Source organism: Kitasatospora sp. MAA19 (assembly GCF_029894125.1).
Taxonomy (GTDB): Bacteria; Actinomycetota; Actinomycetes; order Streptomycetales; family Streptomycetaceae; genus Kitasatospora.
Map to the genome: position 1 here is coordinate 1 of NZ_JARXYZ010000049.1, position 48,372 is coordinate 48,372.

General features: G+C 72.7%; 47 protein-coding genes and 1 pseudogene. 14 read left to right on the forward strand and 34 right to left on the reverse strand.

The annotated features are described in order from the left end of the window. Nucleotides 1-174: 174 nt before the first annotated feature. The 3 genes and pseudogenes from P3T27_RS37965 to P3T27_RS37975 form a co-directional block, all read right to left on the reverse strand. Nucleotides 175-298, reverse strand: a pseudogene (locus P3T27_RS37965) (IS5/IS1182 family transposase); the annotation flags it as partial. A 49-nt stretch (nucleotides 299-347) separates the two neighbouring features. Further along, nucleotides 348-632 carry a hypothetical protein gene (locus tag P3T27_RS37970; protein WP_280685896.1) on the reverse strand — a complete coding sequence of 95 codons (285 nt, stop codon included), beginning with the start codon at nucleotides 630-632 and terminating at the stop codon, nucleotides 348-350. A gap of 352 nt (nucleotides 633-984) precedes the next feature. Next, nucleotides 985-1,521 carry a site-specific integrase gene (locus P3T27_RS37975; RefSeq protein WP_280685897.1) on the reverse strand — a complete coding sequence of 179 codons (537 nt, stop codon included), beginning with the start codon at nucleotides 1,519-1,521 and terminating at the stop codon, nucleotides 985-987. Between the two features lie 1,080 nt (nucleotides 1,522-2,601). On the opposite strand from P3T27_RS37975, the gene P3T27_RS37980 reads away from it, so the two are divergent. From P3T27_RS37980 to P3T27_RS37990, 3 genes are all read left to right on the forward strand, one after another. After that, nucleotides 2,602-3,093: a hypothetical protein gene (locus P3T27_RS37980; RefSeq protein WP_280685898.1), complete on the forward strand. Its 492-nt coding sequence runs from the start codon at nucleotides 2,602-2,604 to the stop codon at nucleotides 3,091-3,093. Then, entirely contained in the window at nucleotides 3,093-3,530 is a 438-nt protein-coding gene (locus P3T27_RS37985) for a replication/maintenance protein RepL (protein ID WP_280685899.1), read from the forward strand. The genes P3T27_RS37980 and P3T27_RS37985 overlap by 1 nt, the downstream gene beginning before the upstream one ends. Nucleotides 3,531-3,844: 314 nt before the next feature. Next, nucleotides 3,845-4,063: a hypothetical protein gene (locus P3T27_RS37990; protein WP_280685900.1), complete on the forward strand. Its 219-nt coding sequence runs from the start codon at nucleotides 3,845-3,847 to the stop codon at nucleotides 4,061-4,063. 388 nt (nucleotides 4,064-4,451) lie between these two features. Here the strand turns inward: P3T27_RS37990 and P3T27_RS37995 are convergent, their stop codons facing one another. From P3T27_RS37995 to P3T27_RS38060, 14 genes are all read right to left on the reverse strand, one after another. Then, nucleotides 4,452-5,432 carry a hypothetical protein gene (locus tag P3T27_RS37995; protein WP_280685901.1) on the reverse strand — a complete coding sequence of 327 codons (981 nt, stop codon included), beginning with the start codon at nucleotides 5,430-5,432 and terminating at the stop codon, nucleotides 4,452-4,454. Between the two features lie 174 nt (nucleotides 5,433-5,606). Next, the gene (locus tag P3T27_RS38000) at nucleotides 5,607-6,341 is read right to left on the reverse strand and encodes an A24 family peptidase (protein ID WP_280685902.1); all 735 of its coding nucleotides are present in this window, start codon (nucleotides 6,339-6,341) and stop codon (nucleotides 5,607-5,609) included. Nucleotides 6,342-6,358: 17 nt separating this feature from the next. After that, the gene (locus P3T27_RS38005) at nucleotides 6,359-9,817 is read right to left on the reverse strand and encodes a LysM peptidoglycan-binding domain-containing protein (RefSeq protein WP_280685903.1); all 3,459 of its coding nucleotides are present in this window, start codon (nucleotides 9,815-9,817) and stop codon (nucleotides 6,359-6,361) included. 6 nt (nucleotides 9,818-9,823) lie between these two features. Next, the gene (locus tag P3T27_RS38010) at nucleotides 9,824-10,267 is read right to left on the reverse strand and encodes a pilus assembly protein TadG-related protein (RefSeq protein WP_280685904.1); all 444 of its coding nucleotides are present in this window, start codon (nucleotides 10,265-10,267) and stop codon (nucleotides 9,824-9,826) included. Further along, complete coding sequence (locus tag P3T27_RS38015) at nucleotides 10,264-10,728, reverse strand: TadE/TadG family type IV pilus assembly protein (protein ID WP_280685905.1); 465 nt, start codon at nucleotides 10,726-10,728, stop codon at nucleotides 10,264-10,266. Before P3T27_RS38015 ends, P3T27_RS38010 begins: the two co-directional genes overlap by 4 nt. Further along, the gene (locus P3T27_RS38020) at nucleotides 10,725-11,144 is read right to left on the reverse strand and encodes a pilus assembly protein (protein WP_280685906.1); all 420 of its coding nucleotides are present in this window, start codon (nucleotides 11,142-11,144) and stop codon (nucleotides 10,725-10,727) included. Before P3T27_RS38020 ends, P3T27_RS38015 begins: the two co-directional genes overlap by 4 nt. A gap of 47 nt (nucleotides 11,145-11,191) precedes the next feature. Next, a complete protein-coding gene (locus P3T27_RS38025) occupies nucleotides 11,192-11,401 on the reverse strand; it encodes a hypothetical protein (RefSeq protein WP_280685907.1) in 210 nt (69 codons plus the stop codon). Between the two features lie 37 nt (nucleotides 11,402-11,438). Continuing rightward, nucleotides 11,439-12,338 (reverse strand): type II secretion system F family protein, encoded by a 900-nt coding sequence (locus P3T27_RS38030; protein ID WP_280685908.1) that lies wholly within the window; start codon nucleotides 12,336-12,338, stop codon nucleotides 11,439-11,441. Next, entirely contained in the window at nucleotides 12,335-13,234 is a 900-nt protein-coding gene (locus P3T27_RS38035; RefSeq protein WP_280685909.1) for a type II secretion system F family protein, read from the reverse strand. Before P3T27_RS38035 ends, P3T27_RS38030 begins: the two co-directional genes overlap by 4 nt. Then, nucleotides 13,231-14,799, reverse strand: a complete 1,569-nt coding sequence (locus tag P3T27_RS38040; RefSeq protein WP_280685910.1) for a CpaF/VirB11 family protein — start codon at nucleotides 14,797-14,799, stop codon at nucleotides 13,231-13,233. Before P3T27_RS38040 ends, P3T27_RS38035 begins: the two co-directional genes overlap by 4 nt. Next, nucleotides 14,792-15,610 carry a hypothetical protein gene (locus P3T27_RS38045; protein WP_280685911.1) on the reverse strand — a complete coding sequence of 273 codons (819 nt, stop codon included), beginning with the start codon at nucleotides 15,608-15,610 and terminating at the stop codon, nucleotides 14,792-14,794. The genes P3T27_RS38040 and P3T27_RS38045 overlap by 8 nt, the downstream gene beginning before the upstream one ends. 2 nt (nucleotides 15,611-15,612) lie before the next feature. Continuing rightward, on the reverse strand, nucleotides 15,613-16,305 hold the full coding sequence (locus tag P3T27_RS38050) for an SAF domain-containing protein (protein WP_280685912.1): 693 nt from the start codon (nucleotides 16,303-16,305) through the stop codon (nucleotides 15,613-15,615). Between the two features lie 46 nt (nucleotides 16,306-16,351). Continuing rightward, nucleotides 16,352-17,374, reverse strand: coding sequence for an ATP-binding protein (locus tag P3T27_RS38055; RefSeq protein WP_280685913.1), 1,023 nt, complete (start codon nucleotides 17,372-17,374; stop codon nucleotides 16,352-16,354). Continuing rightward, the gene (locus P3T27_RS38060) at nucleotides 17,368-18,021 is read right to left on the reverse strand and encodes a hypothetical protein (RefSeq protein WP_280685914.1); all 654 of its coding nucleotides are present in this window, start codon (nucleotides 18,019-18,021) and stop codon (nucleotides 17,368-17,370) included. The genes P3T27_RS38055 and P3T27_RS38060 overlap by 7 nt, the downstream gene beginning before the upstream one ends. Nucleotides 18,022-18,484: 463 nt before the next feature. Here P3T27_RS38060 and P3T27_RS38065 point away from each other — a divergent pair, with 463 nt between their 5' ends. After that, nucleotides 18,485-19,129 (forward strand): hypothetical protein, encoded by a 645-nt coding sequence (locus P3T27_RS38065; protein WP_280685915.1) that lies wholly within the window; start codon nucleotides 18,485-18,487, stop codon nucleotides 19,127-19,129. Between the two features lie 194 nt (nucleotides 19,130-19,323). Here P3T27_RS38065 and P3T27_RS38070 read toward each other — a convergent pair whose 3' ends face one another. The 15 genes from P3T27_RS38070 to P3T27_RS38140 all read right to left on the reverse strand — a co-directional run bounded on the left by P3T27_RS38070 (nucleotide 19,324) and on the right by P3T27_RS38140 (nucleotide 35,020). Further along, nucleotides 19,324-20,280 (reverse strand): replication-relaxation family protein, encoded by a 957-nt coding sequence (locus P3T27_RS38070; protein ID WP_280685916.1) that lies wholly within the window; start codon nucleotides 20,278-20,280, stop codon nucleotides 19,324-19,326. A gap of 15 nt (nucleotides 20,281-20,295) precedes the next feature. Next, entirely contained in the window at nucleotides 20,296-22,482 is a 2,187-nt protein-coding gene (locus P3T27_RS38075) for an ATP/GTP-binding protein (protein ID WP_280685917.1), read from the reverse strand. Beyond that, nucleotides 22,479-22,919 (reverse strand): hypothetical protein, encoded by a 441-nt coding sequence (locus P3T27_RS38080; protein WP_280685918.1) that lies wholly within the window; start codon nucleotides 22,917-22,919, stop codon nucleotides 22,479-22,481. Before P3T27_RS38080 ends, P3T27_RS38075 begins: the two co-directional genes overlap by 4 nt. Nucleotides 22,920-23,083: 164 nt before the next feature. Continuing rightward, nucleotides 23,084-24,259 (reverse strand): C40 family peptidase, encoded by a 1,176-nt coding sequence (locus P3T27_RS38085; protein ID WP_280685919.1) that lies wholly within the window; start codon nucleotides 24,257-24,259, stop codon nucleotides 23,084-23,086. Further along, complete coding sequence (locus tag P3T27_RS38090) at nucleotides 24,256-26,463, reverse strand: hypothetical protein (RefSeq protein ID WP_280685920.1); 2,208 nt, start codon at nucleotides 26,461-26,463, stop codon at nucleotides 24,256-24,258. The genes P3T27_RS38085 and P3T27_RS38090 overlap by 4 nt, the downstream gene beginning before the upstream one ends. Next, nucleotides 26,463-29,012 carry an ATP-binding protein gene (locus tag P3T27_RS38095; RefSeq protein ID WP_280685921.1) on the reverse strand — a complete coding sequence of 850 codons (2,550 nt, stop codon included), beginning with the start codon at nucleotides 29,010-29,012 and terminating at the stop codon, nucleotides 26,463-26,465. Before P3T27_RS38095 ends, P3T27_RS38090 begins: the two co-directional genes overlap by 1 nt. Nucleotides 29,013-29,015: 3 nt before the next feature. Further along, complete coding sequence (locus P3T27_RS38100; RefSeq protein WP_280685922.1) at nucleotides 29,016-29,579, reverse strand: hypothetical protein; 564 nt, start codon at nucleotides 29,577-29,579, stop codon at nucleotides 29,016-29,018. Further along, nucleotides 29,576-29,857, reverse strand: coding sequence for a hypothetical protein (locus tag P3T27_RS38105; protein WP_280685923.1), 282 nt, complete (start codon nucleotides 29,855-29,857; stop codon nucleotides 29,576-29,578). The genes P3T27_RS38100 and P3T27_RS38105 overlap by 4 nt, the downstream gene beginning before the upstream one ends. Nucleotides 29,858-29,906: 49 nt before the next feature. Beyond that, complete coding sequence (locus P3T27_RS38110; protein WP_280685924.1) at nucleotides 29,907-30,992, reverse strand: conjugal transfer protein; 1,086 nt, start codon at nucleotides 30,990-30,992, stop codon at nucleotides 29,907-29,909. Beyond that, nucleotides 30,989-31,264 carry a hypothetical protein gene (locus P3T27_RS38115; protein WP_280685925.1) on the reverse strand — a complete coding sequence of 92 codons (276 nt, stop codon included), beginning with the start codon at nucleotides 31,262-31,264 and terminating at the stop codon, nucleotides 30,989-30,991. The genes P3T27_RS38110 and P3T27_RS38115 overlap by 4 nt, the downstream gene beginning before the upstream one ends. A gap of 29 nt (nucleotides 31,265-31,293) precedes the next feature. Beyond that, a complete protein-coding gene (locus P3T27_RS38120; RefSeq protein ID WP_280685926.1) occupies nucleotides 31,294-31,905 on the reverse strand; it encodes a hypothetical protein in 612 nt (203 codons plus the stop codon). Between the two features lie 37 nt (nucleotides 31,906-31,942). Continuing rightward, nucleotides 31,943-32,809: a hypothetical protein gene (locus tag P3T27_RS38125; RefSeq protein WP_280685927.1), complete on the reverse strand. Its 867-nt coding sequence runs from the start codon at nucleotides 32,807-32,809 to the stop codon at nucleotides 31,943-31,945. 936 nt (nucleotides 32,810-33,745) lie between these two features. Continuing rightward, nucleotides 33,746-34,000, reverse strand: coding sequence for a hypothetical protein (locus P3T27_RS38130; RefSeq protein ID WP_280685928.1), 255 nt, complete (start codon nucleotides 33,998-34,000; stop codon nucleotides 33,746-33,748). Nucleotides 34,001-34,034: 34 nt separating this feature from the next. Further along, on the reverse strand, nucleotides 34,035-34,520 hold the full coding sequence (locus P3T27_RS38135; protein WP_280685929.1) for a hypothetical protein: 486 nt from the start codon (nucleotides 34,518-34,520) through the stop codon (nucleotides 34,035-34,037). After that, nucleotides 34,517-35,020 (reverse strand): hypothetical protein, encoded by a 504-nt coding sequence (locus tag P3T27_RS38140; protein ID WP_280685930.1) that lies wholly within the window; start codon nucleotides 35,018-35,020, stop codon nucleotides 34,517-34,519. Before P3T27_RS38140 ends, P3T27_RS38135 begins: the two co-directional genes overlap by 4 nt. A gap of 341 nt (nucleotides 35,021-35,361) precedes the next feature. Here P3T27_RS38140 and P3T27_RS38145 point away from each other — a divergent pair, with 341 nt between their 5' ends. The 6 genes from P3T27_RS38145 (at nucleotide 35,362) to P3T27_RS38170 (ending at nucleotide 41,945) form a co-directional block, all read left to right on the forward strand. Beyond that, nucleotides 35,362-36,747 carry a hypothetical protein gene (locus P3T27_RS38145; RefSeq protein ID WP_280685931.1) on the forward strand — a complete coding sequence of 462 codons (1,386 nt, stop codon included), beginning with the start codon at nucleotides 35,362-35,364 and terminating at the stop codon, nucleotides 36,745-36,747. A gap of 66 nt (nucleotides 36,748-36,813) precedes the next feature. Beyond that, nucleotides 36,814-37,278 (forward strand): hypothetical protein, encoded by a 465-nt coding sequence (locus P3T27_RS38150; RefSeq protein WP_280685932.1) that lies wholly within the window; start codon nucleotides 36,814-36,816, stop codon nucleotides 37,276-37,278. A 366-nt stretch (nucleotides 37,279-37,644) separates the two neighbouring features. Then, nucleotides 37,645-38,184: a hypothetical protein gene (locus P3T27_RS38155; protein WP_280685933.1), complete on the forward strand. Its 540-nt coding sequence runs from the start codon at nucleotides 37,645-37,647 to the stop codon at nucleotides 38,182-38,184. Nucleotides 38,185-38,200: 16 nt separating this feature from the next. Beyond that, complete coding sequence (locus P3T27_RS38160; protein ID WP_280685934.1) at nucleotides 38,201-38,455, forward strand: hypothetical protein; 255 nt, start codon at nucleotides 38,201-38,203, stop codon at nucleotides 38,453-38,455. Between the two features lie 17 nt (nucleotides 38,456-38,472). Continuing rightward, a complete protein-coding gene (locus P3T27_RS38165) occupies nucleotides 38,473-39,003 on the forward strand; it encodes a hypothetical protein (RefSeq protein WP_280685935.1) in 531 nt (176 codons plus the stop codon). Nucleotides 39,004-39,182: 179 nt separating this feature from the next. Further along, entirely contained in the window at nucleotides 39,183-41,945 is a 2,763-nt protein-coding gene (locus P3T27_RS38170) for a DEAD/DEAH box helicase (RefSeq protein ID WP_280685936.1), read from the forward strand. 255 nt (nucleotides 41,946-42,200) lie between these two features. On the opposite strand, the gene P3T27_RS38175 is transcribed toward P3T27_RS38170, so the two are convergent. Then, the gene (locus P3T27_RS38175; protein ID WP_280685937.1) at nucleotides 42,201-42,809 is read right to left on the reverse strand and encodes an HhH-GPD-type base excision DNA repair protein; all 609 of its coding nucleotides are present in this window, start codon (nucleotides 42,807-42,809) and stop codon (nucleotides 42,201-42,203) included. Between the two features lie 293 nt (nucleotides 42,810-43,102). Here P3T27_RS38175 and P3T27_RS38180 point away from each other — a divergent pair, with 293 nt between their 5' ends. Continuing rightward, nucleotides 43,103-43,558 carry a hypothetical protein gene (locus P3T27_RS38180; RefSeq protein WP_280685938.1) on the forward strand — a complete coding sequence of 152 codons (456 nt, stop codon included), beginning with the start codon at nucleotides 43,103-43,105 and terminating at the stop codon, nucleotides 43,556-43,558. 786 nt (nucleotides 43,559-44,344) lie between these two features. On the opposite strand, the gene P3T27_RS38185 is transcribed toward P3T27_RS38180, so the two are convergent. Then, nucleotides 44,345-44,623 carry a hypothetical protein gene (locus tag P3T27_RS38185; protein ID WP_280685939.1) on the reverse strand — a complete coding sequence of 93 codons (279 nt, stop codon included), beginning with the start codon at nucleotides 44,621-44,623 and terminating at the stop codon, nucleotides 44,345-44,347. Between the two features lie 290 nt (nucleotides 44,624-44,913). On the opposite strand from P3T27_RS38185, the gene P3T27_RS38190 reads away from it, so the two are divergent. Genes P3T27_RS38190 through P3T27_RS38200 form a run of 3 tightly spaced genes read left to right on the forward strand, consistent with a single transcriptional unit; the run spans nucleotide 44,914 to nucleotide 46,320 of the window. Beyond that, on the forward strand, nucleotides 44,914-45,093 hold the full coding sequence (locus P3T27_RS38190) for a CopG family transcriptional regulator (RefSeq protein ID WP_280685940.1): 180 nt from the start codon (nucleotides 44,914-44,916) through the stop codon (nucleotides 45,091-45,093). Nucleotide 45,094: 1 nt separating this feature from the next. Further along, nucleotides 45,095-45,439 carry a VOC family protein gene (locus P3T27_RS38195; protein WP_280685941.1) on the forward strand — a complete coding sequence of 115 codons (345 nt, stop codon included), beginning with the start codon at nucleotides 45,095-45,097 and terminating at the stop codon, nucleotides 45,437-45,439. Between the two features lie 23 nt (nucleotides 45,440-45,462). Then, nucleotides 45,463-46,320: a class I SAM-dependent methyltransferase gene (locus tag P3T27_RS38200; RefSeq protein ID WP_280685942.1), complete on the forward strand. Its 858-nt coding sequence runs from the start codon at nucleotides 45,463-45,465 to the stop codon at nucleotides 46,318-46,320. The last annotated feature ends 2,052 nt before the right edge of the window (nucleotides 46,321-48,372 follow it).

Consider the following 48,372-nt stretch of genomic DNA (forward strand, 5'->3'; position numbering starts at 1 on the left):
CTGTCCGCTGCCTAATCCGACGGGCTTGGACCCTCTACCGCTGGGACACCCGGCCTCGAAGCCCCCGCATCCGATGACCTACTGGCGGACGCCCTTAGTGCTGTTGGGCGGCTTCGCCGAGCATACTGTCCGAAGGCGGATTCTGACTGGGCGTTTCGGCCCTGGCTTGATGGCTTAGGTTCCGCGCCAGGTCGGGGGTGCTCTCGCCGGTGAGTCGACGGGTCATAAGGTTGATCATCACGACGTGGATCACGGCTTCAGAGCGGGCGGGGAGGGCTTCGTAGTCACGGGCCAGGCGGCTTTCTGAACCTCCGGGTGGCGTCAGCTCGGTATTGTCGCCTCCTGGGTCAGGGCGCCAGGTGACGGTACTCGATGCCCCAATTGGCTATGGCGACCAGCGCTTCGTCCAGGCTGGCACGGTGGCCGATCAGTTCCCCCTGGCCGCCGAGTCGGATGCTCATGTTGCGAACGAAAACACTCCAGGAACCGGGCCAATCCTTGATCGCCCAGCCGATGGCGGTCATGCCTTCGTCGTAGTCGGGGTGCCATAGGAACGTTGCGTCGCCCTCGACCGTGGTTGTGTAGCCCTGTTGTGCCAGTTTATTCCGTGCGTTCCGTCCGAAGAGCGCCACGTGTCCCCCTGTGTTGATGGAACGTCAAGTTCTAGGTGATGCTAGATACTCTCGCCTATTACAGGAAGGGTCCCTGGGCCGAAGGCCGGGCTCCCGGGGCGGGGCAAGGGACGGCGGGCGCCAGGGTGCCCACTGTTCAGGGTTCGAGTTCGGTTACGGTCACCGACCGGTCTCCGCCGTGCCGGTGTCGAGCCCGGCGATCTGTGCGGCGAGCTCGCGCTGCCGTCGGGCACGGGCGTGGTGGTCGTCGGCGATGGCGGGCTCCAGCTTCATGGCGCGTCGTCCCTGCCCGCCAGCTCGTCGACAGCGGGCGTGTCGTCTAATGCGTGGTAGACGGATCTCGGGCGCGCACCTACCGTGCAGGTATGCCTTGGACGTCCGCCGGCGAAAGCTCCGGGACCTCAACCATCGAGCCGTCCCTCGTACGCACTGCACGCAGACGAACCGGATTCACCGCGATGTGTCCCCGCGCTGTTGCCCAGTCGTAGAGCATGCGCAGGGCCGCGAGCTCCCGCCCCCACTTCGCTCCGCCGATCGGTGCGTCGTTGGCCTCGGCACGAAGCCGCCAGTCCTCCCAATCCTCCAGATCCTCCGCCGCGGCGCGGTCCCAGGTCAGGCCCGACCTCCACAAGAACGTGAAGAACAAGCGGTAGTCCAGCGCGTACGACTCCTGCGTACCAGGTGCCTTCCCAACGAACGGTGGCCGCCGGAAGAATTCGCTCAATCGAGCATCGACACGGCCGTCCGGAGACACCAGGATCGGCTGCCTGAGCCGGACTCCCAACCGTCGCTCACGCTCTTCCAGATCACCCCAACCGATGGGCGGCAGAACCGCGGACCCGCTGCCCCGGTCGGTCCAGAACAACTGCCACTCGTCGACCACAAGCACGCTCCGCGATTGCAACACAACCTGCAGTAACACGGGGAACGTACACGGAAATCGCCGGACCCTGACCCTGCATCAGCACGACCCCAGATGGTCGGGCCCCCAGATGAGGAGCCCGGCCGTCGGCGTACCCGGCAACTGCCAGCCAGGCCCAGTCCTCCCCTTCGCTCTTCCCCACTCCGCAACGCGCGCGGCCTGCCCTGCCGACCGGGCCGGGAACGGGCGGCAACCACAACACCGTTGCGGACGGCAGCCGCCCAGGTGGCTGGGCGCGGCGTGCTCCGCCCCCGCACCCTGGCCAGCGCCTTGGATGCGCTGGACCATCCCCCGGTCGAGGCCTGCAGCGCCGGCTCCGTCACCGGGGCCGTAGCTGGCCCCGCCCCCCCCGGAAATAGTGGCTGCTGCCCGTGTACGGTGCGCAACCTGCTGATCCGGCCTGCACCGAGTACTGCAACCTGCCCACTTCCGAGCGGTTTCCGACGTCACCACCTGCCGACGAAGACCTTGCTGCCCACCTTCACGACCTGGGAGCGCTAGCCGGGACCGCCCGGTGGCCCGCACCCGGCTGGCGGGGCGCAGCACCAGCAGCGGCAGGGGCGGGCACCAGCCGCTGGACTTCGTAGGCATGGAAAGGGCCCCAGGGGCCCGGGTCCGGCGGCAGCCGGACTTCCATGACTGGCGCAGTGACCCCAGCCTGCCCCGGCCAGCAGGCCAACCTCGGTGCCCGGCCTGGACGGCGGCAGCGGCACGGACGGTCAGCCCGCCGGAGGCTCGACGGCTGGGGACAGTGCGGCGGCTAGTTCTGGAGTTAAGAGGGGTAACGCGCTGACCTGCGGAAACGCGGTGCGAATGTGGGGTTACAACCCCCAGTTGCCAGCGAGTAACGTGGGTTGTAACCCCACATTCGCTGGGCCGACGCGCCGACTGCGGGTTGTAGCCCCACAAAAGTTATGCCCTGAGATAACATTTGGTGGTGATCAGTGCATCGAAGGGCGGCCGTGTGGTCCGCCTCCCCGCCTCCCCGCCTCGCGGCCCGGCCAGCCTGCCGCGCCGCCCCCCGCTGAGCCAGCGGGCGCGCACAACGTGGTCGCCATCCGGCTCCAGCCGGGTGAGACGGTCGCCATCAACCCGCCCCCTGAGCCCGAACCGGCCAGCGGCAAGCGGGAGGACTTCGACTTCCTCGGCCACACCTTCTACATGGCGTCGAAGGAACTTTCCGCGAAGCTGCCGTTCATCGGTCTGACCGCCACCGAGTACGACGTCTGGCACACCATGCTCGGCGCCCAGCTCAAGGGCGGCATCGTGCCGATCACCGTCATCAAGCTCGGCGAGCGACTCGGTATCGGCCGCAAGGAAGCGGGCGAGGCCCTGGCCCGTTTCCTTGACATGGGCTTCATGTGGTTGGAGCGGCGAGGCCGCTACCGGATCAACCCGCGCATCGCCTTCTGGGGATCCAGCGCCGAGCAGCAGCGCGCCCTGGCCCTGATGCCGGATTCCATCCCCGAGATCCGCCTGCCCGAGGGCGAGGTCCGCCCGCCCCGCCGCACCCGCCGACCGAAGCTGGAGTCGCTGTGATGACCGCCGCCGACCATGACCCGGGCACGGAAACCTTCCTGACCGCTGAAGGCAGCGTTTTCACCGCGCAGGACCTCTCCCGGGCCCTGCCGCTGTACCGGCTCACCACCCTGCAGTACGACGTCTGGCACACGGTGCTGGGTGAGATGACCGACGGCGGCTTCGTCACCCTCACCCTCGACGATATCGCCGAGCGGCTGGCCACCAGCAAGAGCAACATCTCACCGGCTCTCAACCGGCTTGCCGAGCTCGGCCTGCTCTGGCGGATCTCCAACGGGCTGTACCGGATCAACCCGCGGATCGCCTTCAAGGGCTCGCAGGAGGAGTGGACCGAGGCGCTGGAGGAAGTGCCGGCTGACGTCCCCGAGGTTGTCCTTCCCAGCTACCGCCGGCGCCCACCCCGAACCAACAGGTCCGGGCTGGCCGCCGCCGGCTGAAGCCGAGTGCGGGTTACAGACCCCTGAAAGTTATCCCTGCGCAGAACTTCCAGGCTTGAATGGTCTGTCAGGCCCAGGCATCTGCCCGGGCCTTTTGCTTGGCCCTGCTGGCCAGGTCCCATGCACTACCACCGGTGGTAGCACTGGGCGGTTTCACCGGCCTGGACGGAGCGGTTGGTATAGATCGTGCTCGAGGTGGCCGAGGTGAACCGTCCGGGTCTTTCCTCTTTGGCCCTACGGGTAGGGCCAAAGCACTATCACCGGTGATAGCGGTCTGGCCTACCTCCACTCGGCTGGGCTGCGAGACTGTGATCATGACCGTTGCCCGTCGCAGCCTCTCGCTGCCCGCCTTCTCCGAGCCCGCTGTCGACGCTCCCGTGCCTGCCCAGTCCGGCGGGCGCCGGCTGCTGCCGGTCGAGCAGGGCGCGGCCTTCCGCCAGCCGCCCGGCGAGACCGTGCCCGAACCTGCCCCGGCCCGCCGCCCGCTCGCCCCCGGAGGCCTCACCTTCTCCGACCCGGACCGCCAGATCTGAGCGCTACCACCACAGGTAACGCGACTGTCCTCCGGCGGGTACAAATCCCCGGCCCGCCGACCGCGTCCCGGTAGCCTGCGGACAGGCGCCCGCCGGACCCGGGACGCACACTCACGGGCCATCACCGGCGGGCGCTGACCTGCGGCGGTTGAAAAATCGCCCCCCCGTCCAAGGCCCTCCGGAACGGGCGCGAATCTATAAGCCGCCCACTCTGACCTGCGGTTCTACCAGCCGTCCATCGCCCAGACGTCGCCGCTGATCGCGTAGCGGCGGCAGGCCAGCATCTCCTCGGTGGTGATCCCGATGTCGTCGGCGACGGGGCGAGGACACCCTCGGCCTGGCGGTCGACGCCGGATGGCAGGCCCCTGTTGATCGAGGGGGGTGTCGTTCAGGTGGTCTGGGCGGGGCGGTTGTCGATGACGATGCGGGTCAGGGGTCGGTCGTCGGGGTGGGTGGCGGTGAGGGCGAAGTCGGTGCGGCGGATCGCGCTGGAGAGGTCGATGTAGTAGGCCAGGGCCATGGCGCTGACCTGGATGTTCTTGTTCGGGCTGGTGCTGGCGTTCCAGTAGGTGGTGAACAGGGCGTTGACGGCGGCCATGAGGCTGGGGCCGGACAGCCGGACGGTCGTCATGTCGTCCTTGCCGTCGGTGTTGGCGGCGGGCGGCAGCTGGAAGTGCTCGGCGGTGGCGGAGCACGAGGCGATGAACTGCCAGGCGTGGGGGTGGCAGACCAGCTCGGCGGTGCTGATGCGCGCGGCGGTCTTCAGCGTGTCGAACAGCGCGGCCTCCAGTGAGGCGCGCAGTTCTTGTGTCGTCGGGACCGTCCCGGCCGGGGCCGTCGGTGCGGGGGCTGGCTGGTGTGCGGTCACCGTGTTGCCGGTGACCGTGGTCAGCTCGGTCAGCATGTCGGTGGCGGCCTGCTCGGAGGTCTCGGGGTTCGGGTCGTTCTGGTCGGACACGGCGGTCTCCTCGACGTACTGGGCGGCTGGGGCGTCGGTGCTGGGGCTGGCGGCGGCAGAGGGCTCGGTGGTTGGAACGTCCTCGGCTTCGACGGCCGCGGCTGCTGTCGGCGGCTGCGCTTCCTGCTGGGCGGTCCTCAGCTCGTCGAGTTCGCTCTTCCAGGCGGCCTGCGCCCGCTCCAGCTCCCGGCGCAAGTCGTCGATCTCCTGCCGGGCTTGGGCGAGTTCACGCTGGTCACGGCCAAGAGCGCTGCGGACGTCCGCGCGGATGCCGTTCAGTCCCTGGCTGATCGCCTCGGTCACCCCGGTGGCCAGCGTCTGGTGGCCTGCCTGGATGTTCTGCAGTTCCTTCAGTACAGCGGGGGCGGTCTCGGTGCGCAGGAGCGCCAACTGGTCGGCGGTTCTCGTCAATGGGCCCTCCCGGTGACAGGGCACGGCGGTGGCCGTGCCGGGTCCAGGGTGGCGGGAGCTGCCTCGGCCGGAGGCCCTGTCCCGGGGTGCTGTCCCGATTCGAACGATCACTGTCCGGAATCTCGTCGTCACATTGTTCGACCGGTGTGTCCGGGGCCGCTCATTGCCGGAAACTCAGGACATGGTGGTGGAGACGGCCAGGGCGCCGACGATCAGTGCGGGCCCGAAGGCGATCCGGCCCCGTGTCGCGGATCTGTCGGTCGCCAGGAGGACGGCGGCGTGGGCGGCGCCGAGTGTGAAGCCCGCCGTCAGGCCCCAGAACAGGGCGGTCCAGCTGTGCCAGCCGAGGACGGCGGCCAGTGCTGGGGCGAGTTTCAGGTCGCCCATGCTGAGCCCTCCGGCGATAAGGGAAATGAAGAAGGCGGCGCCGACCACGGCGGCCGCTTCGGCCGCGCGCAGCAGGGAGCCGGTGGTGGCGCTGGTGGTGGCGGCTGTGAGGAGCAGTGCGACTCCGGTGGCCGCTGCCGCGGTGAGGTGGTCGGGGAGGCGTCGTACGGAGGCGTCGGTGATGACCAGCACCGCGCCGATGACCGTCAGCCAGAGCTGGGCGGTCGTCACCCACACTTCGGTCCCGGTTGTGAGGACGGCGGCAACACCGAGCCCGGCCAGGGCCTCGGGGAGCAGTGGGGGTGGTCCGATGCGGTTGGCGCAGTGGGGGCAGCGTCGGGTGAGGCTGATGGCGTAGAGGTGGTGGGGGCGGGTGGCGGTCAGGGGGTGGTCGCAGGTGGGGCAGGTGTGGCGGGGGAGGGGGTGGCCGGTGGGGGCGGTGTAGTGGAAGGCGAGGGGGCGGACGAGCAGGGCGCCGGTGAGGAGGCCTGCGGCGGTGGCGGCGGGGAGCGGGATGGGCATGTCTCGGTGTCTCGTGGTCAGCGGGTGGCGAGGGGGCGGGGGAGGAGTTCGTGGAGGAGGGCGGCGGTTTCGCCTTCCATGTCGAGGTCGCCGAGGCGGTTGTTGATTCGGGAGAGGGTGGCGGCGGCGGTGCGCAGGGCGTCGGTGTCGCCGGCGGCGTGGTGGGCGCGGAAGAGGCAGCGGTGGAGGGTCTCGTTCTCTTCGCCGGCGAGGAGGCCCTGCTTGGCGGCCCAGAGTGCGCCGGGGACGTCGTGGGCGTCGAGGCGGCGGGTGGAGAGCTCGTGGGCGGCGTGGGTGATGGTGGAGACCATGGTCTGGATGGCGGGTTCGGCCCAGGTGTAGCGGGTGGGGTCGGTTCCGGTGAAGGGCCGGCCGCGGACGAGGGCGAGGGCGCGGCGCAGGGCGAGGTCGCCGTCTTCGCCGGTGTCGGCCAGGCCGGTGCGGGTGTGGTGGAGGAAGCGGGTCCAGTCGCAGTCGACGGTGTCGGCGAGGCGGTAGCGGTTGTCGTCGGTGTCCTGGACGCGCGGCAGGTGGAGGGCGGCGTCGGGGGCGGAGCCGAGCCAGGAGCGTGCCCGTGAGATGGCGGCGTTGCGGACTTGTTTGCTGACGATCTGTCCGGGCCACAGGGCGGCGTCGAGGGAGTGGTGGTCGACGCCGGGGTTCAGCGCCAGGTAGGCGATGAGTTCGGTGGCGGTGCGGCGGCGGTTGGAGTCGACCTGGCCGGCGGCGCCTTCGATGGCGACGGGGCCGAGGACCAGGACGGACGGGCCGTCGGGGGCCTTCTCGGGTGCGGGCGTGGGCAGGGGGCGCCGGACCGCGGCGGGGGCGGGGATGGTCGCGGGGGCCGGGATGTCGTCCTGGCCGGCGAGGACGTCGGCGAGGGTCGGGCCGGCGGCCGGTACGGACGCCGGGGGCGGCGGGGTGGGCGTGTGAGGCCGGGGCACCGGGGCTTGGAAGGGCTCGGCGGGCCGGGGGGCCGGGGCCTTCTCGGTGTCGGCGAGTTCGTCCTCCAACTCGGCGTACTCGGCGGGCAGACCGTCGTCGGCGGCGTCGGGGCCCTGGACGCTTGGCGGCTGCTGGTCGGTGCCGGGGGTGCCGGTGATCCAGTCGGGCGCGGGGGCGTCGGCGGGGCTGGCCGCGAGAACGAGGATGTCGACGGCGTCGGCGAGGTGCTCGTCGGCCAGGCCCTGGAGGACGACGGGGATTCCGGAGCCGGGCAGGACGACCGCGGACCCGTCGGACGGACACTCCAGCGTCCAGCCGCAGCCCGGCGCGGGCAGGACGGGCGGGGCGGAGGCGGTGACGATCGCGGCGGCGGTGCGGGGGCGCTGGTCCAGAGCGGTGAGCAGCCGGCCGGTGTCGTCGCCTTCCGGGAGGCCGGCGGCCAGGAGGATCCGCGGGGCCCAAGAGTCGGAGGCCTCGCTCAGCCGGGCGGCCCGCAGGGACTCGGCGCCGGCGGCGGCCAGGGCGCGGTGCTGGCCGGTGGCGTGGGCGAGCAGGCTCTCGACGGCCCGCGCCGGGTCGGCGGCGCGGCGGACGCGGTCCGGGACGGCGTTCTCCAGGCCGGGGACGGCACCGTCGAGGACCTCGACCTCAAGGTGTGCGGGCAGCGGGGAGGTGGCGATTTCGACGGCGACGGCCTGGAGGACGTGGCGGGCGCTGTCCTGGTCGCCGGCCAGGTGGAGGACGCCGATGTGCTCCAGGTCGACGAGGACGAGCCTGTCCCGGGTGTCGTGGCCGATCGACACCAGCGCCGGGTAGGGGGCGTCGGCTGCGGCGAGGCGCTCGTCGTCGGCGATGCCGGTGCTGGTGGCGGGGCAGGTCCACAACCGGTCGGCCGCGGCGGTGAACGGCGCCGCCGGCAGCCCGGCGGCGGTGTCGGCCAGGTGGAGGTCGACACGGGACTCGGACAGGACGACCGCGTCGAGGGCGGGCAGCTCACGGCCCTCGGCGGCGAGGTTCAGCGCGAGGGTGCGCAGCGCGCGGTCGAGCAGGTCGAATCCGCCGGGGCGCTGGGCGGCGCGCAGGGACTGCTCGGTGGCGGCGGCGCGGCCGGTGGGCAGGGGGATGTGGCGGCCGGGGCGCAGCCGGCGCTGCTGCAGGCGGCGGCGCAGGGCGAGGGTGGTGATGAAGGCGGCGGCCAGTGCTCCGGCGCCGGCGAACGCGGCGGCGGGGGCGAGGGGGTACTGCTGGCGGTTCGGTGCGTGTGTGGTGGCGGCCGGGGCAGGGGTGCTGGTTGCCGGGGCGACGGGGACGGTCGGGGCCGGGGCGGCGGGCGCAGGGACGGACGCGGAGGGTATCGGAGAGGTGTCCTGCTGGGGGTCGGTTGATTGGGCCGGGAGGGCGTCGGCGGGCAGTCGAAGGACGGTGCCGTGCGGCAGCGGCTGGCCGGGTGGGGTGTTCGCGAGCGCGGGGTTGAGGGCGGCGATGTCCAGCCAGCGCTGCCCGTCGCCGAGGCGGCGGACCGCCAGGTCCCACAGGCTCTCCGGGGTGTCCACGGTGTGCGTGGGCAAGCTGAGCGTCGGGGTGTCTGCGGGGGTGGTGCCGGTGGTCGGGCTGGCGGTGGAAGCGTCGTCAGCGGTTGCGGACTGCTGGTCGGGGGTGTGTGCGGGGTTGGGGATGACGATGACGTCGCCGGGCTGGAGTTCGTCGGCGTCGGTCAGATGGACACCGCGGGGCTGCTCGGTCGTACGGCTCGCCTCGAACAGCTGCGGGTAGGCGTCCGCGTCACCGAGCTCCCGCTCAGCGATCTCGGAGAGTGTCTCCCCCTCGCGGACCGTGACGGTGTGTTCGCCCTGGCCCGCGTGGTCCTTCTGCGCCGCGTGCGATGCCTTCGCGTCAGCCGGCAGGCGCAGGACCATACCGGGCTGGAGGAGGTCGGTCTTGTTGACCTGTGGGTTGAGGTCGGCGATCTCGTGCCAGCGGGCGCCGTTGCCGAGATAGTCCTGGGCGAGGTCCCACAGGGTGTCCCCGGCGACGACGTGGTGGACAGGACCGGACCAGGCGTCCGGGGTCGCCACCGACACGGCGGCGGCCTGGCTCGCGCTGGCCGTGGTCGGCGCGGTGACGGAGACCGGCGCGGCAGAAGCCGCCTGCGGGGCGGCGAAGGCGGCACCGGCGGGCAGGAGCATCGCCACCCCTGCTACCAGGGCGGCTGCCAGGCGCTGGGTGGCGCCGAGTGCCCGCACCCGAGGGGCCCGGCGGTGTCGCAGGAGCGCGGTGATCTCGACGATGGTGGAGCAGGCGAACGACAGCCAGCCGGCCCAACCGATCAGGGTGAGCGCGCCCATGAAGAGGCTGCCGTTGTCCGGGCTGGTCAGCGCTGCGGTGACGTCGTCCCAGCTCGGTACCTGGTGGGGCAGGGCGCCGGTGCGCCACAGCAGGACCGGTACCACGCCGAGCAGGGCGAGGAGTGCGGCGAGGGAGAACAGGCCGCGCAGGGCTGCCGCGAGGCGGGAGACGGTTCGGCGGGGCATGAGGGGTCAGCCTCCCTGGACGATCAGCGTGGCGCTGCCTCGCCCGGTGACGGTCATGTCGCCGGGCCAGAAGAAGGGGTGGTAGGTCTCAGTGACGGCGACGTTGATCGATCCGTCGGAGCCCCAGCTCACTGTGCCAGCGGTGCCGGCGCTGCGGAGGTAGGCGACGGCGGCGTTCTGCGCCGCGTTGCGGTCGACGGTGATGCCCGCGCCGGAGATGGCCTTGCCGGCGTCGACGGCCTGCGCGCCTGTACGGGCGGCCTCCTGCGCGGCGGCCTCGGCGTGGTTCAGCGCGCGGAGCTTGCCGGCACCGTCGATCACGAGGGCGATCAGCAGCATGATGGCGACGCTCACGACGGCGACGAACAGGGTGATGCTGCCCCGGTCGCCCCGGGGGTGGCGCCGCGGGAAGCTCAGCCGGAGCTTCGATCGCCAGATTCGGTGCGTCATGCTGTGGGCCTTCCACGGTAGGCGTCGATGGCCGAGGTGAAGCTGCCGCTCGCTGTTGTGCTGCCTGGCAGGCCCGGCAGGGCGACGTCGGCCAGAGCCACGGTGCAGCGCACGGTCACCGTGACGGAGGAGGGCGTGCCGAGGGGCGCCTGGAACCCGGAGGTGGGCACGGTGACCGAGAGGCCGGAGCAGGTGAGTCCCTGGTCCTGGAAGGTCTGCTGGGCGACGCGTGTTCCGGCGGCGCGGGCGGAGGCGGCGTCGCGTTCGAGGGAGGCGGCGCGTGCCGCGTTGCGCGCGGCGGCGTCGACCACGTTGTGGGCGAGGTGGACGCGGCCGGCGGCCACGATGACGAGCAGCATCCCGAAGATCACCGGGGCGAGGATCGCCAGTTCCAGGCTGACACTGCCCCGGTCGCCGCGGCGCCGCCGGCCGATTCCCGGCAGCCGGTGAGGGGGTGTCATGGAGCGGTCACCCGCTCACGGGCGGCGGAGGCGTGCTGGCGGACCGGCAGGCTGAGCCCGGGGATCCAGGTGCTGACGGTCCCGCTGACCTCGATGCGCACGCTCGCGCCGTCACTGCCGGTCACGGACCGGTCGCCGATGGAGGATCCGGCCCGGGACAGGAAGTCTTCGGCGGCGGCGGTGCCCTGGCCGACGGTCGCGCCCTGGATGCGGGCGCGTTCGGCACCGCGCTGCGCGGCGGACAGGGCGACGCTGCGGGCGTGGTACCAGAGCCCGGCCTGGATGATCGTGAAGATCGTCAGCATGACGAGGGGGAAGACGATGGCGAGTTCGAGGCTGACCGCGCCGCGGTCCCCGCCGGGCGCGCGGCGGCGCGGCCTTCGACGGGCCCGGGGGGCCGGGCGTGGTGTGGACATGGACTGCTCCTGCAAGAAGCCGGGGACGGCAGACGAATCGGCGGACGCTACTTGATCGCGCTCTTCTTCTCGTCCAGCTTGATGCCGAGATAGGCCACCAGGCCGATGGCTCCCAGGACAAGACCGCCGATGATGATCGCGACCTCGATGGACATGCCCCCGTAGTCGCTGCGCGTGCGGGCGGCCCGCAGGCGGTAGAGCTGGTGCCGCATCCGCACAACGAACGCCTGGGCGACGGGGTCGGGAAGCTCGGGCATGACGAAGGTCCCTTCGAAGGTGGGGTGAAGGCCGCGGTCAGGCGGCCATGATCTGTGCGACGGCGGGGTAGCCGATGTAGAGGCCCATGATCAACACGAGGGCCGTCACCGGGACGATCATCTTTTCCGAGACGACGTTCGCGCGGGCCCGCTCCTCGGAGAGCAGGGTGCCGCGCAGACTCGCCGCCTGGGCGGCAAGGGTGGTGTAGACGGAGGCGCCCTCCTCGCCGGCGATCGCCATGATGTCCGCGGGCGCCCCGAGTTCGGGCACACCCAACTCCTCGCTGAGCTGGCGCAACCCCTCCCACGGCGAGAAACCGCCCAGTTCGGAGCGGGTGAGGGCGTCCCGCAGCCGGACGAACACCCAGCCGTCACCCACCGCCGCCGCCTTGCGCAGCGCTTCGCTGGGGCCGGCGTCGGCGGCGCGCTCCAGGCACACGAGTTCCAGGTAGGAGGCGATACCGAAGCGGAACTGGCGGCGTGCCTCTGCGGCCTCCTCACGGACGTTCAGGTCGGGGACCATCGACGCCGCAGCCGCGAGCCCCAGAGAGACGAGGGCGGGGACCGCGAACGACAGGCTCCCGCCGGCCAGGGCGATGACGGCGGGCACGAGAGCGGGGAAGAGCAGTCCGAGGAACGCAAAACCGATCCGCTGCCCGATGTGCTGGGCCGGGGTGCGGCCCAGCAGCTCCAGGTCGCGACGCGGCAACCGGAACGGGCCTTCACCGACCTGGCGGAGCAGGCGGCCTCCGAGGCGTTCCAGCATGGAGTCGGCGGCCCGCACGGGGCGCGGGTCGAGGTGCTCCAGGCGGCGGGCGTCCATGCGCCGCAGGACGTCGCCCAGGTCGGGCCGTGCCCGGGTGGCCCCGGCGATGGCGACGGCCACGCCCAGGCCGGTGACGGCACCCGCGACGATGGCGGGGGCGCTGGCGATCACGGCGCCTCCCCCTGCCGGCCCTCGGACTGGGGGACGAGGATCCGGGGGGCGGGCTTGGCGAGGGACATGCGGCGCATCCAGGTCAGGATCCCGGCGAACGCCGCCGCCAGGGCCAGCAGGTAGAGGTGCCCGAAGCCGGTGCTGTACGGAGCGACGTACTTGCCGGAGAGGACGGACAGCGCGAAGACGCCCAGGCAGATCAGCGCCACCCAGCGCGCGTTGGCACGCGGCTTCTCACGGTCAGCCTCCACCGTCTCGCGCATCCGAACCTCCTCCGCGACCTGATCGGCAAGTTTCTCCAGCGCCCGGCCCAGCCCAGCCCCCCGGTCCTCGACGTGGCCGATCATCAGCGCCGCGACCGCGTCGGCGGTCGCGTCGTCCATCTCGTCGGCGAACGCCCGGTAGGCCTCCTGCGGCCGCCACCCGGCCCCGAGACGGGACGTCAGACGCGAGATCTCGGGAACCAGCGCCGGCGGGGTACTGCGCAGACTCGCGGTGACGGCCGCCTCCAAACTGGTACCGGCGGTGTGGATGTTGCTGAGCCGCCGCACCCACTCCTCAAGGGCCTTCAGGCGCTTGATCTGCTCCGTGCTGCCGCGCCCGGGCTGCAGGATCCACGGCATCCCCGCCACGGCTACCGCCGTCAGCAGGCCGCCCAGCATCCACGAGGAGGCCAGCCACACGGCCAGGCCGGCGACCGCGGCCGCCGCGAGGACGAGCCGGCCCCGGCCGCGAAGCCCGGCCGACACCGCACCAAGACGCCGCTTCAGCGCACCGTCGGGCCGGGCCACGGGCGGAGCGCTCGAACCGACCGCGCCCGCCACGGCCACGACGACCCCCAGCATGGCGACCGTCCCGCCGACCGTGGCCATCAGAACGTCAGGTGTGATGCTCACAGCGCCGTCACCGTCCTCAACGGCTGCTCCCAGGCACCCCAAGACTGCTGGAGGACCGCGCGGTCCAGGCCTGCGCGCTCCAGGTCGCCGATGCACTGCGGCAGCATGTGGGGCACCGCCCGCGGTTCCCGGTGCCCGGAGGCGTCCAGCCGGGGGCCGAAGATCGTCTGACGGGATGGGATCCCGCGCTCACCCACACCGGTGACCTCGACGATCTGGGAGATGAACCGGTGCCGGCTGCCACCGACCGATGTCTCGTCCACCAGACGCACGAAGACGATGAAGTCGACGCTGAGCGCGATCTTCCGGTAGGCGGACCGGTCGGTACGCCCGGCCTCCTCGACTAGTTCGACCAGCCGCTCGATCACCATCTCGGCCGACTTGGCGTGGATGGTGGCCATCGACCCGCCGTCGCCCGAGTTGAAGGCCCGCAGCATCGGCAGCGCCTCCGAACCACGGACCTCGCCGACCAGGACCCGGCGCAGTGACATGCGCAGGGACTGCTCGAACAGGTCGGTGAGGGTGATCTCCCCGACGGGCCGGCCGTCGGGGCCGCGTTCGCCGTTGCCCTCGCGGGCTTCCAGCGCCACGACCTCGGGGGCGTTGGGGTCCTCGTGCAGCCACAGCTCGAAGCTGTCCTCCAGAGTTCCGATGCGCTCGGTGCGGGGGATCTCCAACGCCATGGCCCGCATCAGGCTCGTTTTGCCCGCACCCTGGCTGCCCGCGATGATCACGTTCTTGCGGGCCTTCACGACGGAGGTGAGGAACCGCTCCAGCGTGGAGTCCAGCGTGCCCCAGGCCCGCAGGTCGGACAGCCGCTGTGAGCGGGTGCGGTGGCGCCGGATCACGGCATGGGTCCGGTCGCTGACGAAGGAGGTCACCGCGAGACGGGAGCCGTCATCCAGCCGGGAGTTGAGCAGTGGGGTGGCCGACGTGAGGCTGCGCTCGCTCTGCCCTTGGGTGCGTACGACCTGGTTGAGCAGGGCGACGAGCGCCTCTTCGGACTCGGCGACGGGGCCGACCTCGCGGGAGGGCCGGTCGCGGTAGTCGACCCGCACCCGGGTTCCGACGATCAGGATGTTCTCGACGTCCGGGTCGTCCAGCAGGGGCTGCAGGCGCCCGGCCTGGAACAGCTCCTGGAGGACGGCCTTGCGGACGGCCTGCTCACCGGTCTGGGTGAGGGCGCCCGCGATGGCGGCGTAGTCGGTGGCCCACACGCTCACGACGCTGTTCACGAGCGACTGGCCGAGCTGGATCCGGTCGTCTCGCGACATGCCGGGCACCTCTGCGGTGGCGGCAGCCAGCCGTTCGGCGACGAGGGAGCGCAGCTTGGCGATCTCGGCGTACGGCACGGGCAGTGCGGCGGGGTCCTCGACGACGACCGGGCCGGGTCGGAGCGCGGCCGGATCCGGGCGTGCCGGGACAGGGGCGTGCGTCTGCTGCGGGGTGGCCGGGCTGACGACGCGCCAGCCCTCTCCTGTGTGTCCCGCCAGCAGGGCGTCGTGGAACCGCTTGGTACGGGATCCGCCGTCGGCAGGGGTGGAGGGAGTGATGGTGTCAGACACGCGCCGCCTCCTGGCCCGGCCGCGGAGCCAGCTGGATCCGGCGGCGGGTGGCGTCGAGGGTGAGCTGCTCGTGGGCGGTGCGTGCGGCGCGGATCAACGGGGCCAGCTCGAACCTGCCGCGCACCGTGCCTCCCGAGCCGAGAGCCGAGGCCGTCGCGGGGTCGTACGGCAGGGTGGCGACCACCGGTACGTTCAGGGCGCCGGCGATCTGGCCGGCCTTGAGCGGGCCGTCCTCGATCACCGCGAGCCGCAGTGCTCCAGACCCGGTTCCATGCCGGTCGAGGTCCTCGCGCAGCACCCGCACCACGGGCGCGGCCGCCGCCACCGACTGCGTGCTGGCGCGCACCACGAGCAGGACCAGGTCGGCGCGGCGCAGCAGCGGCGCGGGGGAGTAGGTGGAGTTGATGCTGGTCGACGACTCGACGACCGTGCGACCGGCGTCGACCAGGACGTCGTAGCCGTCCTCTTCCATCACCCGCAGGAGGCGGTGCAGGGGATCCCAGGTGCCCGTCAGGGAGGGGGTCTGGGTTGGGTCGGTTAGGCCGGGCAGCAGCAGGCGGTGCCCGGCCTGGTCGAGGGGGACGAGGTGCTGCTCGAAGACCTCGGCGAGGGTGCCCTCGCGCTGCGCGGTGGCCAGGCGGTGAAGTCCGACGGCGGCGGTGGTGTGGCCCTGCAGGTAGCCGGTGCGGATGGTGCCGCCTGCGGGGTCGCATTCGGCGAGCAGGGTGCGCTTGGGGCTGGACAGCGCCAGTGCCAGCGCGGTGGTGGTGACCCCGCTCGACTTCGCGGAGACCAGGGCGGTGAAGGCCATCGCTAGGGCCTCGCCTTCAGGATGATCGCGATGCGGCCCGTTGCCGCCCAGGAGGCGACGACCGGGCTGTCCACGGGGTTGACGGCGAGGTCGACGACCCGGGAGTTGTTGGCGTCGGGCTCGCCGACCTGCAGTACGACCGCGCCGATCGTGGCGGGGCGTGCGGCCGTTGCGGCCTTGTCGTCCTGGGGGCCGGGGGTGGAGACGACCTGGACCTCGTCGCCGGCCTGCAGGGACTGGGCCGGCAACTGGCCGATCTTGGCGAGCACGCCGACGGTGTCCTTGCCCGCTCGCAGCGGCTGGCCGGAGCGCACCGAGTCGTCCGTGATCAGGGTGCCGGCCGGAAGGTCGGCGGCTGCGGCCTTGCCGAGGATGTCGTGGGCGCGGGGCAGCGGCACCGGGTGCAGGGCCGGGTCCGGGATGACGGAGGCGCTTTTCAGGTCGTCGGCCGAGATGACCTTGCCCGCGGGGATGGGGTGGGCGACGGCGATCACCTCGACCCGGTTGGCGGCCTTCATGTTGTAGTAGCCGGCGGTCAGGCCGCCGAGGGCGGTCAGGGTCACGCCCACGGCGATGATCGCCGGCCGACGGCTGCGGCGCGGCCCCGGGTCCGCCACGGGCAGCGGCCCGGACTGTCCGTCCTTCGCGGCGTCACCGGCCGGAGCACGCCGCTGCCTGGTCAATGTGGGTGCCATCAGAAAACCTCGGGAGTAGGGGAGTCGGCGGCGATCTGGGCCGCGCTCACTGGGTGTTCAGGGCCTGGGCCTCGGCGATCGCCACGGCGGTCGCCGACTGGCGGTCGGTGGTGATGCGGCCGGTCTGGCCAGTGCTCGCGGTCCAGTCCACGACCCACTTGCTCGTCGCGTTGATCGCGTACTGGCCGGCCTTGCTGTAGGTGTGGCCGCATTCGGGCTGCTGGGCGCCGTACGCGGGAAGGTAGGGCTTGCCGGGGGTGCGACACGTCTCGGTCGCGCCGTCGCCGGTGGTCCAGACGATGCGGTCCACATGCGCGGTCGCGGTGACGGTGACACCGCCAGCCGACACCGAGGCCGACTTCGGGCCCCAGGTGGTGTCCTTGACGGCCGTCCACAGCCACACCGGCAGACCCACCAGCGACGTCGCTCCCGGCTTCGGGGCGATACCGATCTCCGCGCCGGTCAGCTGCATGCTGTCCACGGCCTGCTGGGCGAGCTGGGCGGGGTCGACCATGCCACCCATCCCCGGCGGGGGAGTGGCGCTATACATGGCGCCGCTCATCAGCTCGGCGCCCTTCGCCAGGCAGGTCCGGTTGTACAGCGCGCCCTGCCCCGGCTTCCAGTCGGTGGGCAGGCCGGTAGCGAGCTTCCAGCTGTCGCTGTCCGGAGGCGGCTGAGGGTCGTAGGCCTTCCAGTAGCAGCTGTCGCTGGGGTTGTACCAGCCGTACTTGTCGAGGTAGCAGGCCGCCTCGGCACCGTCGATCAGGCACTTCGCGCCGCCCCCGGTGCTTCCTCCACCGCCGTCGCCGCCCCCGCCGCCGGGCTTGCCGCCTCCGCCGCCTCCGCCGCCTCCGCCGCCTCCGCCGCCTCCGCCGCCTCCGCCGCCTCCGCCGCCTCCGCCGCCTCCGCCGCCTCCGCCGCTGCCGCCGCCTCCGGCGTGCAGATCGCAGTCCAGGACGTTGGGCGGGCAGTCCACCCCGCCGTCGGCCCAGGCCGCCGAGACCGGCACGAGCACCGCAGCCGCCGACAGGAGACCAGCCGCCAGCGTGCTCCGCGAGGGTCTCAGCACGTCTGCTCCCGGTCGATCGCCGACTCACCGATCAGCCAGTGGCCGTCGACGCGCTGCGCCACGGAGTTGTAGACGTGCCGGTGGACGCCGTCCGTCTCGCTGGGCTTCCCGGTGGTCTTGTTGAAGGGCAGGAAGTCGCTGCTGTCGATGCAGTCGCGGATCGTCGCGCGGGCGGGAGACGAGGACAGATCCAGGGCCTGGATCTGGGGCGACAGCTTGGGCTGCCCCTTCACCACGAGGTTGTTCTTCTGGTAGTAGGCGACCGCGACCTTGATCCCGGCGAGGGCCTTGTCCCGGGTGTAGGTCTCCAGGTTGTCGACCCCGTCGAGTGAGCCGGCGTTGTACGCCTTCACGGTCACGTCCCACATCCCCCGGTAAGCCACCAGCACTGCGGCCTTGGCATCGGCGGTCGGATCCACGGTCGGCGAGGGAGCCGAGGAGGTGGTGGCGGGCGCGGAGTTCGCGGTGGTGAGCGGCGGGGCCGCGCTGTCTGAGCCGGAGCTGCAGGCGGTCAGCAGGCCGGCCGTGCACAGGAGCGCGGTGGCGGCTGAAAACATCCGGCCGGCCGAACGCCTCGTCGTGTGCTGCACGTCATCCCCCAAGTCGTCCTGGCCGAAGGCGATCACGGGGCGCGTGAAGCAGCGCACGCCCGTAACCGGTGTAACTGGCCGCGGCCCCCCGCAGTCACTTGCCCGAACTGGTGCGGCGGCCGCCGTGAAGACGCGGCCTCGGCGCGCGCGCATGATCAATCCCCATCGTGCGCGTGCGTCACGGCGGCCACACTACGAGAATTCCGGCCATATTCCTATCACTCCGTGGTGTTTCGCCTACACAGCGCGTTCAAACCGGAATAAAGCGGGCGCAGTTGTGACCGGCGGGGTCGGCACCGGCACCAACACCCGCCGCAGCGTGCCGCCTTGGGCGACCGACTGTGACCGGACAGCACAGTTTGCGCGCTTGCTACCGTGACCCGCAGGTCACAGGGCTTCTGGTCACGGCTGTTTGCGAGCCCACCGGGCTCGCAACCCTGAATTCACCTTCCCTGGACCCACGAGCGTCAGGGCCGATTCGTATGCTGAGTCCCGCCTGCCCGACCGAGAGGACCTGAGCGTGCCAACCGCCTACACCTGGAGCGGGAGCTGCCCTGTCGTCGTCTACGCCCCCGACGTGCCACGGGAGCGGCGCGCCCGCGAAAGGCACGGCATCCTTCGCGGGTGGCGCCCCAAGAGCACCGTCGGGCGCCTCGGCGACCAGGCCCTCTACACCAAGGACCTCGCCGTCACCCGGGCCAGGCTTCTCGGGCAGCGCCCCGATCCGAAGGACGGCCGCGGCTACGAGTTCCCCGACTTCTGGTACGCCTGCTGCGCGGTGTGGAAGTCGGCCCAGCCGGTGGCCGGCATCGTGGACCTCGCCGAGGTCGACCACCTTCTCGCCGAAGAGCTCTGGACTGGCGCTCAGCTCATCGCCCAGCTGAAAATGCTGGATGAACAGCCTTACAACACGGTCACGGCGATCTCGCGACTCCTCGACCAACTGGACTCGCGTCGGGCAGACCTTGCGGCGCTCGCCGAACAGAACACGAGACTCTACGAGGCCTCCGGGAGCGATCCCTCCACCGCTCCCGAGGTTGTCCGCCGCGCTCTGGAGCACGCCGAGTCCCTCAATGCGCACCGGCCCGTTCAAGACCTGAGCCTGCTGACCGCCAGCCTGCGCGAGGTCGTCCAACGGATGTTGACAGCGGAGAAGAACGGCTAGCCCCAGCTCTCCCCTGGGCTGGGCGGCCATCAGCTCCCATGAAACGCTGACCAGCACTACCGGCCACCTCACTCGCCAGCCAGAGCAGGTACCGGACGCTCCGGCCCGTCTCAACTGCCGTGCGGCTCGCGCGCTCCGATTCGCAATATTCGGAGTCCATTCGCGGAGCATGCTGTCCAGTCACACCGACCGGGTCAGGCGGCCGCGGCGGCGGGCGCCGGGCCGGGGCACAGCCATGCGTCGACGGGGTCGGCCGGGCCGAGTAGCGGGGTGAACACCGGGGCGAAGGGGCCGTCCTGGCGCAGCCGGTCGAGGGTGGTGGCGCCGGCGCGCAGCGGTCCGGCGGCGACGAGCGGGTCGCTGGCGGCGAGGCTGCGCAGGTCGGCGATGCGCCGCTCCAGGCGATGTTCGGGGGCCCCGGCGAAAACGAGGAGGAGGCGGGGGAAGGCGGGGTAGCGGGCGCGCCAGGCCGGTGCCCCTGCGCCGGCCCGGCCGGGGCGGGCGCCGGCCCGGCCGCCGCTCTGCGGGACGTACTTCTGGTAGCAGGCGTAGGCATGGAGTTTGTGGGCGAGGCGGGCGACGGTCATGGTGGCGCGGTCGATCTCGACGAAGAACGTCAGCAGGGTGCGCTGCCGGGCCTTTTGGTCGGTGTGGACGTAGTTGAGGACGGCGTCCGGGATCAGGGAGAGGTCCTCGCCGGGGCGGCTGTCGTCGCGGTAGTGGTGGGCGGTCTCCGGGGACCAGTCGAGGGGGCCGCAGTCGTGGCCCAGCGTCCGGGCCCAGTGGACGAAGGCGATGCCCGCCTCGACGGTGGCCAGGGTGTGCTCCTGCAGGGGACCGGCGGCGGCCTCCGGGCTCATCCGGTAAGGGCGTACGGGGAGCAGTCCGGCGGCCTCCACCGCCTCGGCGCCCTTGACGGTGAGCCACCACAGCAGGCTGGTCTGCCCGTGGGCGCGGCGTCCGACCGCATCCGCCAGGCCCGCAGCGCGCAGGCGGTGGAGCTGGCGGCGCAGGTACTCGGCCCGGCTCTGGTGCGGGGTCAGGAGGCGGTGCAGCTGGTCGGTGGAGACCAGACGGTGCTGGTAGAGGACGGTCATGGCCTGCTGGCCGATCGCGCCGACGCCCTGGGGCGCGGTGACGGGGTACGGCATGGCGGTGCTCCGGGATCAGTTGAGGACGGTGGTCGGGTCGGCGCCGTCGGCAGGGGCGCAGGGCAGGCCGAGGTGGTGGGACAGGACGGTGCCGTCGAGGTCTTCGAGGGCGGCGAGGATGTCGCCGGCGGTGCGGCGGCTCAGATTGGTGTCGATCGCCCGGTCGAGGTCGGGGACGCCGTCCGGGTTGTCGTAGTGGGCGTAGATCTCCTCGACGGGCAGGCCGCGCACCCGGAACGGGGTGGTGCGCCGGCCGTCCAGGTTCAGCGACATGACGTAGTGGTATTTCGGCAGGTCGGTGATGGTCTCGGGGGTGACGTGGCCGTTCCAGCGGCGGGCGACGAACGCGGCCTCGTCGAAGTCGGCGGCGCAGGTGGCCAGCAGGGACTGGTTCTGCAGCAGTGCCTGCCGGGTGATCGCCGACAGGCGCAGCGCCATTTGCGTCATGCCGGTGAAGCGGACCTCGTACTTGCGCAGCTGCTCGGCGATGGCGGCGAGGAATCCCTTGCTGGAGGCGTCCAGGGCGGTGAGCTCGTCGCCCCAGGCCCAGAAGGTGGCGCGCTTCTCGCGCGGGGTGTCCTGGCGGGAGAGACCGGCGCGGTGCAGGTCGTGGATGAGCAGGCACGACACGAGGGCGTCGGACTCGGAGCCGGACGGGCAGACGAACACGACCTTGCTCTCGTCCATGGCCTGGCGCACGTCGTAGGCGGAGCGGGGCGAGCCGAAGAACGCCTGCAGCGAGCGGGAGGTGTCGAGGCGGTCGATGGCGTAGGTGACGGTCGGCACCGCGTCTTTGGCCAGGGACGGGAACGTCTTCTCCCAGTACGCCCGCACCCTGGGCGGCAGTTTGGGCAGCAGCAGGGCGCGCCAGTCCTCGTCGGTCAGCCAGGTCCGCAGTTGGAAGAGGGTGCACTGGGCGTCCGGGCTGCCGGCGGCGACGGCCTGCAGGTTGAGCAGGGCCAGGGACTGGGCGGCGCGCGCCAGGATCGTGCGGGCCCGGGGCGCGCTGTCGCCCCAGTCCTGGGCGGCGGCGATGCCCTCCACGACCGAGCGCACGACCTCCTGGACGTCGCCGAGCGACCGGTCCTCCATCGACAGCGGGTTCCAGGAGACGACCGTCTGGTCCGGCTCGGAGCGCGCCAGGTTGATCTCCCACACCCGCGGCGCGATGTCAGGATGCGCGAGGTAGGGCTTGGCGCGCACCCACGCCTCGCCGTGCGGGTCGAGGAACCACGTGCCGAAGCCGGCGTGGGCGAGCGCGATGCACTGCACCAGCGCCGACTCCGTCTTGCCGTGCCCGGACTTGCCGAGCACCAGCGCGAACAGCAGGTCACGCACGCGCGCGGCGCCGATGCGCTCCACGCCGTCCGGGTAGACCACCGCGCCCAGCGGCACCAGGTCGCGCTGCCCGCTGTAGACGGGCAGGTCCGCCGGAGCCGGCGGCACCAGGCCTCCGGAGCGCACCACACCGGCGGCGTGGCACCGCGCGGTCGGCGGCTTCAGGAACCCGGCCAGCTCCGGGACCGTCACCCACTGGCGCCGCGCGGGCGCGAACTCCCCGGAGGCGAAGCGCCGGTCGAACGCGGCCACCGCACCCCGGGTACGCGGCGTGCGGGCCTTCAGGTAGTTCTCGCCTCCGGTCACCGCGAACGCGGCGAGCAACTGGTGCATCCGCGCGAGCGCCGCCTGCGGGTGCGCCGCGCGGGTGCGCAGCAGCAACTGGAGGGCGAAGACGGCAGTGCCGGGCTCGAACTTGCCGACCCCCTCGCGCACGTCCGTCATCCGCGGCAGCCGGCTCCCGGCGCCGCCTCGCCCGGAGCCCCCGCCGGACCAGGCCGACGAGAACGACTCCGCCAGCCCTGCACCCCACAACCCGCCGGCCAGCCGCTCCCCGTACGCCGACGGCCCCCGCCGCCTGGCCTGCGCCAGAAGCCGGCGCCGCCGCCGGGCCAGGGCCCGCTCCGAGACCGGCACCAGGTCGATCACCACCTCGGCCTGCTCGCCCGCCTCGGTGCGCACCGAGGCCATGGCGGCGGCGACCTGCTGCAGCGGGTCCGGGGCCAGGCCCAGCGCCGCCAGCGGACGCCGGTCGGCGAACGCCAGGACCAGCTCGGCCCGCTGCACGTACAGCCGCCCGCCGCGCCCGGTGGCACCCGCCGGGTCGTCGGCGGGCTTGGCGAGGCTGACCGCCGGCGCGCTCACCGCGCGTCCCGCTGCGTGGTGAAGCGGACCGGGGTGATCGCGCTGCGGGCCCCGGCGGCGTGGACTTCGACCCCGGTGAAGCCGGGCATCGCCAGGACGGCTGCCGCCGCGGCGGGGCCCTCCAGGTAGCAGTGCATCCGTCCGCCCTCGGCGCTGTAGCGCACCCGCACGGCCGCGCCGCGGGCGGGCACGCCGCCGGCGGCATGGTGGACACGGGCCAGATGGCGGCCGAAGCGGGCGACCTCCCCCTCACCGGGGTCGAACGCGCTGGTGGGGACGACCTCGACCACGGTCCGCCGGGCCAGTGCCGCCCGGCAGCGGCGCAGTCGGCGCCGTGCCGCCCACAGCCACCCGCCGCCGCCCGCCGCCGCGAGCCCCGCCAGGTACGGAAGGGCGTGGGCGCCCCACCCGAGGACATCGATGCCGGGGACGGTCATGACACCCCCACGAGGGGAACAGGGTGAGCGGGGCGGTGGGGCATGGCGGCCTCCTGGTCGGCGACGGCAACGGGAACCTCGCCCGGACCAAGTCGCCTCCGCGGCCCGGTCCAGACACCACCCGCCGGGATTTTGCCGATCCGTTACAAAAGCCTGAGTCGTAGTCAGCCGGCCACGACGCGCCGCGCGGCAAGGACCGGCCCCGCCAGCTGGGACACCTTGACCACGTCGCCGGTGCGGGGGGCCTGCACGATGAGGCCGGGGCCGATCACCATCGCCACGTGTTCGGGGGTCTCCGCGGTGCCGCGGGTGAAGACCAGGTCCCCCGCGCGCAGTGACGCCGCTTCGGTGGACACGGCCGTCCCCTCGCCGACCTGGGTGTAGGTGGTGCGGGTGAGCTGGATACCGGCGACGCCGTAGGCGCGCTGGACCAGAGAGGAGCAGTCGCAGCGGCCGGCCGGGTCCGGGCCGTGGGCGTTGGTGCAGGAGCCGCCCCACTGGTAGGGCGTGCCGAGCTGCTCCAGGGCCCAGCGGATCGCGGTGCGCACCGTCGCGGGGGTGTCGGCGGGGATCTGGTAGCCGGCCGGGAGCTCGCCGGGTGGCGTGGAGTCGGTGGCGGGGACGGCACCGGGGCAGGGGCCGTAGTCGGCCGGGGCGGGGGCGGGCACCGTGGCGGGGGCCGCGCCCAGCGTGGGGGCGATGGCCTGCTGGAGGGCGGTGGCGAGGGTTTCGTGCCGGGCGTAGGCGTCGGGGTACGCGGACTGCTGGACGCGCTGCGCGGCGGCGGTGAGCGGCAGCTGCTGCCAGCCGTCGACCTGCTGGAGGGCGGTGTAGAACTTCGTGCTGGCGTAGGCGGGGTCGAGGATCTGTTCGCGGCTGCCCCAGCCCTGGGAGGGCCGCTGCTGGAAGAGGCCCGCCGAGTCGCGGTCGCCGCCGGGCAGGTTGCGCAGGCCGGATTCCTGCAGGGCGGTGGCCAGGGCGATGACCTGGCCCCGCGCCGGGACGGACATGCGGATGCCGGTGGCGACGATCGTCGTCGCGTGGGGGATCTGTTCGGCGGGCTGGGACAGGTCGGCGGGCGTGCCCGCGCCGGGGCCCCCGGCCAGGAGGGCCTTCACCTGTTCGGTGATCCGCCCGGTGTCCTGGGCCGCCGCCGGCGCACCGGGGCACACGGCCGCGCTCTGGCGGGCGGCCGCCCTGGTGTTCTTCTGGCGGGCGGCGGCACCGGTGGCGTGCGAAGCGGCGGCGGCCACCAGCAGCAGGCCCAGCACCAGCAGGAGGCCGACTGCCGGCAGGGCCGTCTTGACGGTGGATCGCTTCCCCTCGGCTCCGGTGGTCACGGGCGCCGCCGTGGCGGTGTGGGCCGGGTGGCCCGGTTGAGGCGCTGGCGCAGCCGGTGCTGGTGCGCGGACGCCGCAGGCCGGGGGGTGGGCGGCGCGGCGCGCTGCGGGGTGGCCGGAGCCGTGGCCGGGCGCGGCGGGGTGGTGGGGCGTTTCGGGTGCGGGGGCCGGGGCGGGCGCACGGTGGCGGGGCGGGGCGCCGTCGCGGTGGCGGGCGGGCTGGCAGCGGGTGCGGGGGCGCCGTTGTTGGCGGCGCTGGTGCTGTTCGGGGGAGCGGGCGGGAGGGGAGCAGGGGGCTTGGGTCCTTGGGGCCGTCCGGCCGGGCGGGCGGGACGGGTGGGACGGGCGCCGGGGCGTGGGCGGGCTGAGCGCTGGCTGGTGGCGAGGCGGGACATCAGCGCGGTGGCGCCGATGGACTGCGGCATCGCGTAGCCGGCGGCGGCCAGCGGGTTGCCCTGTGCGAGGGCGGCGCCGGCCAGGGCGGTGCGGACCAGGACGCGGGCGGTGGTGCGGGCGGCCTGACGGGGCTTCGCGGCGGGAGTAGGGGGCGGGCTGAAGACGCTTCCGTGGGTTCCGCCGACGCGGGCCGCGGACATCTTCTGGCGCCAGGCGGTGGCGACCTGCCGGGAGCGGGTGGTGATCTGGCGGCGTTTGCGGACCGCCGCGATGCACACGACGTCGACGGCCAGGAACCGCAGGGTCAGTTCGTTGCCCCAGTCGCTCTGGGCGGGGTCGAGGACGGCCTGGAGGACCACGATGAACACGGCCAGGGCGATGATGCTGGCGATCAGCTGGCCGAGCGAGCGCAGCACGCTGGCGCACCAGTCCCACAGGAAGCCGCGGCCGGCGCCGGGGATCGTGCCGACCACCAGGGCGGGCTCGCCGCGCACCGCGTCCCAGGCGATGCGGCACTGAGCGACGAGGAAGGACCCGGCGAGCGCGCAGATCAGGACGGTGACGATGGCGGCGGCGACCAGGAGGAACAGGGCGCCGCCGACCTTGTCGAGGCTGGCCTGCTTGGCGGCGGTGACGTCGCCGGGCACGCACTTCTTCTCGAACTTATCCATGGGCGGGGTGCCGTAGTGGCTGATCGCCCACTGCAGCGCCATGTCGATGGGCGGGTCGGTGAACTGGGAGATGTAGCTCGTGTTGGCCAGGTAGCTTCCGCCGGGCAGGTAGTTGAGGGTGGAGCTGACGGTCTTCTTGATCGCGGCGGTCCTCTGTGCGGCCGCCCGCTCGAAGGTGAGCTGCTCGATCCGGGCGTGGGCGTACTCGCCCGCGCACGGCCCGTCGAAGACCCGTCCGTACTGCAGCAGCATCGCGGGCTTGACGACGAAGGCGTCGGTGAGGGCGTCGGTGAGCGGCCGGGACAGGGTGAAGCGGGTGGCGTCGCCTTCGGGGCGGGGCCCGCCGGGGTCGGCCTGGAGGATGATGCCGGCGATCTCCAGGCTGAGGCCGCGGGCGGCGGCGATGGCGCCGTGGTCCTCGCCCAGCAGCGCCTGCGGGGGAGAGGCGAGCAGCGTCGTGGTCAGCGCGGCCAGCAGGATGGACACGGCCGCGTCCCCCCAGCCCCTGGCCTTGTCCCCGAAGAAGATCCGTGCGGCGCAGATCAGCGCGCACACAGCGAGGAACAGGGACGGCAACCCCATCTCGACGATGATCCGGGCGTGCACGGAACCGGCGACGGCAAGCGCCGGCTTGAGGAGCAGCTTCGCCAGGCCGAAGCTGAGCGCCCAGGAGATCAGCCAGCAGCAGAACGCGATCAGCCACTTGGTGACCATGAAGCACAGCTCGGTCAGCAGGTTCTCGATGCCCAGGTCCCAGTCGAGCACGCCGCCGGTGTCGCTGCGCACGGTGTAGGCGGAGATGGGCAGGCCGGCGCGGTCGGTGACGTTGAAGACGCCGAGCAGCCCGCCCTCGTCGGGCAGCAGCTTGCGCAGCTGTTCCGTCTCCTTCGCCAGACGGGCCTCCTGCTCGGCTGGTGTCACCTTCTCCGACTGCTCGCGCAGGAGGTCCTGTAGCCACTGCGTCTCCTGTGGCGTCGGGCCGGCGGGCTGGGAGGGGGCCGGCGTCGGCGCGGGCTCGGCCTGCGCGGGCAGGGAGGCGACGAACACGGTGGCGGTGGCCGCGAGGGCGGCCACCGTCAGGGCCGTGCGTATCCGGGCCGCGCCCAGTATCCGAAGTCGGCGCAGCAGCGCGGCCATCAGGCGGCCCTGCCGAATGCGGCGTCCCGGCCCGGGGTGGTGTGGATCGCCTGCGCGGCGGCCTCGTCCAGCGGGATCAGCACCTTCATCAGGCCGGTGCGCCCGGCCAGGTCCCGGTACAGGCACTCCCCGGCGCGCGCCGTCTTCTCCTCCTCGGGCAGGTCGATCGGGGACAGGCCGGAGGTGACCAGGTCCAGCAGCGCCGGGTCGGTGCCGTCCAGGCCCAGGAACGCCAGGCCGCGGGCGGCCAGCGTCCGGGAGGTCTGACGGAACAGCAGCCGGTGCGGGATCAGGCCGCGCACGACGGCGCCCTTCTCGCTGTCGGCCGGCCCGATGTCGTCCGGGTCGTGCGAGCCCAGGTACGCGGCGGCGTTGTGCTTGCGGCCGTCGCGCAGCATCTCCAGCAGCAGTTCCAGTCCCTCGTCGCTGCTGGTCAGCCACCAGCACTCGTCGAAGACCACGACGCCGAACTCGTCCCGGTTCTTCATCACGGTCTCGCGTGCCACTGCCGCGATCAGGTACATCACCGCGCGGCCGAGGACCTTCTCGAACTCCAGGCGCTCGATGCGGTGGTCGCTGGCCAGCTCCGACTTCTTCGGCAGTTGCAGGGCGCTGACGGCGAACACGACGCTGTCGGCGCCCTGGGTGTCGACCACCGGCAGGCTCTCGTCGAACACCACCCGGGCCAGGTCCTTGCGCGCCACCGCGGCCAGCTTGCGGGACAGGGCACGCGCGGCGTCGTCGCCGCCGGCCCCGCGCGCCGCGAGCTCGTCGGCGAGTCGCCGCATCGACGGCGCCGGCCGTTCCAGCACCGCCTGCACCGCCTCCGACAGCGCCACGCCCTCCAGGTCCATCGGCCGCACCCCCAGCAGCAGGGTGAGGAAGCTCTCGCAGAACCGGGCCGCGGTCTTCGGGCTGTCCTGGACGAACAGCCGCAGCGGGTCCAGACTCACCGCCGCGCCCTGGTCGATACGGATGACCTGGGTCGTGCCGGGGCAGGCGCGGGCGAAACGCACCCACTCCTCGTCCCGCGTGCGGTCCACGATCACCGCGCGGCCCCGAGAACCGGGCAGAGCGGCCAGGCGGCCGCGCGCCAGCACGTTGAACACCGCGGCCTTCATCGCCACGCTCTTGCCGGAGCCGAGTTCGCCGATGAACGCCATCGAGGCGGAGGCGTTCTCCCGCGGCCCCCTCGCGGAGTCGAGCAGCACCGGCCGGGCCCCGCCCGCGGCGATCTGGACCCCGAACAGACCGCCGCGCTCGTCACCGAGCCGGCACCCGCACCACGGCATCGCCATCGCGAAATCCCGCGCCAGCAGAATCTGCGCGTAGCCCGCCATCACCCGCGGCGTGCGGCAGCCCGGCAGCATCGCCCGCCACAGATCGGTCTGCGCGCCCACCGGCCGGGCGAAGGTGTACTCGTCGCCGCCGAAGTCGGACGCCAGAGAGGCCGCCCGGTCCTGCGCCTCCTGCGCGCTCGCCCCCCACACCGCCAACGTGACCATCGCCCGGATCTCAACCTCCCGCGGCGAGGCGGTCAGCCGCTCGTGGTACTCGTCGTTGTCCTCCGCGTTGCGGGCCACCAGCGGCGGCGGCCCGGCCGGATCCCCCTCGTACTCGGCGGCCTGGGCACGCAGGTGCCGGGCCCGCTTGCGGACCTTCACCTCCGCCTGCCTGCCGGGCACGACGACCAGGCGCGCCGCCCAGTCCACCGGGTAGGCGACGTCGTCCAGCTGCTGCAGGTAGGCCGCACCAGGCAGCGTGAACGCCTCCGGCATCTGAGCCAGCGCCAGCAGCGCCTGGTGGGAGTCGCCCCACTCACTGGACACCCGCAGGAAGCGGCGCGCGAACGGGTTCGCCGGCACCACGCCGTCGGCGGTGCCCCCCTCGGCCAGCACCACGTCCTCCAGCGCGGCGATCCCGCGCCCGCGTCCGCGCAGCAGCGGCTCGCTGCCGTCCGGCAACAGCGGCTCCACCAGGCCGCGGCGGATGCTGTGCCCGTAGATCCACAGGATCTCGGCCTCGCCGGCCGGGCGCATCGCCACCCCGGCAGGCCACTGGGCCTGCATCCTGCGGGCCTGGGCCAGTCGCCGCTCGGTCTCCCCCGCGGTGACGGGCGCGGGCACCAGCCCGAGCTGGAGGGCGAACCCCGCCTTCGCCGCCGAGCAGGCCGACACCACGGCGTCCTTGGGCGAGACGGCGGGCAGCGGCACGGCGAGCCAGTCGGTGCGGCCGGTGAGCTCCATCTGTCCGAGCTGGTCCAGCACCATATGCCCCAGCTGCTCGAAGCGCGGGCTCGCGTCCAGGTCGACGCCGTCCACCATCGCGCGCACCACGGCGACGGGGTCCACCTGCGGGCACAGGCTCAGCAGCATCGGCTCGCCGACCAGGCCCTTCAACAGGGCCTCGATCGCCGCCAGCCGCGCCCGCTTCGCGGACACCGGGGCGTAGGTGTAGCTGGTGGCGTCCACCCGCCACACCGCCCAGCACGCGCCGTGCGTCGTCCAGATCACGTTGCCGGCGATGTGACGGACCGGAAGTCGTCCCACGGTTCAGTCCCCCAAAGACGTACGACGGGCAAGGAGGGCCTGCACCCCGGAGGCGACGGGCGCCTCCACCGGTACGGCAGGCCCGGCGGATCCGGTGCGGCCGACCGCGGGCAATCCCCCAGATCGCGGGTCCTCGGCCGGACCCAGCCGAGGACCCGCCCCCAAAGTGGCCAAAGCGCCGGAACTCGACGAGCGCACCGGCCGCAGCGGCCGACCGCGAAGCCGCCCGGCCCGGGGAGCGGCGAGCATCATCACCACGCTGGCCGCGGCGGCGGCCGGGTTCCGGCCGTCGACGTGCAGATGCCGCAACGCGAACGCCGCACCGAACGGCACCCCGACCAGCACCACCAGGTCCACCAGGCCGTGCCCGCCCCACACCGGCCGCAGCACCACCAGCACCACGACCGAGACGACCATCGCCCCCAACTGCGTCACCGTGTACGGCCCGCCCACCAGCCGCAAGCCGCGCCCGCCGCCGCCCGGCACCACACCCACGACGACAGGGGAGCGGCGCGCCCTGGTGTAGCAGCGCCCGACCAGGACCTCCTTGCCCTCGGGCGCGCTCACCGGTCGCCCTTCTGGACCGTCGAGGTGCTGTCGTAGTGGGTGATGTCCTCGACCGTCTTGTTCTGAAGGGTGTCCATGTTGGCCGACAGCCCCCACACGACCGCGGCCAGGATGCAGGCCATGATCGTCGGCCCCGGTGCCTTCGTCTTCCAGCCGACGACCAGGACGAACAGGCCGCACAGCACCGGGATGCCCACGGTGAAGATCAGGGCCTTGATGTCGTTGCCGAGGCTCGTTCCGGTGGAGATCCAGCCGCCGGCGAGAACAACGTCGTGCATGACGAACTCCTAGAAGCGTGAGAGAAGGAGAAGAAAGGAGAAGAGAAGATCAGGGAGAGGCGGGAGCAGCGGGCCCGGGAACCGGCGCGGCGGCGGCCTCGGCGGGGGCGCCGTCCAACGAGGCGATCTCCCACCGCCCGGCCCGGGAACTGAGCGTCAGCGCGTACGTCAGCGGCACCCGCAGCCCGTCGTGGCCGGCCGCCCGCAACACGACCAGCAGCCGCGTCCGCACGCCGTCGGCCGGCACCGAAGCCGACCCCTCGCCGCCGTGCTCGCCCTCCACCGCCAGCTGGTCGACCGTGACCGCCGTATACGGCGCCGGACTCACCGCCGCCAGCCGCACCCCCGGCGCCAGATACCGGTCCAGCTCCCCGGCCCCCGTCAGATACGACGCCAGGAACGCCGCGACGGCCTGCGTCCGCGGATCACCCGGCAACGCCGGACGCGCAGGCCCGTACACCAGCACCGGCGCCTCGACCCGCGACGGCGCCGACACCTCCGCCGGCATCGCAAGCGCCACATACCCCATCGCCCCGCCCCCCGCAGGCGACGCCGCCACCGGAACCTGGAAGTAGTGCACCGCCCCGGCCGAAGCCGCCGCCGCCTCCGCCTTCGGATCCCGCCGCCCGTCGGCAACAGGCGACGGCGACACCGGACCCGCAGAACCGGCGATACGGGCCGCCACCGTCACCGACCACACATCCCGATCCGTCTGACGCAACCGCACCACCGTCAGCTGCTCACCGCTGCGCCGCCCCGGCGCTCCCTCAAGCCGCAGCCCCGCAGCCCCCGGGAAGTAGGCGGCGAGCCTGGCCTGGTCGCCGTCCCCCGCGGAGATGAAAGCGCCGACGAACAGCTGGGCGAACCCCGCAGCACCCTGGGACCCCGTAGCGGGCTGGCCGGGAGGCGCCTGCTGACGGAGCGCCGACGCAGGTGCCGGCATGGAGTACCAAGCCGCCGCGCCGAGTACCGGCCCGAGGAGCAGCAGGCACCAGGCGGCCCAGCGGACAAGGACCGTGGAGTTCGCCCGTGCCGCGACCGACCAGCCGCCGACCTCGGCGGCCCCGTCCTCGGGAAGAGCGTCGACGGCTTCCTCGGCGGGCTGGGCGGTGTTGCGCGTCGGCAGGAACCTCACGACGCGCTCCCGGCGACGCGGATGTGGTCTCCGCACAGTTCGGCGATCCGGCGCCGCAACTGGGCCTCGGGTCGCTGGCGGAGGACCCGCAGCGAGGTGAGGACCCCAGCGGCGTCGTCGGTGAGGAAGGCCCGAAGGCGCTCGTGGACATCGGTGTCGAAGGGGCGGTGGACCAGGGCGGCGCCGAGCCCGATCAGCAGCCGCTGCGCGCGGGCCACGAGTTCCTCGTCGGCGTCGAGTCCGACGGCCTGGACACCGTGGGGTGTGGTCATCTTCGTCTCCAAGAGGGAAGGGAACGGGGTCAGCAGGGCACCGAGGCGGCCGAAGGCCGGCCGGAAGCAGGGGCGACGGGGCGGTAGACGCTGACGGACTCGCAGCTCTTGCCGGCGACGGCGGCGAGGTGTGCCAGCAGGTCCCAGGCGTCGAGCGTCCAGGCGTGGTCGTCGCCGAGGAGGAGAGCGGAATCGGCGACCAGACGCGAGGCCGCCTCCAGCGCGGCGGTCGGGCCGTTCTCCGCGAGGACCGTGCGGGCCGCCTCGTACCGCTGGCGGTACCAGTACGGCGGCACCGGCCACGGCGGCGGCGCGTACGCGGCCGATGGAACCGTGACGGGTAGCGCCGGGCGCCGCCAGGTCGCCTCCGCGGGTGCCTCGGTGTGCGGGCGGCGCAGCGCGCGGACGGTGCGTGCGACGAGCGGAGCCGGCCAGAGCACCACCACCACGGCCCAGACGAGGGCGGCGGTGAGGGCGGCGGCGGGGCCGTGGCCGGTCTCGCGTCGGCGGATGCCGCCGCTTATCCCGGTGAGCGCAAGGTAGGCCCAGCCGGCCGCGAAGTAGCAGAGCACGCCCAGCACGAGCAGGCGCGCGGAGTCGGTGAGCCCGAGGGTGAGGGCGGGGATCGGCAGCGAAGACACGGGTGACCTCCAAGCGAGGGGTAGGGCGGGGCGCGGGTCAGGCGGTGGGGCGCAGCGAGGCCTTGAGGGCGTGCACTGCGCGGGAGCGGCGGCGCTGCCAGGCCCCGGGGGTGGTGCCGGCGAGGGCGGCGGCCTGGGCGTCCGAGACGGGTGAGTCCGAGTAGTGCCAGGCGATGGCCCGCCCGTCGGCCGGGGACAGGACGCCGGACTCGACGGCGTCGACGAGGAGCTCCAGCAGTTCGAGGCGGCTGCGGTCCGTCTCTTCCTCGGTGTCGAGGCCCGCGGCGGTGGCCGCCGCGTGCACGGTCAGAGCGTGGGCGTGGTCGAACGGGCTGGGGCTGGCGTCGGATCGGGTCTCAACCGCGGCCACGTCGGCACCGAGCGGCTCGCGGTCGGCGCCGAACTCGCGGCACGCGCGGCTTAGCGCGTCTAGCACGAGGTTCGCGGCGGGCCGGCCGGGACGGGTGTGAATGCGGCCCGAGACCGTGGTCTCGTACAGCGCGGCGACGACCACCTGGGCGACGTCCTCGAAGGAACGGCCGCCGAAGGGGCGCACCTGGCTCCGGGCCAGACGAACCGCCGCCGGCACCATCGTCTGCAGCACGATGCGTGCGGCGAGCCCCGCCAAACCACCAGCACCGCACGCGCGCCTCAGAAGAGCACGCAGTACCTCGTCGGACAGGCCGTCACCGAGCCCGTTCCGGCCAGGGCGGAGAGCGGCGAGCACCTGCTCGGGACCGAGATCCCAGGCCCAGGAACCGGCGGCCGCGGCGACGGCGGGCGCCAGGCGGTCGGCGGCCAGCCATCCGGTTACGGCGGCGCGCACGGACTCGTCCACGCACAGCAGCGCCCAGTCGGCGTCCAGGCGTCCGAAGATCCCGGGGGAAAACGAGGGGGTGGTCACGGCACCCTCCTTTCGGATCGATGCCGTGAACTCTCCTCACACCCGCTTGCCCGACGGCTTGCCCGATCCACGAAAAGCGCAGGCCACAGGCTTGCCCATCGAATCGGGCAACCGGGCAAGCCCCGACGTACACCGGGCAAGCCCGGCTTGCCCGGAACCTGGAGACCGCATCCGCGGCGTGCACAGAGCCCGAACACGGGCTTGCCCGGTGAGGACGATGATGGGCTTCAAGGCAGGTGGGGCATCGAGGTCGGAGCCACCGTGTCTACGCGAGATCCGAGGGACCAGCGCCGCCCGCGACCTGCCGAGCCGAGCCGCGCGGCGGCCGAGTGGATCGGTGTCGGCGTCGACGCCAGCACGGTGAAGCGGTGGCGGCGGCACACCTTGTCGGCGACGGGTGAAACAGAATTCAGCCGCCGCCGACAGCCGACACACCTCGCCGTGAAGGGCGCGGGCCACGTGCGAGGACGAGCGGGGCGGCAAGGCACAGTCGTGCCCGAGCGCGCCGACGTCGGATCCGGTCCAGGTGCTTCGACCGAAACACCTGGACCGGGGTCCGCACAGCATGTCCGCTCGTGCTCGGCGATCCCGGTAGGCGTGCCAGCCAGGCAGCCAGCCCAGCGGCGCCGACACCTCGGCCGCCTCGCCCGGGTTGCTTCGGCAGGGTGCTGGACCGTTGTCTGGTCAGTGGGACGGGAAGTTGCACCGGGAGTTGCGCCGAGCGTCGCAGCCGAGTTCCATGGCGAAAGGCGTCTCTGCAGGTCAGGCCCGGCGGGCAAGCGGACCCGGCCCACCGACACCTCTTCCTCGCGATAGCCGAGGAAGAGCCCAACCTGAAACGGGACGGCTGCGTCGACGTCCGCGGCTGCCCGGCCCGCCCTCCGCCCGCCTGTGCACCCGCGTGGTGTCTGCGGTCAAGTTCGGACAGTCGGTCGGTTACCGGCCGGGTGCAGCGTCCTCGATGGCGGCGAGCAGGCGGGCATGGACAGCGCCGGCGGCTTCGCGGGTGGCCGGGTCTGGGTCCTCCAGCTGCGGGGCGATCAGCTCGGCGGCCGCCGCGAGGACCGGTACCGGGATGGTGGCCTCGCGCAGGTGGAGGAGCTGGGCGGCGGCCCGCTCGCTGGGGGTGGTGGCCCGGGACTGCGGGATCAGGGAGGTGAGGCCGCGGGGGAGGGGCTGATTGCTGGTCACCTGTCCTATTCTTCCGTGCCCCGGGTGTCGGTGATCACCATGGTCGGTTGCCGGGTTCCCCGTCCGGCAGGTGGCCGTGGTGGTGGCGGGCGACGGCCTCGAGCAGCGCGGCGCGCGCTCGGCGCCAGCGGACGTCCTCGATGCGGCCGGCGTCGGCGGCCAGCTCGGGCAGCGGCCGGTCCTGGGCGGCCGCGGTGAGGTCGGCGCCCAGGGCACTGATCGCTTGCTGCCAGTCGGCGAGCTCCAGCAGCAGGCCGCGCACCAGCCGGTCGACGGCGGCCGCCGGGTCGGTGCCGAACGCCCGGGCCTCTGCTGCGGCCTCGGCGAGGACGTCCTCGTCCAGGTCCTCGAACGCCTCCCGCCACGGCTCCGCCCGCTGCTCGAAGCGCTCCAGGACGGCTTGCAGCTCGGCCTCGACGGCGGCCGGCGACCACGGCGGCGAGGTGCGCGGCGGGCGGATGGTGGCGGACAGCATTCGTCCGGCACCGGGGGCGAGCCCGCGCCGGGCTGTTCTGCTCATCCGGCCGGCGCCTCGGCGGCGGCCCGGCCAGCCGCGGTGGCGGCGTCCAGCTCGGCGGCGAGCACCTCGAGCTCGCGCGCCAGGTCGCCGAGCACGCACGACGGCATGGCGGCGGCGATCGCGCAGACGGCGATCAGCGGCATCCGCTCGCCGGCGTGGAGCTCGGGCAGCGTGCCGGTGGTGTGCGAGGCACCGAGCACCACGTCCGCCGCCAGCGTGTAGCGCAGCTCCTCGGTCAGCAGACCGTCGCTGCCCGGGATGATCTCGCGACTGCTCGCCTGGGCGATCGCCTCGGCCACCCGCTCCAGCAGCCGGCCGTGGTCCTCCTCGCCCTGGTGGCCGGCCAGCTCGCGCACCCACGCGGCCGCCGCCTCCCCCGCGCCGGCCGCCAGGTGCAGCGCCGCCAGCTCGGCCGCGCGCTGCACCTGGTCCTTGGGGGCCTTGGCCTCGTCGAGGGCCGGGGTGTGGAGCGGCAGCGGGGCGGTCGGCAAGGTCGTCATACCGGGTGCAACCGCGAGCGGGACCGGACAGTCACGGGTGCAGCAAGGACGACCTTGCTACATCGGACGCTGCTGCACCTGGTGCAGCAAGGCGACCCTTGCTGCACCAGGTGCAGCGCTGCGCAGCGGGGACAACCTGCGCGTGCGCAGCGCGCTGGGCGGGACAACATGCGGGACAACACGGCTGGCGGGCGCATGCGGGGGCGGGACAACCTGCACGCGGGCGGCCCGGTACGGAATCCGGAGCGGTGCGAAATTCCCGGCAGCGACCGGCATCGGACGCCGGGAGGCAAAGCGCCCCGGGGCGAAATTCGGTTGCCGCGCCTGGTTACGATCACACCATGGAAAGCGAACCGGTTCGAAATAACGGCGGTGAGGTGGCGCTGTTCGAGCTGGACGGAGACCAGGTCGAGGGCGCGCGCTGTGAGGGGCCGGATTGCGAGGAGCCGCTGCCGCCGCGCGAAGGCCGGGGCCGCCGCTTGAGGTACCACTCGCAGGCCTGCAAGAGCCGCGCCGACCGGGCCCGTGCCAAGGCCCGGACCACTGGTGTGCCCGCCCCGGCTGCCGGCGCCCCGGGCGGCGAGCAGGCCGCCGAGCCGCAGCCGGACCAGCCGCTTCCCGGGCAGCGGCAGCAGCTGCTCGACGTCGCCGACGCGGTCCGCCTGCGCACCGACGCCTTCCTGGCCGCTGTGGACGACGACCCGCAGACTGCCTACGCCGAGCTGGCCCGCGTGATCCCCGCGCTGTCCTCGCTGCTGCTTGCCCGGGCGCAGGAAGTCTGGGACGCGGCCCACCCGGGGGCGGCCAGGACGGACGGAAATACGAACCGGGGCGATTTCCCGGCACCATCCGGGGACGCGCCCGGCGCCGGTGAAACGCCCCGGGGCGAAACTCCGGCAGAGCCGAGCCCCCACCCGGGCGCTGGTAATACGCCCCGGGGCGAAAACACCACCGACACCACCGGCGGGACGGGGACGGCCGACACCCTCGCCGCCGCCGACGCGAACGCACCGCTGCGCACCGCGGTTGCCGACCCGTACGCCCGCTTCGGCCGGCCCGACCGGCTGGACGACCTGGCGGTGACGTTCGGCGCCGGCTGGGAGCTGGCGATCTGGAGCGCGCCCGGGGTTGAGCTGCTGCTGCACGACGGCACGCCGCAGGGCTGGACCTGCCGCCTGCCGGACGGGCCGTGGGGCGTGGGCGGCTGGATCGCCGTCCAGCACCTGGGCGACGGTCGGCCCGGTCGGTTCGTCGCCGACCACTTCGGCCGCCCCCAGACGTACGACAGCGCCGACCTCGCCCTGGACGTCTTCCACCGCGCCGCCGCCCCGGCCGCCCCGCCGACCCCGGCCGAGCCCGACGGGATGCCCGTGCCGGACCTGGCGCTCGGAGCAGCCACCGGCTGGACGCCGCCCACCCTGCGCGGCCTGGGCGACCCGCGCCGCGACTACGCCCTCGGCGGCGGCCTGGTCCACCTCACCTGGCCCGGCCGCTCCGACGTCCAGGCCCTCGAACAGCGCGGCCGCCTGGCCGGCTGGACCGAGGTCTACGACAACGACGGCTCCTGGATCGCCCTCATCAACGGCCACCCCGTCGCCGACGCCGCCGACAACCTCCCCCTGCTCTCCACCAACCCCAACGACGCCCTCACCCTGCTGCGCCTGGCACTGGAACGGGACCTCGGCAGCATCCCGCCCGGCTGGGTGCTTCCCCGCCCCGTGGGGTGATCCCGGGCACGGACAAACCGGGAGGACAAGGCCCTTGACTGGGGCAAACCGGGCAGGACAAGGGGGGTGGTCAAGGGTCAGGACAAGGGGCTGGGCAAGACGTTGGCCAAGGGGTCGTGTGGATCGTCGAGTGCGCCCGGGTGCTCGCCCGGGTGCCGGGCCGGCCACCCGCCGCACGGTGGGCAGCGGAAGCCCGGCGAGCTGGCCGATGGTTTCGACGCCGTAGCGCACCAGGGCGCGTTCCAGCACCGGCCCGACGCCGGGCAGGGCCCGTACGGGCTGGGCGTGGAGGACGGCCAGGGCCTCGGCGGGGTCGTCGCCGATCCGGACGGCGCCGAGCTCGGTGGTGTCGGCCAGCAACTGGGCCAGCATGCGGGTGCGCGCTCCGCCGACCGCGGCGAGCAGGCCGAGGTGCGAGGCGAGCCGGGGCCGCACCAGGTCGGCGATCCCGGCCGGGCTGCGGCCGAAGTACTTCAGCGCGCCGATCACGTCGAGGACGGCAGCGCGGAAGGGCCTGCACGACGGGCGTGATCTGGGCGAGGACGTCGAACAGCTTGGTGTAGACCTCGAACGACGGGCTGGAGAGCCGCAGGTGGAGGCCCTTGTGCGGCGGGCGCTCCTGAATGGTGCGGGGGAAGGCCCGCGCGGGGCTCTGCCTGGGCCGGGGAGAGGAAGGCCGTGAAGGCCCGGCCGGCGAGGCACCGGTTGGTGAGGGCCGGCAGTGGGTCCGGCCGTGGGCGGGGCATGGGCTGTCGTCCCCTTTCCGGTTGGGGGATCGCGTGGGCGCGGTCGTGAGGCCGGGGCGACTTCTCACTCTTTCGGGTGTGGTTCGCCAAACCTCTTGAACTTTGCCTCACTGTGAGTCAAAGTCTGATGTGTCGTCAAGAGGAGGTCGAGATGCCCACCGTCACCACCACCAGCGCCGCCATCCGAGCCGGGGTCACGGTGGCCACCATCCGCACGTGGTGCCGCACCGGCGCCATCGCCGCCGTCAAGCAGGCCGGCAAGTGGGCCATCGACGCCGCCTCCCTCACCTACCGCATCAAGCTCCCCTCCCTGCTGCGCAAGACCCCCTCGCCCATCGTCCTCACCGCCGACATGGTCGTCGCCCTCGGCGGCCGCCGCTGGCAGAAGAACGGCATGGACCGCGTCTACATCAGCGACTGGGCCGAGTTCGCCGGACTGGACGTCTCCTACTACGGCTCCGGCAACGTCAGCGGCGCCACCCTCCGGGGACGCGCCATCGCCAACAGCCGCGCGGGACGCCTCCTCGGCGCCATCGACAGGCTGTGGTTCGACGCCGCTGACGGCAGGCTCCACGCCCGCCACTACGACGCCGACGCCGTCGACATCCGCTACCTCGACGGCGCCCGCGACACCGTCAACCTCCTGGCCCGCACCTTCGCCGGCATCAAGACCGCCGCCGCGGCCCTGTGACCGAAAGGAACCCGCCATGCCCACCGTCACCGCCGCCCTGCTCCGCCAGCTCCTCGACAGCTCCGCCGAGAACCCCGTCCTCTACGTCAGCGCCGACAGCGACACCCCCGAACTCGACGTCTGGGCCGGGGCCCTCGTCGACAACGGCACGGTCGTCATCACCCGCACCGAACTGACCGACTGGCTCGGCGACGACTGGACCGACGCCGACCTGCGCGAGTACCTGCCCGCCCTGCAGGAGACCGCCGACAGCATCACCGGCGCCCACTGACCACACCGGGAGAACCCGTGACCACGACCACCACGTACGGCAGCTGGCTCAACCACGCCAAGCACAGCCTCACCCCCGAGGCCGTCATCCTCGACTACATCAACGGCGGCGGCACCGAATGGTGTGGACGCGTCGCCGAGAGCGGCGCGTTCGACCTCATGGCCGGCGACTACCGCGACGCCGTGCAGAGCAGACTGCCGGACGGCGTCCAGCTGACCGGCGACGAGTTCATCGGCCCGGCAGACGAGGCCGGCCGGAACCAAAACGACGACCTCGACATCGGCGGGATCATCGATGGCGTCGATGTCGGCCCGATCGTCGAGCGCTGGGATCCCGACGCCGAGTGGACGATAGAGGACGTCGCCGACCGCATCAACGCGGGCAGCACCGGCTCCGCCCGCAAAACCCTCTCCCGCTGGGGCGTCAAAGCCTCCGTTCGCCAGGCCGGCCGCGGCGGCCAGTCGGTCTACCGCGCCGAGCGCGTCCTCACCGCCATGAACCACCGCCCCGGACAGGGCGCCCGCACCGACCTCAGCAACTCCCAGTAGACGGGTGCAGCCGGGGTGGGCGTGAAGCCCCGTCACCATCGGGCTTCACGCCCACCCCGGCCGAACCCCTGCCATGGTCATCCCGATGTGGGTCCCGCAGGGCGGCCGAAGCGCCGACCCGCCCGGTCGCCGGCCGCCAGCGCGATACCGGGCCCACCGTTAACCGGCATGGAGAACGAGTGACCGCCACCACCACTCCCCCCACCGCACCCGCGCTCCCGCACCCCCGCACCGGACAACCCGAACTGCGCCCCTACCAGCGGGAGGCCATCGCCGCGATCAGCGCGGGCCTGGCAAGCGGCGGATCCGGGCAGTGGCACGCCTGCTGCGGGTCGGGGAAGACCCTGGTCGCCCAGCGCGCCGCCGAGGAGATCCTCGGCGCCACGGGCACCGTCGCGGTCCTCGCCCCGTCCCTGACGCTCGTGGCCCAGACCCTCGCGTCCTGGCACCGCCACACCGCCACGGGGCCGATCGAGTCCCTCGCCGTCTGCAGCGACGACACCGTCGCCGACGCCGCGACACACCTGTCCGACTTGACGTGCCCGGTCACCACCGACCCCACGCAGATCACGGCATGGCTGCGCACACCGGCCCGCGGCCGCCGCCTGCTGGCCGGCACCTACGCCTCCGCCGACCGGCTCGCCCTTGCCGTGCGCGCGGCCGGCACCCCGCTGGACCTGCTGATCCTCGATGAGGCGCACCACCTCACCGGCCGCCCGGACCTCGCCACACGGCGCATCGTGGACCGGGCGCACCTCCCGGCCATCCGCTCCCTCTACCTCACCGCCACACCCCGGCTGGAGAACCTGCAGGAGAACCGCCCCGGCCTGCTGTCCATGTCGGACAGCACCGTGTTCGGTCCCGTCCTACACACCTATCCGGCCGCACGCGGCATCGCCGAGGGCTACCTGGACGACTACCGCATCGCCGTCGTCGGCATCTCCGACAGCGAGATGCGCGCCATACTGGCCGACTCCGCAGCCGAGTACATCGACCGGCCCGGCGCCCCCGCCCTGCAGACCGTCGTCGCCCAGGCCGCCCTCATCAAGGCCCGCGACCGCTTCGGACTGCGCAGCGCCCTGACCTTCCACCACCGGATCGACGCAGCCGCCGAGTTCGCCCGCACGCTGCCCGCCACCGCCGCCCGGCTCGGCGGCGACCCCACCGCCCTGTACGCCGGCCACGTCCACGGAGATATGCCCCACGCCGTACGCGGCCGGATCCTCAAGCGCCTCGAACACGTCCCCGACGGCCAGTGGGCCGCCGTCGCCTCCGCCCGCTGCCTGTCCGAAGGCGTCGACGCCCCCGCCGTGGACGCGGTCCTGTTCGCCCATCCCAAGGAATCGGCAGTCGACATCGTCCAGGCCGTCGGCCGAGCCCTGCGCCGCCGCTCGGACACCCCCGGAATGTCCACCATCATCATCCCCGTCGCCGTCCCCGACAGCGACGGCGAGATCGGCGACCTCGACGCCGGCGACTACCGCACCCTGTGGCAGGTCATCCGCGCCCTGCGCGCCCACGACGAACCCCTCGGCATCGCCCTGGACCTCCAGCGAGGCCAGGACGTGACGTCCGGCCCGAAACTGCCCGCGAAGATCAGCATCGTGCTGCCCTCGGGCACCTCGCAGCACATCATCGACCAACTCACCGTGCTGACCGTCCGCCAGACCACCTCACCGTGGTGGGAGCAGTACAACCTCGCCCGAACCTTCCACACCGAACACGGCCACCTCGACATCCCGCTGCGCCACGTCACCGACGAGGGCGCCGCCCTCGGACAGTGGCTGGTGCAGCAACGCACGTTCCACAAGAAGGGCTGGCTGAGCGCCGACCGCATCGCCGCCCTCGACGCCCTCGGCGTCGTCTGGGATCCGATCGAAGCACGATGGCGGCAGAACCTCGCCGCCGTCGCCGCCTGGCGCCTGCGCCACGGCCACCTCGACATCCCGCAGGACGCCGTCGTCACCACCGACGACGGCACGAGCCTGCAGATCGGACAATGGCTGGTCAAACAGCGCAGCAGCTACCGCCAGGGAACTCTCGCCCCCGAACGCGCAGCCGCCCTCGACGCCCTGCGCATCGAATGGGATCCCATCGAGGCCGGCTGGCGGCGCAACATCCAAGCCTGGCTCGACTACCGCGCCGCCCATAACGCGGCCGACGTCCCCCAGCGCCACGTCACCGACGACGGCCTGCGCCTGGGCGCCTGGGTCAGCCAGATGCGGGCCAAACGCGCAACCCTGCCCGACCAGCGCGTCGCCCAGCTCGACGCCGCCGGCTTCACCTGGCAGGGACGGCCCCGCTGGAGTCGACACCTGGACGCCGCCCGCGCCTTCCACACCGAACACGGCCACCTCGACCCCGAACCAGGCACCACCGTCGACGGCATCGACGTCGCGGACTGGCTGCGCAAACAGCGCCGCGCCCACCAGAACGGAACCCTGAACGCGGACCTGACCGCCGCCCTGCAGGAACTCGGCATCGTCTGGAGGACCCTCCCACAACAGGACCCGTTCGAAGCCGGACTCGCCGCAGCTCGGGCCTTCCACGCTGAGCACGGGCACCTGCGCCCACCCCACAAGACCGTCCACCGGGGCATCAACCTCTCCGCCTGGCTGACCCGCCAACGCGGAAACCACCGCAACGGCACGCTGCCTCCCGGGCGCGCCGCCCAGCTCGACGCCCTCGGCATGGTCTGGGACCCGGATGGCGAGGACTGGCAGCGCCTCCTCGCCGCCGCAACGGCCTTCCACGCCCAGAATGGCCACCTTCGCCCGCAGGCCAAGGCGGTGCAGGACGGATTCCCCCTGTCCGACAGCCTCATCAGGGCCCGCAAACGCTGGCGCCTCGGACGCCTCAGCGATCAGCAGATCGCCGACCTCGACGCCCTGGGCATGCAATGGGAGGTCCCCAAGGGACGGATCCGCCCGCCCAAGGCGTGACGACGTTCTGCTGGACGGTATGGCGGCGCCGTGGCCCTTCCGCAGCAGCCTCGCTGCCCACCCGGGCGAGGCGCCCCCAGTGCCACTGAAAGGCGAAGTGCCCCGGCCCGGACACCGGGCGGGGCGAGCCCGGGAGAGCAGGTCTGCGCCTGGAGGTGGTGTGGGGCGGGGAGTTCCCGCGCGTTTCGTGGACGGCGCGGGCTGGGTGCCGTCGGTGGGGGTTGCGGGCGTCGCGGCCGGTGGGCGGACGGCGGGTCAGGAGGTGGTGCGCCGTCGTCCCTGGCGGGAGGTGCGGACTTTCTCCAGGGAGTCGGGGCCGGTGATGTCAGCGACGGACCGGAAGACGCCGTCCTCGCCGTAGGCGCCGGCGGCCTCGCGCCAGCCGTCGGGGCGCACACCGCGCTGCTTGCCGAGCAGGGCGGTGAAGATCTGGGCCTTCTGCCGGCCGAAGCCCGGCAGTTCGCCCACGCGTCGCACGAGCCGCCCGCCGCTGTCGGCGTCCTCCCACACGGCGGCGGCCCGGCCGTCGTAGCGGGCGACCAGGAAGCGGCACAGCTCCTGGATCCGGCGGGCCATGAAGGCCGGGTACTCGTGCACGGCGGGCCGGGCCGCCAGCAGCGCGGCGAAGTCCGACGGGCTGTATTGCGCGATCTCGTGCGCGTCGAGGTCCTCCCGCCCCATGCGCCGCGCGATGGCCATCGGTCCGGCGAATGCCCGCTCCGCCGCCACCTGCCGGTCCAGCAGCGCCCCCACCAGCAGGGCCAGCGGGCTGCGTGTCAGCAGGGCGTCGGCGTCGGGCTGCTGTGTGATGCGTACCGCGGTCTCCACCAGCACCGGCCTGCTCGGGACGGATGATCGGCTCATCCGCCCAGTCTGGCCGGGCAGGGTCGGGAGAGGAGGAGCAACACACGCACCCCGGCACGGGCGCGGGGCCGGACGGGGCGTCGGCACCGTCATCCGGGTGACGGACCCCGGTTCACCCGCTCCGGTAGCAGCACCGACGGCAACGGCCCCGGCGGGATCTCCCGCCGGGGCCGCAGGGATTCTCGGTCCCTTGCAATGCGTGCCCACGCTACAACCTCGCACCGACATGGGTGAGCGCTCAGACCTGCCCTGGGCTATTCCTGTGCTCGGAGACGAACGAAGCGGACCGTGCCGTGGCGCCCGGTGCCCGCCACCACTTCGGCCGTGGGATAGGGCTCGGAGAGCCATCGGACCGCCGGGCCGGTGTCGCCTGCCGCCCCGGGGGCCGCTGCTGGCCCTGTCACGGGAAGCACCAGGAGCGGCAGGAGAAGGAGGCCGCCGCCGCGCTCGAGCGCCTGGAGGAGGCCCGCGCGGCGAACGCGGAGCTGCGCTCGTGTTGGACGTTTCGGGGCTCGATCGGCGGGGAGGAGGGCTCACTGCTGGAGCTCGCGGAGAAGGCCGGCCCGGGTCGGTTGGAGTGTCCGCAGTGCGTCAGCGACCGGGAGGTGGAGGGGCTGGGCCCGTTGGTGCTGCCGGCCCCGACCAAGCGGGATTTGGTGGCCGTGCTGGTGTCCGCTCCGGGCGATCCGTGGTGGGAGGACCGCGTGCTTCACGCGAAGCTCTACCCGGTGAGGGACCGCAGGGTGTGACCTGTTGGTGTTGTGGGGCGTGGAATGGCCCTACACGCCGGGTTGTCTGGACCTTTGGTTGGACCTGTTGGGGTGGTGGGTGGGTGGCTGGGGTGGTGACTGTGTGTGGTGGTGGGTGGGGTTGGGGGCCGGGTCGGCTGCTGGCGGGGGTCGGTTCGGTGTTGCGGGTTGTGTTCGGGCGTGAATTCGGCCGGATATTCCGTGCTGCTGCTTTTGTGGATTGGTTGCTTGTGGTGGTTTGAATTCGGGTTGTAATCGCTGGGTGCGGGGATGGGTGTTCGGTTTTGGCGGCCGGTTCCGCTGTCCACAGGTCCGGCGGCGGAGGCTGCGCGGCATGATGACCAGTACCTGCTCGGGGGTCTGCCGGGACCACGCCGATCCGACCGCCCGCCACCGGGGTTGTTGCCCTGTCGGGGCCTACGGCACCGTCCGGGACCAGCTCCTGGCCCTCCTCGCTCGGCACGTCGACGGCCAGCCGCTGCACCTGGAGCGCCGGCTGCGCCGGGACAAGACGACGGCCCGGGCGGTCGAGCGGCTGGCTGTCTGGCTTGGCGTCAGGCCCGGCACGGTGTGGCGGCACGCCCGCGGCACCCACTGGCCCGCCGGCGCCCGGCTGCGCCGTGCGGTGGCGTGCCAGCTGCGGCTGTCGGCGTACGGCCTCAGTTCCCCAGGTGCGTACAGACGAACGTCCCCAGCTGTCAGGCCACCTCGGTGTCTCGCTGAGTGGTCGGCTCCGGAAGTCCTTCGGGGGTTGACGGCGGAGGTGGGGCTGTGGCTGGCGTCTGGTCAGATGTCGGGGACGGCGAGGTGGAGCCGGCAGGCACAGTCGAGTGCGTCTGCGGCGGCTCCCATGGGGCGGCCGGTGGGCACCAGGGAGTCCTCGTAGCGATCGCTGCTGGCGTAGTAGGGGGTGAATCCCCATCTGCCGACGGCGCCGGTGTAGCGCAGGCGCGTCAGCTTGCCCCGTTCGCCGTCGGCCAGTTCGGCCTTCACGCAGGCGAAGGCTCCGTGGCGGCGGACATGCAGCTGCTCCATCTGCGGCCAGGCGGGTGCGGCCGTGCTCACCGCCTCCATCGTGCGCCGCTGGCGATCACCCGGGCCACCGGCCTGCCGCATGCCGTGCCTTGCCCGTTGCCGTCGCCCGCCGCGCGCATCCGCAGCCGGCTCCCGGACGGCGTCGGCCAGTTACCCGGCGACCTGCCGGAGGTTTCCCCGCTGCGGCACCTGCTCCTCGGGGACTGGCGCGGTGGTAAGCACCGGGCTGACGCGGAGTACCAGCCGCAGCACCTCGGGATCGCGCCCGGTCTTGGTCGGGCTAGCTTGCTAGCAAGCTAGCAACGAGCTAGCCTGGTCTCGTGGGCGATGAGGAAGTCAAGCAGTTCAACGTGTACCTGCCGATCGGGCTGATCAAGCAGGTGAAGTACCGCGCCATCGAGTCGGGCATGTCGCTGTCGGCACTGGTCGCCGAGGCGCTGCGTGCCTACCTCGACGACGCCCATGGGCAAGAGTGCCAATCGACCGAGAAGGAGGCCTGACATGGCGACCGAGGGAATCGAGGCCCTGTTCCTGGAGACCCACAACTGGGGCAAGGCGGCACGTTTCTTCCAGGCGCTGGGCTACGACCTGGAGTTCGAGACGGGCCACAGCTCCGGCCAACTCCGCAACGGCGACGGTCCCTACGTCTTCATCGCGGAGGTCCCCGAGGACCGGGAGCCTCAGATGCAGGTCGTGCTGAAGGTGCCGGACGCGGACGCGTTCCGTGCCGATCCGTCCGTCGAGGTGGTCACGCCGTTCGAGGACACCCACTTCGGGACCAGGTTGATGACGGTCCGCGACCCCGACGGGCGGTTGTGGAGCCTCCAGGCTCCGGTCAAGAACTGACTGCGACGGAGAAGGGGAACACCATGGCAGACGAAGCGACCGCGGCGCCGGACGGCACCGCGGTGCGGACCGCCCTCTGGCGGGCGATGCACGTCCAGGTCGACCGGCCGCCCCACGTGTTCGAGGACGAGATCGGCCTGGAACTGGCGGCCCCCGACGGCGACTGGCGCCACCGGCCCGACATGGACCCGCACCTCACCAGCGGGTTCCGGGCGGCCATGGCAGCCCGCGCCCGGTTCATCGAGGACCTGGTCATCGAGCAGGCCGACCGCGGCGTCACCCAGTACGTCATCCTGGGAGCCGGGCTGGACACCTTCGCCCAACGCAGGCCGGAGACCGCCTCCCGCCTGCGGGTCTTCGAGGTCGACCAGCCCGGCCCGCAGGCGTGGAAGCGCCGTCGGTTGGTCGAACTGGGCTACGGCATCCCCGACTGGCTGCAGCTGGTGCCGGTCGACTTCGAGGCGAGCGAGGACTGGCTGAAGAAGCTGGTTGCCGTCGGCTTCGACCCCGGTCGGCCGGCGTTCATCGCGTCCACCGGCGTCACCATGTACCTCACCGAGGACGCCACCGCGGCCACCCTGCGCCAGATCGCCGGGCTCGCCCCCGGCTCCACACTCGCGATGACCTTCCTCCTGCCGCCCGACCTGCTCGACGAGGCCGACCGCCCCGGCCTGCGGGCGAGCAGGGAAGGTGCGCGAGCGTCCGGAACGCCGTTCATCAGCTTCTACACCCCGAAGGAGATGCTGGCCCTCGCCCGCGAATCCGGTTTCGCGGACGCCCGACACGTGTCGGGGGCTTCGCACGCCGGGCGCTACTTCGCCGATCGCACCGACGGCCTTCGCCCGTCGACCGGAGAGGACATGCTGCTCGCCATCACCTGACCCTCGTCGACCCGTCGAATCGGGCAAGGACGGTCCAGCCAGTCGTCCGCCTCGGCGGCGGCCTGGGACCCGACGGCGATGCCGTCGGGTCCTTTCATCACGTGGCCTCACCGACCAAGCAGCAGAGTGCCGGGGAAGGGTCCTCGACACACATCAAGAAGTGGCCACGTTCATCCGTACGCGGCTGGGGACGTTCAGCTGTACGCCGACAGCGGCAGGAGTCTGTGTGGTCGAGCTGGCCGTGCAGGAGGCACGGCGAGCCAAGGAAGCGGCGTGGGACGCCCGTCGGCGGTCGGCTCGGGAGTAGGTGCTGGTGCTGTCGCGTTGCCTGTCGCATGGGGTGCTGTCGCGCCCTGTGACGTGGGCGGATATCCCTCAGCCCCTGTCTGTGGTCCGGGCGCGACAGCACCCGCGACAGCCGCGGGGCGGGTTGTCGTCCGGGGCCGCCGGACCGTTGGGCGTCGGCCGCTGCCGGGGGTCGCCGACCGCCAGGCGCTGGCCGTCCGGGGCTGCCGCCCACGGGCCGCCGGGTACGGCGGGGACGGCTGCCGCTGTCGGGGCCGGTCTTGTTCTGGTGGTGGTGCTCGGCGGCTGGGTGGCCTGGGTGGTGGGTGGGGGTGTGCAACGAGGGGTGCAACAGGGCGTTGCGACGGGGTGCGACACGGGGCGGTGTTGCGGGTCTGACCTGGTGTTATGTGGCCGGGGGCGGGTGGGTGTGTTGCACCGCTGTGTTGCACCGGGCTGCGCGGGTGCGCCGGCCTCGGTTGCTCCCCGCCGCCCCGCCCGCCCCGTCCTGTGCTGCGCTCCGCTGCTGGGCCCTGGCCGCCGTCCTGGTCGGCCGCCAGGCCGTCCCGCTGCGCCTGGTCCGGCGGTCCTGCCGCCGGGAAGCCCTGGTGGCGCCGCCAGGGCCGTGCCCTGACCGCCCGCTGCGCCCGGCTCGGCCGCCCTGGCCGCCCTGGCCGCCGTGCCTGCTGCCCGCGGCTGCGGCCTGGCTGCCGTCCTGGCCCGGTGTTCGGTTTGGTGTTGTTGCTCCGGGAATTGCTCTGTTGACGCTGAGTGGGATTTTCTGGACGGCTTGGAACGGCGGCCGCGGTGTCGGTGGAGAGGGCCGTAGGCCCCTTTCCGGCGTGCCTGAATTTGATTCCTGCCCGCTGCGCCTCGCGGGCCTTTCTGATTTCGCCATGAAAGAGAGCGGAAGGGAATTCGTATTCTCACCGGGAGTGTCGCCTGATAGAGCCGGGTTGGATGGTTGCGGCGAGGTCTGATGTTCGTGTCTCGCGCTCATCTGGGGGCCGGTAGGATAGAGCGGTACGGCGCTCCAGGAAACGCGCCCAGAACGCCGCCGGATACGCCCCGGATACCCGGTCTGGATTCTCGTTTGAGGGCCCGTCAGGGGCCGCCGTGCGGGGTGCCCGTGAGGGCCCGCCACCCGGGCCGGTCAGGCCCGAGCCGGACCGGTGGCCCCAAGGTACCTCCCGAGGGCCGCAGGCCCCGCCCCAGGGGCGGAGGATGGGCCGCCAGCCCAGCAACCAGGCGGTGGACCGGCCATCGGCCGGGACTGGGGGAGGGGGCCCGGGGGTGAGGTTGTGACTGATACCCGAAGTCCGCGACACATCGTCAACGCCCAGGGCCGCAGGCCCGGGCCGGCACCCTCGCCCGATCGGGGGAAGGGGCTGCTACCCGAATTTCGCGTCACATCGTCAACGCTCACCCCCGGGCGCAGTCCGGGAGAGGCTGCCAGCCAATCGGACAGTAGGGCCGTGAAAACACCGGCCAAACAGGGCGGGAAATCCGATCGATTGACGGGCCGTAGGCCCGGTGCAAATGCCACCGATAGGCGGAGCGCAGCGACGCCCGACGCCCGCAATCAACCACCCAAGCATGTCTGCGAATTCGCCGCAGGCGAATTCCCCCAATCACCCACCGCCTGCCCCGGCGTAGCCGGGGCCACGCCACGCACGGTGACGGCGCAGCCGGCACCCCCGCACCTGGCGGTGCGTCAGCGCCGCCGCATTTCCGCCAGGAAATGCTCAAGCCGCAGGCTTCCGCCCC

What these genes read in the sequence shown, in the direction of transcription:
- P3T27_RS37985 (WP_280685899.1), top strand. Translation starts at nt 3,093, where the DNA reads ATGACCGCCGCCGACCATGACCCGGGCACGGAAACCTTCCTGACCGCT.
- P3T27_RS37990 (WP_280685900.1), top strand. Translation starts at nt 3,845, where the DNA reads ATGACCGTTGCCCGTCGCAGCCTCTCGCTGCCCGCCTTCTCCGAGCCC.
- P3T27_RS38000 (WP_280685902.1), bottom strand. Translation starts at nt 6,341, where the DNA reads ATGCCCATCCCGCTCCCCGCCGCCACCGCCGCAGGCCTCCTCACCGGC.
- P3T27_RS38005 (WP_280685903.1), bottom strand. Translation starts at nt 9,817, where the DNA reads ATGCCCCGCCGAACCGTCTCCCGCCTCGCGGCAGCCCTGCGCGGCCTG.
- P3T27_RS38010 (WP_280685904.1), bottom strand. Translation starts at nt 10,267, where the DNA reads ATGACGCACCGAATCTGGCGATCGAAGCTCCGGCTGAGCTTCCCGCGG.
- P3T27_RS38015 (WP_280685905.1), bottom strand. Translation starts at nt 10,728, where the DNA reads ATGACACCCCCTCACCGGCTGCCGGGAATCGGCCGGCGGCGCCGCGGC.
- P3T27_RS38020 (WP_280685906.1), bottom strand. Translation starts at nt 11,144, where the DNA reads ATGTCCACACCACGCCCGGCCCCCCGGGCCCGTCGAAGGCCGCGCCGC.
- P3T27_RS38025 (WP_280685907.1), bottom strand. Translation starts at nt 11,401, where the DNA reads ATGCCCGAGCTTCCCGACCCCGTCGCCCAGGCGTTCGTTGTGCGGATG.
- P3T27_RS38045 (WP_280685911.1), bottom strand. Translation starts at nt 15,610, where the DNA reads ATGGCCTTCACCGCCCTGGTCTCCGCGAAGTCGAGCGGGGTCACCACC.
- P3T27_RS38050 (WP_280685912.1), bottom strand. Translation starts at nt 16,305, where the DNA reads ATGGCACCCACATTGACCAGGCAGCGGCGTGCTCCGGCCGGTGACGCC.
- P3T27_RS38070 (WP_280685916.1), bottom strand. Translation starts at nt 20,280, where the DNA reads ATGCCGTACCCCGTCACCGCGCCCCAGGGCGTCGGCGCGATCGGCCAG.
- P3T27_RS38080 (WP_280685918.1), bottom strand. Translation starts at nt 22,919, where the DNA reads ATGACCGTCCCCGGCATCGATGTCCTCGGGTGGGGCGCCCACGCCCTT.
- P3T27_RS38090 (WP_280685920.1), bottom strand. Translation starts at nt 26,463, where the DNA reads ATGGCCGCGCTGCTGCGCCGACTTCGGATACTGGGCGCGGCCCGGATA.
- P3T27_RS38105 (WP_280685923.1), bottom strand. Translation starts at nt 29,857, where the DNA reads ATGCACGACGTTGTTCTCGCCGGCGGCTGGATCTCCACCGGAACGAGC.
- P3T27_RS38115 (WP_280685925.1), bottom strand. Translation starts at nt 31,264, where the DNA reads ATGACCACACCCCACGGTGTCCAGGCCGTCGGACTCGACGCCGACGAG.
- P3T27_RS38135 (WP_280685929.1), bottom strand. Translation starts at nt 34,520, where the DNA reads ATGAGCAGAACAGCCCGGCGCGGGCTCGCCCCCGGTGCCGGACGAATG.
- P3T27_RS38140 (WP_280685930.1), bottom strand. Translation starts at nt 35,020, where the DNA reads ATGACGACCTTGCCGACCGCCCCGCTGCCGCTCCACACCCCGGCCCTC.
- P3T27_RS38145 (WP_280685931.1), top strand. Translation starts at nt 35,362, where the DNA reads ATGGAAAGCGAACCGGTTCGAAATAACGGCGGTGAGGTGGCGCTGTTC.
- P3T27_RS38155 (WP_280685933.1), top strand. Translation starts at nt 37,645, where the DNA reads ATGCCCACCGTCACCACCACCAGCGCCGCCATCCGAGCCGGGGTCACG.
- P3T27_RS38160 (WP_280685934.1), top strand. Translation starts at nt 38,201, where the DNA reads ATGCCCACCGTCACCGCCGCCCTGCTCCGCCAGCTCCTCGACAGCTCC.
- P3T27_RS38175 (WP_280685937.1), bottom strand. Translation starts at nt 42,809, where the DNA reads ATGAGCCGATCATCCGTCCCGAGCAGGCCGGTGCTGGTGGAGACCGCG.
- P3T27_RS38195 (WP_280685941.1), top strand. Translation starts at nt 45,095, where the DNA reads ATGGCGACCGAGGGAATCGAGGCCCTGTTCCTGGAGACCCACAACTGG.
- P3T27_RS38200 (WP_280685942.1), top strand. Translation starts at nt 45,463, where the DNA reads ATGGCAGACGAAGCGACCGCGGCGCCGGACGGCACCGCGGTGCGGACC.